Here is a 56,749-nt window from a genome sequence, read left to right on the forward strand (position 1 = left end):
CGACTCAAGGACCGCGACCTCGGCCGCGTCCCCGCAGCCAGCAAGACCAACGACTAAAGATCAACCAAACCAAGGTGGTCCAGTTTCAGCCGGACCACGGTGGTCACGATTGAGGCGGCGTTGACAGCCATCGGGCTGCACGTCGAGCACGTTGGTGAAGATCGCGAAAACAACCACTGACCTCTTCGTCCCGAACTGCCGGCAAGGCGGTTGGACCTGGTGTCGTCCGAGGTCATCGGGCCTGTTGAGGGTCGTCTGGGTCAGGTGTGGTCGGTTCGGTTGCTGTACCTCGCAGCTGTACTCCTTCGGCGGTGCGGAGGACGTTGCGGGCGGCGGTCGCCACTCGGCAGCCTGCGGTTCGGCAGATCGGGCAGCGTCCGTCGGGTCCGGGTCGGTGGTCGCGGAGGATCGCGCGGGCGGTGAGGATCAGCCGGTTGCGGATCTGGGCCAGGGACAGGAACGGCGCGGTCACCGCTCAGCCCACCCCGAGGGTGGCGGCGAGGTGGGTGAGCGTTGTCGGGGCGTCGGGGTCGTGGGCGACCTGGGCGAGCACATCCCGGCCGGCTGGCCGGTGGCGGATCTCGGCCGGTGCGATCCGGTCGGCCTCCATCAGGACCCGGCCGGCGTTGACCGGGTCGTCGGCTTGGAGGTAGGCGCGGGCGGCGTCGATCAGGTGGGCGGCCCGGTGTTCGGCGGGTAGCCACCGCCAGCCGTCCCGTGTGGTCGCCTTCTCGTGCCGTGCCGTGCCGTGCCGCAGCCTCGCGGACTTCGCCCAACTCCACCGCTGTGGCGACCCGAGCCAGTTCCACGGCCGTCGGCCCGAACGCGGTGCGGTGGTGGTCGTGCCCGTCACCTACCCGGGCGGCCATGTCGGCGGCCTCGTCGATCAGGTCGGTAGCGGTGCGGTCGTCACCGGTGCGGGCAGCGGCCAGGGCGGCTTGAATCAGTAGGGTTCCGCAGAGGGACAGCTCGGGTGGGATGCCGTGCTCGATCACGGGCGGCGCGATGCGGTACGCGGCGGCCAGCATCAGCGACTTCGCCATCCTGGTTCGCCCTGACTCGCGCAGCACCTGGCCGAGCTGCACGGCAGCGGCAGCCACCAGCACCCGGTCACCGGTGGCGGCGATCATGGCCCGGTCGACCGCCAACCACGCCACATCGGGGCACCGAGCTTCACCAGCAGCGACGCGGTCACCCGGTACGCCTCCACCAGCGGCCCCCGACCCGCTCCGGGATCCTGGGCGTGGGTGCGCTGCGCGTCGGCCACCAACTCCGGCACCAGGTCGACGACCTGCGGGTAGCGGGCATGCTGGAAGGTCGTCCACACATGCGCGACATCCCGCGCCAACTCGTCGGCCGGCAAGACGGGATGGCGGGCCGCTGGGCGTGCCAAGGCGATCTCGTACGTCGACAGAGACGCCCGGATCCGCTCCACACCCTCGGCACGGTCGGCCACACCGGCCGGCTGGGCGTCCCGACCGAGCAACACCGCCGTGTCGATCCGCAACACGGCGGCGATGTCCTGAAGCGTCGACACCTTGTCCAGCGACCGGACACCCCGCTCAACCTTGTCCACCCAACTCTTCGACTTGCCGAGCCGATCGGCCAACACCTGCTGAGAGAGCTTCCGCCGCCCCCGCCAGTACGCCACCCGTCGCCCGACCGGCAACAGCTCACTGCTGTCCACGACGCCACCGCCGATCCGGAACGGCCCGAGGAGCCTCCTCGGCCGGTATCCGATCCGCTTCCGCCTGCGCGAGGAGCCGCTGCCGGGCGGCTTCCCTTTCTGACGCTTGAATCTGCTCGCCTCGGCTCTGCGTCGACTCGTGCTGCACATCGCCCACCTGCGCCTCCTTCGAGGAGGGCACGGCGGTGGTGCTCGTGGAAGGACCGATCACCGCCGCGCCGAACGAAGGGCGTAGCTCGCGGCCGTACCGGTGCTTCTCCTACGAGCCAGACCCGAGATCAACGTTCGGTGATCAGGCAGTGACGGTCGAGATTCAGCGCGTCCGCTCTCTACGTGCGGACAGAGCGCAGACAGCAGCCTCCGCCTGGTCGACGAGGCCGACCGTACGGGTGGCGCGTCCAAGTGTTCCGATGCGCTCGTAGACATCGAACGCTTCGCCGACCTCGCCGGTGTCCGCAAGCGCCGCCGCGAGACGCAGCAGGTAGGGCCCGGTCCATGCAGCACCGGCCGACTCCTCCGGCAGACCGGTCAGCCCGAGTCGCAGGTATTCGATCGCCTCCGCGTTCCGGCCGAGGAGCCGGTAGGCGAGTCCACGCTGCATCGCCAGGTAGGCCGCCGAGTGGAAGTAGATCCACGCCGGTTCCCGGTCGGGTGCCAGGCTGGCCGCCTCGGACAGGTCGACGGCGCGGTCGAGCAGATCGATGACGGGGCCCACTTCGCCGACCAGGGCATGGCCCCGAGCCTGCTGCTGGGTTGCGATGGCCCGCACTCCTGGACTCGCCGGCTGTCGAACCGCCGCTGCGGAAAGGGCGATGAGCGGACCTGCGCGCCGCTCCGACCAGGCCAAATGCCCCCGCATACTGAGGACCGTGGCGATCATGTCGGCGTTACCGGCCTCCGCGCCCCACTCCAGCGCAGTGCCGTACCAACGACCAGCGAGGCGGCGTCGATCGCTGGCCGCATACAGCCAGCCGCCGAACTGAGCCCACTGCGCGGCGAGGTCGACCACCTGTGACCGCAGCGCGCTCCCCGCCTCGGCAACGAGCGTAGTGACCAGGTCCAACTGGGTACGGATCGTCGGCAGCAGCGACGTGGCACCGAGTGTGTCTTCGAGCCGCCGGTGTGCAGCGAGCAACTGGCCCAGTGTGCGCAGGGTTGCAAGATCCACCCGGCGGGTAGCTGAGGCCGCACTGATTCCGTCGCGCGTCATCATGCAGGTGCTTCGGCACGCCGAGGTCTCGGTGACGATGAAGATCTACTCGCAGGCGTCCTCGGACGCCACCCGGGACGCGCTCAAGCGCCTCAGTGAGAGTCTGCGCTGACGCACTGCTACACAAAGCACTAGAGGGCACATCCGTCGATAGGATGTGCCCTCTTACCTCTGTCGGGGTGGCCGGGTTCGAACCGACGACCTCTTCGTCCCGACCGAAGCGGTCACCCCTTGACGCAGACCACCTGCTTCAGGTGGGCGACCACGTCGACCAGGTCCTCCTGCGCGCCATCACCTCGACGATGTCCTTGTAGGCACCGGGGATCTCGTCGACCACCCCGGGGTCCTTGCGGCACTCCACCCCGGCGGTCTGGGCGGCCAGATCCTCGGTGGTGAAGGTCCGCTTGGCCTGGCCGCGCGACATCCGCCGGCCCGCCCCGTGCGAGGCGGAGCAGTACGCGTCCGGGTTCCCCCGTCCCCGCACGATGTACGAGCCGGTGCCCATCGAACCGGGGATGATGCCGAGGTCCCCGGCACCGGCCCGGATCGCGCCCTTCCGGGTCACCAGCACCTCCACACCGTCGTAGGTCTCCTCGGCCACGTAGTTGTGGTGGCAGGAGATCGGCTCGTCGTAGCGCACCTGCGGCAGGTGCGCCCGCACCACGTCGCAGAGCAGCGCGAGCATGACGGCCCGGTTGCGCCGCGCGTACTCCTGGGCCCACCACAGGTCCCGCCGGTAGGCGTCCATCTCCGGGGTGCCGGCGAGGAAGACCGCGAGGTCGCGGTCGGCCAGGTCGGTGTTGTGCGGCAGACCCCGGGCCACCGCCATGTGCCGCTCGGCCAGTTCCTTGCCGATGTTGCGGGAGCCGGAGTGCAGCATCAGCCAGACCCGGCCCTCGTCGTCGCCGCCCTGCTCCAGGCAGACCTCGATGAAGTGGTTGCCGCCGCCGAGGGTGCCCATCTGGTACTGGGCCCGGTCCTTGAGCTGCCGGACCCGCCGGTCGAGGTCGTCGAAACGGCCCCAGAAGTCGTCCCAGCCGCGCTGCTCCAGGCCGCGTACCCGACGCGGGTCGACCATCCGGTCGTGCTTGGCGAAGCCGACCGGGATGGCCGCCTCGATCGCGCTGCGCAGCGGGGCGAGGTCGTCCGGCAGGTCCGACGCGGTCAGCGAGGTCCGTACCGCGGACATGCCGCAGCCGATGTCCACGCCGACGGCCGCCGGGGAGACCGCCTGCCGCATCGCGATCACCGAACCGACCGTCGCGCCCTTGCCGAAGTGGACGTCGGGCATCACCGCGACGCCCTCCACCCAGGGCAGCGCGCCGATGTTGCGCAGCTGCCGCAGGGCCTGTGCCTCGATGGCGTACGGGTCGGTCCAGACCCGGACCGGGGCCCGGGTGCCGGGCAGCGGGGTGAAGCTCATGGTCGTCTCCTGGAGGTCGGCTGGCAGGGCAAGGGTCGCCGGCCGGGCACGAAAAAGCCGCCCGACCCGGCTGGGGTGGGCGGCGGGAACGCCGTCACACGGGCGCTGTCACGCGCCGCCACCCCGGGAACGTTGCGGATAGCCCACGGCGCGGGCACGACGCGTCCGCGCGGGCACCGCGACCGGTCCACGCCGGCAGGGGCGTGGGTTTCCGGTACGGGGCAGGCGGGTCACGGTGACTCCTGAAGATCGTCGGTGGACGTGTGGTTCACGGTAGGGGCGCGCCCGGCGGCCCGCAACACATATCGCCGGGGCGGGACCGGTCCGGTCCCGCCCCGGGTGGACTCAGTGCCGGCGGACCGCCCGGTCGATGTCGACCGGCGCGGCGGGCGCGCCGTCGACGGGGGCGGGATCCTCGTCGGTCGGCGCGATGCCGGCGGCGGCGATCCGGTCCAGGGTGGCCAGTCCGGCCGGTTCGATCGAGCCGAAGACGGTGTAGTTCGGCCGCAGCGTCGAGTCGGACTGGACCAGGAAGAACTGGCTGCCGTTGGTGTCTGGGCCGGCGTTGGCCATGGCCAGGGTGCCCCGGGCGTAGAGGCGGCGCTCACCGGTCGGATCGGTCGGGACGGTCGGCAGGTCGGTGGGGAGTTCGTCGGCGTACCGGTAGCCGGGGCCGCCCGCGCCGGTGCCGGACGGGTCGCCGCACTGCAACACCTTCAGCGTCGGGTACGCGGTGAGCCGGTGGCAGGAGGTGTCGTCGTAGAAGCGGTGCCGGACGAGGTGCAGGAAGCTCTGCACGGTGCAGGGGGCCTGCTCACGGTCGAGGACCAGTGGGATCGGGCCCTGGTTGGTGCGCAGCGTGACGCGGACGGTCCCGTGGTCGGGGGTGCGGCGCGGGTCCGGGGGCAGCGGGACCTTCCGCGCGGGCGGGTCGTCCGGGGTGGCGGTGTAGCCGCACGGGCCCGGCGTGGTCCGGGCGGGTTCGGCCGCGCCGGCCGGCACGGCGACGCCGACGGTGCCGAGCAGCGCCCCGGCGACCAGGACGCCGCCGAGGAGTCGGGTCCGGGCGGGGGCGGCGGATGGTGGTCGGGGTGTGCGCGACACGGGTCCTCCTGCACGACGGTGAGCGGAAAGACCGCAGTCTATGGACTCGGTACCGGCTTGTCGACGCGACCTCCCACCGGAGACGGTGCCGGCGCCGGCACGTTCGATGACGGATACCCGACAGCCGGCGGGCGTGGTGGGCGGTGCGCCGGACGACGCAGAATCAGCCCGCCGGACCGGGGACGGACGGGAGCGACCAGAGGATGCCGACACCGAGCCAGCACATGATCGAGTTGGGCATCGTCCAGGAGGGAGCGGCGGTCCTGGCCCGCCCGGCGGCGCACTTCGCGCTGCCCGCCGAGACGCCGGACGCGCTGCGGGTGGTGGAGCGCCTGCGCGCCACGATGTCCCGGGTCGCCTCCGTGCACCTGTTCGCCAAGGGGATGGGGATGGCCGCGCCGCAGATCGGCGTCGGTCGCGCCGCCGCGGTCGTCCGGGCGCCGGACGGCGCGGAGCTGGTCCTGCTCAATCCCCGGGTGGTCGACGAGTCCCCGGAGGTCGACGAGCAGTTCGAGGGATGCCTGAGTTTCTTCGACGTCCGGGGGCTGGTGCGGCGGCCGTCCCGGATCGAGGTGGCCCACCAGGAGGTGGACGGGCGGACGACGGTCACCGGGTTCCGCGACGGGCTGGCCCGGCTGGTGGCGCACGAGGTCGACCACCTGGAGGGGCGTCTGTACCGGGAGCGGATGCCGCCGGGGGTCGAGGTGGTTCCGGTGTCCCGGTACCGGGGCACCGGGACCGGCTGGTCGTACGGCACCGCCGTACGACCAGCCGACCGGCGGGCTGCCGGGGGCCGGTGAATCGTCACGCGGCCCTCTCCGGAGTGATCGCCGGCGAGCGGCGGCTCAGGCGGCGTGGCGGTTCGCGAGCGTCACGCCGGCCCCGGCCGCCGCCTCCTCGGCGTTCTTGCGCATCATCGCAGCGATCTCGGAGAACTCGTCGAGGGCCGGGTTCACGCCGACGAGGGTGAACTCGCGCTCGACGACGGTGAGGTCGGCGCCCCAGACGTCGACGAGGATCCGGCGGAGGTAGTCGCTGTTGTGGTCCCAGCCCTCGCGCGGGGTGCCCGGGCCGTAGGCGCCGCCGCGGGTGGTGACCAGGACGGTCGGCGTCCCGTCGAGCAGACGGGTGCCCTGGGGTGCGCCGACGCAGGCGAGGTCGATCCAGCTCTTCGCGTGCTGCGAGATGCCGTAGTTGTAGAGCGGCAGGGCGAGCACGGCGCTCGTGGCCTGCTGCAACTCGGTGGCGATCCGCTCGGCGGTGGCGAGCGCCTCGCGCTGGGCGGGGGTGCGGTCCCCTTCGGGGGTGTAGCTGCCGGAGATCGCGGCGGCCCAGGCGTCTGCGGGCAGGGGGTCCTGACCGAGGTGCCGGCGCACGACGGGCACCTCGGGGCGGGCGGCGGTGAACGTGTCGAGGACGAGGTCGGCAAGTGCGCCGCTGGCGGAGCGGTCGCCCTGGATGCTGGCGTCGACGCGGAGCAAGGACATGCGGATCTCCCGGTGCTAGCTTGAATGTTCAAGTGGAGGCTACCACGCTCACTTGAACATTCAAGCGGCCGTAGGATTGCTTCTGTGACCACCGACAGCACCAGCGAGACCGTTACCTCGGACGACGTGCCGTGGCTGTCGCCCGACCAGCAGCACCACTGGCGCGCCCTGATCGAACTGCTGGCGACCCTGCCGTCGGCGCTCGACGCGCAGCTCAAGCGGGACGCGGGCGTGAACGGCTTCGAGTACCAGATCCTCGCCGCCCTGTCCGAAGCGCCCGACCGCACGCTCGGGCTCACCGAGCTGGCCATCTCGGCCCAGGGATCACTCTCCCGGCTCTCCCACGCGCTCACCCGGCTGGAGCGGTCGGGATGGGTGGAGCGGCGCCACCTCTCCGACGGTTGCCGGCGCGCGAAGGCCCTGCTCACCGACACCGGCTGGGCGAAGGTCCAGGAGATCGCCCCGGGTCACGTCCGTGAGGCGCGTCGTCTCGTCGTCGACGTGCTCACCCCGGAGCAACTCTCCGCGCTCGGCGACGCCGCCAGAGCCATCACCGCCGCCACGGCGCACGGGGCGAAGGCGTGCGGAGAGGTCGGCGACTGCTGACCGGCACCCCGACGGCTGTCCGGTCGCCGCCACTCTCGCCGAGACTGCGGCACGTCAGCGCTGGAAGTCGACGAAGCGGGTGAGCCCGACCTCGGGGATGCGTCCCAGTGCGCGGTAGGTCTGCACGGCCTCGTCGAGGGTGGTCGTGGGCACCAGGTGCTTGGCATGTTCGGCGACGCTGTCGGCCACCAGGTGCGGATCGAAGACCCAGACCGGGAGGCTGGCCGGCCCGACCCGGGCGACCTCGCCGAACGGGTTGCTCTTGAGGGTGCGGTGCAGCCCGAACTCGCCCCGGCCGGCCTTGAGCACCAGGCTGCCGACCGGGTCGTCGGCCTCGCCGTGCAGCGCGCCCACGCGCTCGATGGCCGGGTAGCTGGGGGCGATGACGCCGCGCAGCGCGCCGGCTCTGACCGCGGTGCTCAGGTTGCGGTCCAGCTCCTCGATCTCCATCTCGGCGTCGACGCCGTATCCGGCCAGACCGAAGTAGGCGCGGCGTTGCTGCTGGAGCAGGCCGGCGAGGGTGAGATGGTCGGCCAGCGAGGTCTGGGTCGGTCGGATCTCGTTGCCGGTGGACAGCGTGTCGGAGCCGACGTCGACGCTGACCAGCAGGTCGGCACCGTAGTGTGCGACGACCCGCCGCATCCCGTCGGCGACGCCCTGACCGCCGCCACGCAGCGAGATGAGGAACGCCTCTCCGCCGAAGTGGCGGGCGGCGGTCGCCTCGTGCGGCTGACGGCCGTCGATCTGCGAGTCCGCAGTGACGATGACCGCGTGCCCGCCGAGCGGCCTGGCGGGGCTGAGGTCGAGGGGCTGGTAGAAGTCCGGGCCGACGGTCATCCGCAGGGCGGTCTTCTGTTCACCGGCCGGCGGCCACCACTGGCAGGCGACGCCGCCGAGGATGACGCGCTGCACGCCGAGCCGGCCGAGCCAGTCGGCGACGAGGGAGGCGACCAGGCAGTCACTGCCTCCTCCGTGGCCCATGACCAGGGCGGTCCTGGACTCCAGAGCGGCTTCTTCGATCGTCGGTGTGGTCATTGGCCAGGTCCCTTCTCGGCAGCACGGCTGACCCGAAGTCAGGATCACGGACACGCAACGACATTAATTCGTACCTTTACTATCCTGCAAGGGGACGGGGTGACTAGACTTGCGCCGTGAGATCGTCCGCAGGGGTTGGGCACCGGGATGCCGCGAGCTGACGCGCCGCATGTCGGCCCCGTCGACCCGGCCGAGGTGGATGCGATCCCGTTGGAGGATCTGGAAGAGGCTCTGCGACACCACTCGGCCGGCAATACGCCTGGGTTTCTGTTGCGGCATGCCACGTTGCGTTGGCAGCGCCACGTGGCGGCCGCGCTGGCCGGGATGTCCATGACGCACGTGCAGTTCCTCGTGTTGGGCAGCACATGGTGGTTGGGGCGTCACGGGGAGGCGCCCCGGCAGCGCGACGTGGCCGACCATGCCGGCCTGGAGCCGGTGATGACCTCCCAGGTCCTCAAGGTCCTGCAACGGGACGGGCACGTGAATCGGATCCGGGATACCGCCGACGCCCGCGCCGTCCGAGTGATGGTGACGCCGCAGGGTCGTGACCTCGCCCGCCGCAGCGTCGTGATCATGGACCGGATCGACGCCGTGTACTTCGCCGAGGCGCGCGCCACGCCCGGTTTCATGGAGCAGTTGCGGGCGCTGGCCGGGCGCGACGTTGCCGGCAACCCGACCCAGCCCGCGTAGCGCCCGGTGCGGCAGCCAAGCAGCAGAGCCCTGCTCACCGCACCGTACGACAGATCCGGGTCGCGGAGAACGCCGGTCCGGATGGTGCTTTGGAGCGCCACACCGGATTCACGTTGACCGTCAGAAGGGGTGCCTGCCAGGCTGCCCCGAGCCGCTGTACCAGGCCGTACTCGCTCCTGACGTACTGGAGATTCGCTCCGGCAAGAAAGTCGATCACCTGGTCGTGGACCATCCGCTGGCCAAGTAACCCGACGTGGAGGGACGGCACCTCGACCACGGGGATCTGGGTGAACGGACCCGGTGTGGACTCCGCCGCGGTGACGGTCGGCAGGAAAGCGACCACTCGCACGCCTGGAATCGAACACATGGTCTGGAAGCGGTAGAACGGCGCGTCTTCTAACAGTGAACGGACGAATGGCTCATCCGGGTGGTCGCCGGTAGCGGAGACCAGGTTCGGGAGTGTGTACATGGCGCGTAGCAGCCAGCCGGTGGCTACTCCATAACCGGAGTCGGCGGTCGGTGGCGGGTAGTACGCCCGGCCGGTGCGGACCAGCGGGCTGAGCATCAGCAGCGCTGTCACCGGTGGCTTCGGGCTTCGTAGGTAGGTGCGGACCACCATCGCCCCCTCGCTCTCCCCGATCAGGGCGATCGGCCGGCCGGTCCGCCGGTGCACGGCCTCGACCTGCGCGGCGAGCAGCCGCGCGCTGGACTCCAGGGACTGGTGGGTGGCGTCCGCCCGGTACGGCAGCGGACGGCCACCCGGGTCCAGGCCGTGGTACGAGAATCGCTCGACGTTCGGATCCGCCGAGGGTCGGCCATCGTACGCGGAGTTGTGTCCGGCCAGCAGGATCACCGCATAGGGCACCCGCTGGGGTAACGGCTGGGTGAAGATCGGTGGCGAGAAGGTGTTCGCCGCACCGTCGCGCTGGGTGATTGCCTGCGCCACCAGGGGTATGGCCAGGACCAGCACCACGACGATCGGTACCACCGGCACCCGCCGCAACCGCACGTGGGAGGGGAGCACGGCCGCCCGCACGGTCCGGTTCCACATCAGGCCGTTGATCATCCCGACGGCCACGGCGACGGCCGGCGTCCACGCCTCGTCCGCGCTCCACACCAGGCCCCCGACGACGGTGATGGCCACGAAGTTGAGCAACGACCAGCCGGCCAGCTCCGCCGTCGGCAGGCCACGCCACCCGCCCGCACACACCGCCATCCGTTGCAGGAACGGGGCCAGTATCACCATGGGGATCAGCGAGGCGAACAGAACCCAGGACAGCGACACCACCGACGCGGCCACCGCGAGCGCAGCGAACGGCGCGACGATGGCAGCCGTCAGCGCCGCCACGCCGAGATTGCGCAGCAGCAGGACCCGCCGTGACGGCCGGGGCCTCCCGCCCGGCCAGGCCAGGCCGACCAACGCTGCGGACAGCGCCCCACGTACCACGATCGCCACCACCAAGCCGAGCCCGAAAGTCCACCAGGAATCGTGGTAGACCAACAGCCAACGCATGTCGTGGTAGGAGTCGTACGGCCAGACCGCCGAACTCTGCCCGATCAATCCCTCCGCCTGCCGGAACCCGATCGACACCAGCACGAGGGACTCGGCCAGCGGGACGACGGCGGCGACCCCGAGCAGTGCAAGCAGGCGCCGACGGCTCAGCACCCCTCCTCCTTCACTCAGGCGAGGCTCCGCACCAGATCCTTCCGCGTTCCCGATCTCGATGAGGACGCTTCGGCCAGACCCGTCCGACAGGCTGCACCAGAAAAGCGGAGCGACGTCGAACGTCGGGAGGAGCGCGGCGAGCCGGTGCGGGAGTGCGGCGTCGACGGCTCCGCGCCCGTCACGGGGATCGGGGCGCCGGGGCGGCCGCCCCGACCACACCCCGGCGCCGGAGGTAGTCGTACAGGGCCGCCGAGGCGGCCAGTCGGGTCAGGCTGCGCTGGTGCAGCTCCTGCTCCCGGCGGGCCAGCTCGGCCCGCACCCGCTGCGGGCTGCCGGTCGTGCGCAGTTCACCGAGCACCGACGCGACGATGTCGAACGGGTAGCCGCCCCGGCGCAGCAGCGCCACGACCTGGGCGGCACGCAGCTCGGTGGCGTCGTAGAGCCGGTAGGACGTACCCCGTTCCCGGACGGGTCGCAGCAGCCCGCGCCGTTCCCAGAGCCGCAGCAGAGAGGTCCGGACCCCGACCAGGTCGGCGACCTCGCCGATGCGTACGCCCCGGCGGCGGGCCGGCACGGTGACCGCCGGGCCGGCCACCACGGTGTCGAACGCGCCGAGCACCCGCCGGATCTCGGCGCGTTCCCGGTCCAGCTCGGCGTGGCCCCGGTCGATCGACGCCAGCGCGGTGGCCAGGTCTCCCGCGTGCGCCGCGGCCATGACCTCCCGGGTCCGGGCCCACCCGTGCCCCTCGGCCATCCGCCGGACGACCACCAGCGCCTCGGCGTGCGCAGCGGTGAAGATCCGGTAACCGGCGGGGGTGCGGGTCACCGGTGGGAGCACCCCGAGGTCGACGTAGTTACGGACCTGCTGCACCGAGATCCCGACGCTCGCCGCGAGGTCCACGGCGCGCAGCCGGTGCGGTTCCACCACCGGCCCACCCTAGCGCCTCTCCCCCGGTTGAGACTTTTCCGCCCATTCTTTCAGCGATCACCGGGGATCGTCCGCGAAACCCTCAACATGCTAATCAATGGGAGAATGTAATCCCGCCAGCTCATCGCGTAGCTCGGGCGGGACGCACCCTGCCCGGAAAGGGTGACCATGCAGCAGCCGACACGCGCCGCCGACAGCCACGACATGATCGAGGTACGCGGCGCCCGGGAGAACAACCTCGCCTCGGTCTCGGTCGACATCCCCAAACGCCGGCTCACCGTCTTCACCGGGGTCTCCGGATCCGGCAAGAGCTCACTGGTCTTCGGGACCATCGCCGCCGAGTCGCAGCGGCTGATCAACGAGACGTACACCGCCTTCCTCCAGTCCTTCATGCCGAGCATCGGCCGACCCGACGTGGACGCGCTGCGCAACCTCAGCGCCGCGATCGTCATCGACCAGGAACGCATGGGCGCCAACTCCCGCTCCACCGTGGGCACCGCCACCGACGCGTACGCAATGCTGCGGATCCTGTTCAGTCGGCTGAGCACCCCGTACGTCGGCACGTCGAGCGCGTTCAGCTTCAACACCCCGGACGGGATGTGCCCGACCTGCGAGGGGCTCGGCCGGATCTCCGACGTGGACGTGCACCAGCTCGTCGACGTGGAACGCTCCCTCAACGACGGCGCGATCACGGTGCCGAACTTCGGCGTCGACTCGTGGTACTGGCGGGTCTTCGTGCAGTCCGGACTGGTCGACCCGGATCTGAAGGTGCAGGACTTCCCGCCGCAGATGTGGCAGGACTTCCTCTACAAGGAGCCCACCAAGCTCAAGATCGATGGCAGCACCCTCAGCTACGAGGGGCTCGTGGTCAAGGTACGCCGGCTCTACCTGACCAAGGACCGGGAGTCGATGCAGCCGCACATCCGGGCGTTCGTGGACCGGGCGGTCGCGTTCACGACCTGCCCGGACTGCGGGGGCAGCCGGCTCAACGCCGCCGCCCGGTCGGCGCGGGTCGCCGGACGCACCATCGCGGAGTGCTCGTCGATGCAGATCGACGAGCTGGCCACGGTCGTCCGGGAGCTGACCGAGCCGTCCGTGGCGCCGCTGGTCGCGAGCCTCCAGGAGACCCTCGACTCGCTGGTGGAGATCGGGCTCGGCTACCTCAGCCTCGACCGGGAGTCGGGCACCCTCTCCGGCGGCGAGGCGCAGCGGGTCAAGATGGTGCGCCACCTCGGTTCCAGCCTCAGCGACGTCACGTACGTCTTCGACGAGCCGACCGTCGGGCTGCACCCGCACGACATCGACCGGATGAACGACCTGCTGCTGCGCCTACGGGACAAGGGCAACACCGTGCTGGTGGTCGAGCACAAGCCGGAGACCATCGCCGTCGCCGACCACGTGGTCGACCTCGGCCCCGGGGCGGGGCCGGCCGGTGGACGGATCTGCTACACCGGCGACGTCGCCGGGCTGCGCCGCGCGGACACGCTCACCGGGCGGCACCTCGACCACCGGGTCACCCTGCGCGAGCGGGTCCGTCCGCACCGGGGCCGGCTGGAGATCCGGGGCGCGGACCTGCACAACCTGCGGGACGTCGACGTCGACATCCCGCTCGGCGTGCTGACCGTGGTCACCGGCGTCGCCGGGTCGGGCAAGAGTTCCCTGATCCACGGCTCGCTGTCCGGTCGGGACGGGGTGGTGGTGGTCGACCAGTCCCCGATCCGGGGCTCCCGGCGCAGCAACCCGGCGACGTACACCGGTCTGCTCGACCCGGTCCGGGCCGCGTTCGCGCGGGCCAACGGGGTTCGCGCCGCGCTGTTCAGCGCCAACTCCGAGGGGGCCTGCCCGGCCTGCCGGGGCATCGGCCTGATCTGGACGGACCTGGCGATGATGGCCGGGGTGGCGTCGGTCTGCGAGCAGTGCGAGGGCCGGCGGTTCACCCGGGAGGTGCTGACCTACCGCTTGCGTGGGAAGAACATCAGCGAGGTCCTCGCGATGTCGGTCAGCGAGGCCCGGGACTTCTTCCCCTCCGGGCCGGCCCGGGTCGTCCTCGACCGCCTCGCCGACGTCGGCCTCGGCTACCTCGGCCTCGGCCAGCCACTCACCACCCTCTCCGGAGGCGAGCGGCAACGGCTCAAACTGGCCATCCACATGGCCGAGCGGTCCCGCGTATACGTGCTCGACGAGCCCACCACCGGCCTGCACCTGGCCGACGTCGACCAGTTGCTGGCCCTGCTGGACCGGCTGGTCGACGGCGGCGCCACGGTGATCGTCATCGAGCACCACCAGGCGGTGATGGCGCACGCCGACTGGTTGGTCGACGTCGGGCCGGGCGCCGGTCACGACGGCGGGCGGGTGGTGTTCACCGGCACCCCCGCCGACCTGGTCACGCGGGCCGAGACGGTGACCGCCCGGCACCTGCGGCGCTACCTCGACCGCTGAGTCGCGCCGGTCACGACGGCCCCGGCCGCGTCCCGTACCGGGGCCGCTGCGAAGGCGTCGCCCCGCCGGACCCGTCGGTCCGGCGGGGCGCCCTGCCGCGCGTCGGGTGCGCCTCAGCTCACCGTGTCCGTGCCGAACCGGTTGCGCCGCCGTAGGGCGAACGTCGTCAGCAGCAGCACCGCGCCGACGCCGACCAGACCGCCGCCGACCTTGAGCGGGGTCTCCAGGCTGCTGCCGGTCACCGGCAACGGGTCGTCCTTGCCACCCTGGTTGGGGCGCAGGACGGTCAGCGTGGCGGTCCCGACGTAACCGCCGGTGAGGCCGCGCGCGGTGATGGTGATCGTCCCGGGGTGACGCGGCCGGAAGGCGAACTGGAACTCGCCGTCGTCGTCGGCGCGGAGCCAGAAGACCTGCCGCGCACCGTCGGGGTGACCGTTCCACGGGCCCTTGCTCGGCACGTGCTCGGGGCCCTTCGGCCCGCCGGGCTGCGGGTCGGCGCGGTGGTACGACACCGGGGCGAACGCCACCGTGCTGCCGTCGCCGCGCCGGGCGGTCTCCTGTCCCGGCAGGCCGGCGGCGAGCGGACCGGTGGTGATCGTGATCTCCACCTGCTCCTCGTAGTAGTAGCCCCGGCCGGTCACCGTCGCGATCTCGCCGACCTCCACGGTGCTCGGCGAGACGGTCAGGCCCTGCTGCGGCGGCTGGTACGGCGGCGGTTGCGCGGACTGGGACGGTTGCGGCGGCGGTTGCGGCTGGGACAGGGTCGCCCCCGCAGCGCCCGGCATGGCCGCCGCGGCCATGCCGACCGCGATGGTCGTGATGATGCGGGATAGCCGCATGATGGATCCTTCCTACTGGTTACAGGGTGACGCGGTTTGGATGTGGGTGGTCCACGGAGTGGCGGTGGGGGTGAGCCGCAGCCCGGCCCCACCGGTGCCGCTCCGGTCGGTCAGCAGGTCGACCTCGAGGTTCCGGGTCTGACCGGGTCCGGTGTCGACGGTCGCGACGGCGACGTGACGGCGACGCTCGGTTCCGCTGCCCAGCGTGGTGTCGACGCCGTCCAGCCGGGCCCGCACGACCGCGCCGCCCGCCGGGCTGAACACGTGGACCAGGGTTCGGACGACGTACGGGTCGCCCGTCCGGCCGACGCCGAGCACGGAGGGCGTGAGCCCCGACCTCGGCGCCGAGGAGCGCAGCGACATCCTGAGCCGTAGTTCGCGTCGACCGTCCGGTCGGCAGGCGCCGACCGTCAACTCCGCGCCCGGTTCCAGGTAGTAGCCGAGCTTCGCGCCGCTGCCGTCGTTGAGGAACACGCCGACGGTCGGCTCGGCCTCCCGCTCCGGAAGCACGCCGGTCAACCGACTCTCGCCGAGCATCCGTTGCTCCTCCGGGTGGGCACTCCAGAACAATATCCGGCTTTCAGCCACAGATCGGTCGAAAGCCGACAAAAGTGGTTTAGGCGGCACGGATCTGGCGAGGAGGGTCTCGAACACCGCCGCCGCCGACCGGGCGAAGAACTCGTCCTGGCGCCGCAGGTCGAGCCTGAGGTAACTCTCCGACAGCAGCGACCGGACCACGTTCTCGCCGGTCAGGCGACCGAACCCGGGCACCTCGACCGGGCCGGTGACCGCCAGCAGGTACGACAGGGCGACCGGGTCGGTGGCCAGGACGCCGTCGACCGTCTCGCCGGTACGACGGCGGTACATCTCGTGGTAGAGCGCGGCGGCGGTCGGGAAGTGCGGAGTGAGGTTCACGTCCGCCGGCCAGATGCCCGGCAGGTCGGTGTAGAGGGCACGCATCTCGGGGCCGACTCCCGGCAGCGGCGGCAGGAAGTGACCGAGCTGGCCCGCCGTGCCCTGCCGGACGAGCCGGATCCGCCCCCGCTCGGCCCGGACGACCGCGTACGCGCCGAACATGCCCCCGGTGGCCCGCAACTCGGCGAGGTTCTGGGAGACCAGCAGGTAGTCCCGCCCCTCGGTGACGCCCAGCAACGGGGGCAGCAGCGTGGCCCCCCGACTCACCGCGCCGGTGAGTCCGGCCAGCCGGTCGACCTCGCCGCGCAGCTCGGTGACGGCCGCGTCGACCTGCCCGGTGAGGCCGCCGGTGGACAGCCCGCCCAGCCGGGTCCGGGCCGCCCGGACGACCTCGTCGGCCGCCGACAGCTCCTGTTCCGCCGCGCGCAGGCCGGTCAGGTCGAGTCGACCCTCCCGGGGCAGGAGGACGTCGAGGTCGACGTCGAGCAGCCGGGGGAACGCGTGCTGGGCCAGGTCGTCCACGGTGACCGCCACCTGACGGACGGCGGTCAGGTCGTCGCCCGCGAGCGGCGCCCGCCGGCCGAGCGCCCAGCCGGGATCGGCGGTCGCCCGCCGGGCGGCGGCGGCCCGTTCCTGGAGTTCCGCCAGGGTGCCCCGGCCGCCGTCGACGTCCCCGCCGGCCACCTGGACACTCAGCTCGCGCGCCAGCCCGGCGGCGCCGAGCAGGTGGTCCCGCGCCTGCCAGGCCCGGAACCCGACCCAGCCGACGGCGGCCAGCGCCAGCGAGAGCACCAGCAACCCGGCGAGCGCTGCTCGGCGCAACCGCGACCGGGACCGGCCGCGTGGCCACCACGGCGCTGCGCGTGTGGTCACCCCACCTCCAGGCAAAGGGACGAAAAGCGCTTTCTCCCCTGTTTTCTACCTGGCCCGTCGGATATTCGTGGCGTTTTGCGGAAGATTGAGCGATATGGGCGTTTCGTGATATCAATTCGGGTTCGACGCCGCCGCGCGCCCGGCGGCGACGTCGTAGAGCATCCGTTCGATCCGGTCCACACCGGCCCGCAGGGACATGTCCCGCTGGTACGCCTCCCGGCCCCGCTGGCCCATCCCGGTGCGCGCCTCGGCACCGATGGTCGCGGCGAGCCAGAACCGGTCCGCCAGCGCCGCCCAGTCCTCCGGCGGGCAGGACAGTCCTGCCCGGGCCCGCTCCACCATGGTCGCCGGGTCACCGGCGGCGGCGGCGATCACCGGCGTGGCGCAGGAGAAGGCGGCGGGCAGCTCCGCGGGCACCACGCCGCGCAGTTCGGGCAGGTCCCGCAGCGCCACCAACTGGTAGTCGGCGGCCGCGTACAGGTCGGCCGACTCCGCCGGCGACCGCCGCTCGACGAAGCGGACGTTGCGGACCCCCCAGTCGGCCACCAACTCCCGCAGGCGGGGCTCGTCCGCACCGGAGCCGGCGAGGACCAGGTCCATCCGGTCCGGCACCGCGGCGGCCGCCCGGACGGCGGTCTCCAGCCGCTGCCGTTCGCCGATCGCGCCCGCGTGCATCACCACGCAGCGCCCGGCGCCGCCGATCAGACGGCGGACGGCGGGACTCGGCCGGGCGGGCCGGAAGACCCGCTCGTCGGTCCAGGGCAGCACCAGCCGCACCCGGGAGGGATCGGTGCCGGCGGTGGTCGCCATGTCCCGCATGGACGGGGCGGTCACCGCGACCGCGTCGGCGTCGCGCAGCAGCCGGCGCAGGACCGCGGCGGTCCTCTCCCCGCCCGGTTCCCCGGTCAGCTCCGCACGCGGCCGGACGTCCTGGACGTGCAGCACGACCGGCACCCCGGGCAGCGCCCGCCGCAGGGCAGCGGCGGCGAGGGTCACCGCCGGCGTCTGGCAGACGTGCACCGCGTCGACGCCGGCAAGGAACCGGCGTCCGGCCAGCGCGGCGGCGGTGGCGAAGGTGAGCTGACCGGCCAGCCGCGCCCGGGGCGAGGTGTCGGCGGCGTACCGGGGCACCCGTCGCACGGTCAGTCGCTCGCTGCGGGTCTCGTACCGCCAGCGTTGCCGCCACCCCGGGTGGATCCGGCCGCCCGGGTGGTGCGGGAACCCGGTCAGCACCCGCACCTCGTGGCCCCGGGCGACCAGTTCCTCGGCCAGGCTGCCGGGCAGGAACGCCGGCTCGGGCGGGAAGTGGTAGGTCAGGACGCCGATGCGCACCGGAGCACCCCCGTCCCGCCCGTCGGCGCGGCACCCGGGCACACCGGGCGGCCCAGCGCATACGATGCCGGCATCCCCTCACCCGATCGCCGGCCGCCACCTGGCGCCGCCGGCTCCAGGACGTGCCGTGACCGAGGGGCCCCCATGACCGAGCAGGTGCTGTTCGTCTGCCACGCCAACCTGTGCCGTTCACCGATGGCCGAGTACCTCGCCCGGCGGGCGCTGGACCGGTGGCCGGTGTCGGTGGCGAGCACCGGTACGGACGCCGTCCCGGGCCGGCCGATCCACCCGTACGCGGCGGTGATCACCGCCGCCCGGGGCATCGACGCGAGCGGGTTCCGTAGCCGACGGTTGCAGGTCGACCAGCTCACCGACGCCACGCTGGTACTGACCGCGACCCGGCGGCAGCGCACGGTCTGTGTCGGGTTGGCCCCGGCGACGCTGCACCGGACATTCACGCTGCGCCAGTTCGCCCGCCTCGCCGCGGTGGCCGACCCGCCGCCGAGGACAGCGGACCGGCCGGTGCGGGCGGCGGTGGAGGCCGCCGCCCGCGCCCGGAGCCGGCTGCAACCGATGCCGGACGCGGACGACCTGGTGGACCCGATCGGCGGTACCGCAGCCGACTTCCAGCGGTGTGCCGAGGAGATCGAACGATCGATGGCGCCGATCGGGGCACTCATCGCGGCAACCGGGTGAGTTCCTGCGCGGCCTGACCCGCGCCGGACCGGTGACCCGCGCCGTGCCGGGCAGCGGCCCGGTCGGCCGGCACGTTCCGACGGGCCGCGGCCACCCGGTACGCCTCGTACTGGTAGGCGTCGGCCTTCGCCACCCGGGCCATGTTGAGCACGCAGCCGAGCGTGCGCACCGAGACCGAGTGCAGCGCCTTCGCCGCCCGGGCCACCTGGTTGCGGGACGTACGGCCCTGCTGGCTGACCATCAGCGCCCCGTCGGCCTGGACCGCCACCACCACCCCGTCGGTGACCGCCAGGATCGGCGCGGTGTCGATGATGACGATGTCCGCCGACTCGCGCAGCGTCAGCAGCAGGTCCGCCATCGCCTTGGAGCCGAGCAGCTCGCTGGGGTTGGGCGGGTTCGAGCCGCTGGGCAGCACCAGCATCGACCGGTCCCCCCACCGCTGCACCACGTCACCGACCTCCACGTCGCCGAGCAGCACGTCGGTCAGGCCGACGCCGCGCTCCAGACCGAGGTACTCCGCCACCCGGGGGCGGCGCAGGTCCGCGTCCACCAGCAGCACCCGCCACCCGGCCTCGGCGAGCGTGATGGCCAGGTTGCAGGAGAGCGTGGTCTTCCCCTCCCCCTGGAGGGCACTGGTGACGGCGATGATCCGGGCCGGTTCGTGCACGTCGACGAAGCGCAGGTTGGTGCGCAGCTTGCGGACGGCCTCGGCGCGGGCCGAGGTCGCCGCGTCGCCGACGACCAGCGGCGCGGTCCGTGCGACCGCGTCGAAGGGGATCTCGCCGAGCAGCGGGCTGCCGGTGGCGCGCTGGAGTGTGTCCCCGTCGCGTAGGCGCGTGTCGACCAGGCCCCGCAGCACGGCCAGCCCGATCCCGGCGAGCAGCCCGAGCAGTCCGCCGAGCAGCAGGTTGCGGTCCATGCGCGGCGAGACCGGGTTGACGCCGACACCGGGCCCGCTGACCACCTCCATCTTGACCGAGGAGCGCCCCTCCGGCGGGGTCTCGACCGTCTTCACCAGATCGGCGAACTTCACCGACACCGCCTCGGCGACGCGCAACGCCCGGTTCCGGTCGGTGTCGGTGATCGTCGCCTCGATCAGCACCGTGCCGTTCTGGAGGTTGGCGTCCAGCCGGTCCTGCACCTGCTGGGGGGTCAGCCGCAGCAGGGGGTCGGCGGCGACGGTGCGCGCGAGCCGGTCGCTGCGCAGCAGGTCGGCGTAGGACTTCACCCGCTGCTGGAGCCAGAGGTTGCCCTGGTAGGCGTCGGTGACGCCCTGGGACGGCGTGGTGACGAAGAAGGTCACCGACGCCACGTAGCGGGGCTCGGCCCGGACGGTGAGCCAGCCGGCCGCCCCGAGCGCGAGCAGGACCGTGACCAGCACGATCCACCACTGGCGGCGGACGAACTGGAGGTAGGTACGGAGATCCATCAGGCGCGCCCCCGCATCCCGACCAGCACGTGGATGAACTGCACGAAAATCCCCCAAACTGGATATAAGCCGTGACAGGATGAAGACCGCTCACCGGCCGTAGGAACCATCTCGCCGAATGTAGTCGATGAATCGCCGCAATAGGTCCCATTCCCCTCAATGGGACACCGACCATTACTCACCTATCGTTGAGGGCACAAGATGGACCAGGCTTCTCCTGCCGAACCGGAGCATCCGGCGCCGCACCGGGACTGGGTGACCCGGCGCACCGCGACCCTCTCCCTGATCACGTTCGACGTCCTGGCCTGGGTCGCCGGCTTCATGGCCGCCGCCTGGACCCGGTTCGAGTTCGACCTCACCGCCGGACACGCGGCGCTGGTGCTGGCCAGCGCACTGGTCTGCGCCGTCGTCCACACCGGCATCAACCAACTCTGGCTCACCGTCGGCGGCCGGCACCCGGTCGGCAGCGCCGACGAGGCACGCTGCCTCGCGGCGACCGTCACGCTGGCCACCGCCGCCATGCTCGCCTCGCTGCTGCCCATGGCCGCGCGTCCCGTACCGGCGACCACGCCGCTGCTCGGCGGCGCGGTCGCGCTGCTGCTCATGGTCGGAGCCCGCACCGGCTACCGGCACCACCGCGACCGCCGGGACCGGCCCGTGCCCTCGGCCAGCCGGACCCTCGTCTACGGCGTCGACGCGGCCAGCGAACGACTGATCCGCGCCCTGCTCAGCGACCCGCGCAGCCGGTACCTGCCGGTCGGCCTGCTGGAGGACGACCCCGACCGGTGGCCACTGCGCCTGCACGGTCTGCGGGTGCTCGGCGGCCGGGCCGACATCCAACAGGTCATCCGCCGCACCCGCGCCACCACCGTCATCTTCTCCATGGCCGGCACCGACGCCGACCTGCTGCGCGACGTCCGCAGCCGGACCCTGGAGACCGGGGCCGCGTTCAAGGTGCTGCCCCCGGTACGCGAACTGCTGGAACGACCGGTGGCGGTCACCGACGTGCGGGACCTGCAACTGACCGACCTGCTCGGCCGGGCACACCGGGCCGCCGACCTGACCGTCGGCGGCAGCGGGCTCGCCGGGCGGCGGGTGCTGGTCACCGGAGCCGGCGGTTCCATCGGCTCCGAACTCTGCCGGCAGATCGCCCGGTACGAGCCCGGTGAGCTGATGATGCTCGACCGGGACGAGTCCGCGCTGCACGCGCTCCAGATGTCCCTGTACGGGCGGGCCCTGCTCGACGGGCCGGAGCTGATCCTGGCCGACATCCGCGACGCCGAGGGCATCGCCCGGATCGTGGCCGACCGCCGGCCGGACGTGGTGTTCCACGCCGCCGCCCTGAAACACCTGACCCTGCTGCAACGGCACCCCGGCGAGGCGGTCAAGACCAACGTCCTGGGCACCCTGAACGTGCTGGAGGCGTGCCGGGACGTGGCCCGGTTCGTCAACATCTCCACCGACAAGGCGGCCCGCCCGGTCAGCGTGCTCGGCTACTCCAAGCGGGTGACGGAGCGCCTCACCGCGCACCACGCCCGGCACCTGGGCGCGGCCTTCCTGAGCGTCCGGTTCGGCAACGTGCTCAGCAGCCGGGGCTCCGTGCTCAACGCGTTCCGCGCCCAGATCGAAGCCGGCCAGCCGATCACGGTGACCCACCCGGACGTGACCCGGTACTTCATGACCGTGCAGGAGGCGGTGCACCTGGTCCTCCAGGCCGCCAGCATCGGCCGGGGCGGCGAGGCGCTCGTGCTGGACATGGGGGCGCCGGTCCGGATCACCGACGTGGCCCGCCGGCTCGCCGCCGAGGCCCCGCACCCCACCGAGATCGTCTTCACCGGGTTGCGGCCCGGCGAGAAGCTGCACGAGGACCTCTTCGGCCCCGGAGAGGCCGACAGCCGCCCGCTGCACCCGCTGGTCTCGCACGTACCGGTGCCGCCGCTGGCACCGGAGGAGTTGCACGCCCTCGACCCGTACGCGGACCCGGAGGAACTGGTGAAGCGGCTCGACGCCCTCTGCGCCCCGGACCGCCTCGGACGTGCCGCTCCCGCCCCACGGGTGGGTCCGCGCCCCCGCGCGTTGCCCGGCTGATCCGCCCACCGGCTCCGGCCGACTGATCTGCCCACCGGCCCCGGCCGGCTGATCCACCGACCGGCGTCGGCCGGAGCCGAGTGAGCTGCGTCCCAGCACCACCGCTCGCCGGTTCCGGCCCTGGTCGGTAAGGTCGGAGCCGGTGTGCCGGGAAGTCTGGTCGGCGATGTGCCCTGCCGACCCCAGACGCCGAGACGAGTCACGCCGATGAGCCATCCCACTCCCCCGCGCCCGGACGACAAGCGCCGCCTCTTCACCCGTAGCTCCTCCTGGCCGGAGGCCCGTTTTCTCGGCAACATCCTGCGGACCGAGACGGTGGGCGGCGGTCTGCTGCTGTTCGGCGCGGTACTCGCCCTCGTCTGGGCGAACTCCCCCTGGTCGGACACCTACACCGCGCTCGGCGCGTGGGTGCCCTGGTCCGGCGGTGAGCGGCTGCACCTCGACCTGGACCTGGCCACCTGGGCCGCGGACGGCCTGCTGGCCATCTTCTTCTTCGTGGTCGGGCTGGAACTCAAACGCGAGTTCGTCGCCGGGGAACTCCGTGACCCCCGGCGCGCCGCCCTGCCGGTGGTGGCCGCCGTCGGCGGCATGCTGGTACCGGCGCTGTTCTACGTCGGGGTCATGCTGGTCAGCGGCACCGACGCGCTCCAGGGCTGGGCCATCCCGGTGGCCACCGACATCGCGTTCGCCCTGGCCGTGCTGGCGGTCATCGGCTCCCACCTGCCCCAGGGGCTCCGGGCCTTCCTGCTCACCCTGGCCGTGGTCGACGACCTGCTCGCGATCGTCATCATCGCGATCTTCTACACCTCCGGGTTCAGCCCGCTGCCGCTGGTCGCGGCACTGCTGCCGATCGCCGCCTTCGCGCTGCTGGTCCAGCGGCGCAGGACCTGGTGGTGGGCGCTCCTCCCGCTCGCGGTGGCCAGCTGGACGCTGGTGCACGCCTCCGGCGTGCACGCCACGATCGCCGGGGTGCTGCTCGGCTTCACCGTCCCGGTCCTCGGCGGAGGCACGGGTCCCGGCCTGGCCGAGCACCTGGAACACCGCTGGCGGCCGGTCTCGGCAGGCTTCGCGGTGCCGGTGTTCGCGTTCTTCGCCGCCGGGGTCTCGCTGCGCGGCACCGACGTGGGCGGCCTGCTCACCGACCCGATCGTGCTCGGCATCGCGGTCGGACTGGTGTTCGGCAAGGCGATCGGGGTGTTCGGCTCGACCTGGCTGATGGCCCGTTTCACCCGCGCCGAGCTCGACCGCGAGCTGAGCTGGTCCGACCTGCTCGGCGTCGCGTGCCTGGCCGGCATCGGCTTCACCGTGTCGCTGCTCATCGGCGAGCTGGCCTTCGGCGCGGGCACCGCCGCCGAGGACAAGGTGAAGACCGGCGTGCTGGCCGGCTCGCTGATCGCGGCCGTGGTGGCGTCGGTGCTGCTGGTCCGGCGCAACAAGGTCTACCGGCGCCTCGACGAACAGGACCGGCGCGACGACGACCGCGACGGTGTCCCGGACGTCTACCAGCAGCGCCCAGCCTCGTCGGGCTGACCGGACCGTCGTCAGCCCTCGGTCGTCGGCACCCGGCCGTCGTCGGCAGCGTCCGCGCCGGGGTGCCGGGGTGCCGGGGTGCCGGGGTGGGTGGCAGAGGTGGTAGCAGGGGACCCTTGTTACCGCTTTCTGCCGTGCAGGGGACCCCTGCTACCACCCGGGACCGGCGAGGAGCCCGGCCCTGTCAGCACCGGTGGGCCGGCGTCGGGGCACGCCGGTCCTCCGGTGCCCCGTCGGCGGTCGGCTCGGCGGCGGCCAGGGCGGCCCAGAGCAGGCGGCGCAACGCCACGATCGCCGCCGCCGCGGCGAGAGCGCCCCACCCGGGTGCCCCGCTCAGACGCAGCAGCCCGGCAGCGGTCAGCAGATCCAGCAGGATCCGCAGGGCGGCACGCCACGAGCCGGACGTCAGCAACACCACCACGGCACAGACCGAGGCGGCCGCGCCGAGCACGGTGACCCCGACGCGGATCACCGGTCGGTCCGGCCGGCGGTGCCGACCTGCTGCTGTTCCTGGGCGATCTCCCGACGCAGGAAGTAGTTCAGCGCGGTCCGGATGGCGGCGATCGCGGCGAGCTGACCGATCTGGGGGAACGTCGGGGAGACCGCCGTCCGCAGGATGTCGGCCGCGAGCTGGAACTCCAGTCCCAGGGTGAGGAATCGCCCCAGGGAGAGCCGGATCGGCGTGAACACGGCGGCGCTGCGGTGCCGCAGCCCCTCCACCACGAACCGCGCCGCCGCCCAACACGCGCCGACGAAGATCACCACCGCTCCGGCGACCTCCACCAGGGCGACCAGGACCTGGTCACCCAGGCGCAGGATCTCCTCCGGGCTCACCGGCCACCGTTACCCGCCACCGCCCCCGGTAGTCGCCGCCCGGGTTTCGGGCGGGACACCGACGCCGTCGCGGTGGTATCAAGAACCGACGCCAGCGGAGGAGGGGCAGTGCAGAGCTTCGCCGGTACGCTCGCCCGCAACCTCGTCGTCGCCGCGGTCTGCGCCGTGGCCGGACCGGTCCTGCTCGTCTTCGGCGCGCTCGGTGTCGCCGATCCCGGGGAGGCCGACCGCCGGATCCCCCTGGTCTTCCTCCTCGTCGGGCTGGCCGGCACGCTGGCGATACCCGTTCGCGCATTCTCCGGCACACGGGCCGACTACCGGGTCGTCACCCGCCGCGACCGGCTGGACGACGGCACCGGCCGGCCGGACGACAGCTTCGCCCTGTGGGCGCCGCGCGCCGACGTCACCCCGCAGGGCCGGTTCGCCGCGGCCGACGTCCTGGAGGCGACGTTCGTCCGGTACGGCGGCGACTGGGAGGGGACGTACCAGAGCTACGGCGGTGACCTGGACCCCGACGAGGTCAAGCCGCTCATCCGGTTACGGCTGCGGATCCACCCCGACGGCAGCGCGCCGTTCGGGTGGACCGACGAGCGGCGCGTGCCGTCGCTGTGTCTCTCCGCCGTAACCGCCGGACGTCTCGTCGCGGTCGTCGGGTCGACCCGTCCCGCCGAGGTCCGCATCGACTGGCCGCGCAGCGCCCTGCTGGCCGGCACCCGGCCCTGCCGGCTGGTCGGTCTCGACGGCCGACGCGTCGACCTGACCGGACGCCCCGACCTCCTGCTGGAGCAGATGCGGATCGCCGGCACGGTCGGTGGAATCCGGATGGACGTCGACACGATCGACCTCCGCCGCCTTGCTCCCCCGGTGGCGACACGACTCCAGGGCCTCATCGAGCGGGTCGGCGAACCCGCCGAGCGGCCTGCGCTTGAACCGACGCCGGACGGGCGGTCCCGGTGGGTGGTCGACGACCTCCCCGGCGGGGCGGGCACGTTCGGCGACCTCGACCGCCGATGGGCGCGCCACGGCGGCCAGCTCACCCGCGCCCGATTCCTGGAGCTGCGGGGCACGACGACCTACCAGCACCACGGCCCGGTGCTGGAGACCGTCCTGCGGATCTGGCCCGTCGAGGGCGGCGAGCCGTTCGACGCGCGGAAGAAGCTGACGGTGCCGATGAACTACCTCGCGCTCCTGCACCGCACGAAGGACCTCGTCGCACTGGTGAGCCCCGACCGCCGGGGTTACGAGATCGACTGGAACCGCAGCAACCTCGCCGCCGGGGTCACCCCGGCTTCCGTGATCGCTCCGGACGGCCGGGAGTTCGACCTGACCGGCCGGTTCGACCCGCTGTTGGCGATCATGCGGCTGCTCGTGGCGCACCAGGTCAGCGTCCCGGGCAACGTCCTGGACCTCCTCGCCCGCCGTACCTCCGCCATGGTGGCGCAGGTCATGGAAGCGCTCCGGACGAGCCTCGACCGGGATGCGACCGGGCCGGCCCCTCGATGAGCCGTGCCTCGGCCACCGCGCGACCGGGGAGCGTTATCGTCGCCGCATGCCCGAACTGGTCGCACCCACCGTCCGGCTGCACGCCGCCTGGCTCGACGCGCACCGCGAGTGGGGTCCCGGCCTCCACGAGGACGGATTCGGGCTGCGACCTTCCGACGAGGTCGATTCCCCGGCCGGATTCGCGGCCTGGGTGGCCCGGCTGCTCGACCAGTCGGATCCGACCGGGCAGCCGGACGCCGGCCGGGTGCGCTGCACGCACCGGTGGATCGTCGAGGACGGCCGGGTTCTCGGTGGGATCGCGCTGCGGCACGCACACGACGACTCCCTGCTCCGGGTCGCCGGTCACGTCGGGTACGGCATCCGGCCGTCCGCACGTCGGCGGGGTCTGGCCAGCTGGGCGCTGGACCGGATGCTCGACGAGGCACGGGGGCTCGGACTGGACCGGGTGCTGATCATCTGCGAGGTGGACAACATCGCCTCGGCGAAGACGATCGAACGCTGCGGTGGCGTCCTCGAGGACGTCCGGGACACCGAACTCGGCGCCACCCGCCGGTACTGGATCAGCACCTGACCCGCCAGTCCGGTTCCACGCCGGCGAGCGGCTCGCTGATCGGAGGTGGCCCTCAGGCCGCCTCCAGCTGCGCCGGTCGGGCGCCGGCCCCGTCCACGCCGGACCGGCGGTGGCTACGCGAGCGCGCGCCGAACAGAAGCAGCCATCCCATGAGGACGACCTCACCAGCGAACGTGACGGCGGCGACCTCGATCGGGTACGCGGCCGAGACCAGTGCTCCGATCGAGTCGGCGAGGTAGCCGGCGCCGGCGATCGCCACGAGCACCGCCACCCAGGTCGGCGCGGACGGAGACCGCCATGCCAGCCACCCGACCAGGAGCAGGTGGACGCCGAACAGGACCAGACCCAGGCTCCAGACCTCCTGGAAGTCGCTGATCTGCGCGTACACGCTGGGGCTGATCCGGTCGGTCGCCGGAGCGTCACGCCGGAGACCAGCGGCGGCGATCAGGTGTGTGATCGCGACAGCGAAAACAACCGCGTACCCGGTGCGACACCATGCCGAGAGCAGCGCGACGGTGCGGTGCGTGTCGGCGAAGAACGCCCGCAGCGCCCAGGCGACCAGCACGTCGAGGCAGACCACCGCGCACAGGGCGACGACGGCCAGGACAAGCGCCTGCCCGTGCGACAGCGCAAGGGTGGTGGTCCCGGCGGCATCGGTGGAGACCATCCGCTCTACGACGCCGAAGTTGGCCAGCCCGGCGAGAGCCGACATCAACAGCAGGCCGAGCCCGGCGGCCAATGCCGCCCGACTCGCCCGGGAGTCGCGGTCCGCGTCCGTCTCCGCGCTCGCCGCCCCGCCGAGCGGTGCGCCCGGATGCGCCACGGTGGCCGGCGCGAAGCCGCGAACGAGCAGCAGCAGGCCGAAGACGATCTCGAAGAGGCCTCCCGGGATCGCCAGCACGAGCCCGACCTCGGCCCCCATCAGCTCTGCGGCCGCGCCCGTCGCCAGCAGCGCGTATCCGCCGAATCCCCAGATCGCCAGCCAACCCGGCACCCAGCGCCGCCGACGCAGCGCCAGACAGAACGGCAGGCTGCCCAGCGCCAACGACAACATGGCCACCTGGTAGGCGACGTCGGCCGCGCCGGCCCCGAACCGGTCCAGCAGGACGATCCCGGCGGTGAGCAGGAACGCCTCCGCGCCACGCGCAACGAGGTATGTCCAGGCGCTTGCTGGATGCGGTCGGCGCAGCGCCCGGAAGACCAGCACGCCGATGGCCGCCACCATGACGGAGTTGAGCACCACGAGCGTCGTCCCGGCGAACTGCCCGGCGAGAGCGCTGCCGATGCCGTAGCAGACGAACGCCAACAGGACGAACGTGCCGACGAGTCTGCCGGTAACGCGGAGGGACATCTTCGCCTCCAAGGCTTCGTACTAAGTAAGGGGTACTAAGTACGATAGGCTCTGGCGGCAACACCGGTCAACGGCATGTCAGGGGACGGGACACACACGGTGAGCGAACCGGCACGGCAACTCAGTCGGGAGCGGGTGCTGCGGGCTGCGGTCGGCATCGCCGACGCGCGCGGCCTGAGCGGGTTGACCATGCGGTCGCTGGCCGCAGAGCTGGACGCCAAGCCGATGTCGCTGTACCACTACATCCGGAACAAGGACGAACTCCTCGACGCCCTCGTCGACGGGGTCTTCGCGGAGATCGAACTACCGGAGGTCGGCGGCGACTGGCGTGCCGAGGTGCGTCGGCGCTCGCTCTCCGCCCGCACGGTTCTCGCCCGGCACCCCTGGGCACTGACTCTGGTCGAAAGCCGGACCAGTCCCGGGCCGGCCACCCTGCGCCATCACGACGCCATGCTGGGCACGCTGCGGGCCGGGGGCTTCTCGTTGCGGATGACGGCCCACGCGTACGCGATCGTCGACGCGTACGTCTACGGCTTCGTGCTCCAGGAGGCGTCACTGCCGTTCGACAACGCGGACTCCGCCGACGCGGTCGCGGGAACGATCATGGAGGGTTTCGCGGCCGGCGAGTACCCGCATCTGATCGAGCTGGCCACGCAGCACGTCCAGCAGCCCGGCTACCACTTCGGCGGACAGTTCGAGTTCGGTCTCGATCTGATCCTCGACGCGCTGGCGGCGCAGGGCAAGGCCACGCGTCCGTCGTGAGCCGTCCGGCCCGGCGGTGACGTACCCGTCAAACGCTGCGCCGGAGCTGCGCCATCTCGTTCCGGCCGCCTACACCGCCGAGGGCCGGGCGCTGCGCGCGGTGATCAGCGCCTTGATCGCCACCGCGCCGGACATGTCCCGGCAGTTGGCCGAACGGCTCTCCGGCCTGGACGTCACCTACGCCACCGGCCGCCGCGTCGCCGACCAGCAGCTGCCCGGCGGTCGCCTCTTCGAGCTGCTGCGCACCGGCGCGACCGTCGACATCGGGGCCGGAACGGTGCGGGCGGACGATCACCTCGCCGCCTGAGAGCCAGGGCCGGTCGCGAAACTGGAGTTGCCGCCCGAAGAGCGTGCCGTGCGCGGGCGCCGTTTCGCGTCAGGCTCTGGAGGGCCGCCGTCTCGGGGAGCTGTCGGCCGCGAGCGGAAGACTGCGCAGCGACAGAGCGCTCGGCGGCGGTAGGGCCCGGTGAGCCGCCTCAGCGCGGAACGACTGGAGCAGGTACGCCACCAGGCGCCGGGACGCAGCACTGTCACGCGGCAGCGCGGTGACCAGACCGCAGTGGGACAACAGGGCCACGGCGAGGTCAGACGGGTGGAAGTCGGGCCGCAACGCGCCCGCTGCCTGGGCTCTGCGGACCAGGGTCAGGAGGTCGCGCTCGGCCCGTTCCCGGGCCTGCGCGTGTTCCGCCGTGCTGTCCGGGAAGGTCGCGACGAACGCGGCCGAAAACCCCTGTTCCTCCCGCTGAAGCTCGCAGGCCGTCTCGACCAGGCGCTGGAAGCCCCGCCAGGGGTCGGGGTCGGCCAGCGCCTCCGTGAGCGCCCGGGCGCAGGTCTCCATCTGCTGTGCGAACGCGGCCCGCACCAGGGCATCCCGGGTCGGAAAACGCCGGTACAGCGTCGCTACGCCGACCCCGGCCCGTCGGGCCACGGTCGCCATGGGCGCGTCGATTCCGTGCTCGGCGAAGACCGCGCGGGCGGAGACGAGGATGCGCTCCTGGTTGCGTCGGGCGTCGGCCCGCAGCCTGGCCGGGCCCGCAATCCGAGAGGATTCCTCCACCACTGTTTCTCACCTCCGCCTTAACCGGACGATGCCGTCCACTTAACAGCCTACGCTCGGGGCCTGATCCCCCGCACGGCCGCTGGTGGCGAAGGTGAGAACGATGGACGACAGCATGATGAGAGCAGTACTTTTCGACCGCTTCGGCGGCCCCGAGGTGCTGTACGTGGGCCGGGTACCACGCCCCGAACCGGGGCCTGGCGAGGTGCTGGTGCGGGTGCGCGCGTTCAGCATCAACGGTGGCGAACTGGCGGCCCGTTCCGGCAGCCTCCGTCTCTTCACCGGACGGAAGTTCCCGCAGCGCGTCGGGTTGGACCTCACCGGCGAGGTCGCCGCACTCGGCGCCGGCGTGACGGACTTCGCGGTCGGCGACCGTGTGTGGGGCATCGTGGGCCGTACCGGATTCGGCAGCGCCGCCGAGTACGTGACAGTCCGTGCCGAGCGGCTCGGTCGGGTCCCGGACGGACTGGATCTGGCGGCAGCCGCCGCACTGCCGGTGGCAACCACGGCCATCACGGCACTGCGCGACAAGGCCAGGCTTCGCCCCGGCGAACGACTGCTCGTACGCGGCGCTGCGGGCGGTGTCGGCAACGCCGCCGTCCAGCTCGGACGGGCATACGGTGCCCAGGTGACGGCCCTGGCCCGCGCCGCCAACCTTGACTTCGTCCGCACGCTCGGCGCCCGTCACGCCATCGACCACCGGACCGTCCCACCGAGGGAACTGGGCCTGTTCGACGTGGTCCTCGACACCGCGGGCACCGACCTGCGGGCCTTCCGGCGCCTGCTGACACCCGGCGGACGCATGGTCACCATCACCTTCGACCCGGCGCGGCCCGCCGCCTCACTGGGCTACATCGCCGCCAGCGCCGTACACGGAGGCAGCCGGGTACGCTTCTTCAGCGGCAACCCCACGCGGGCACTCTTCGACGACCTCGCCCGTCAGGTGGCGGAGGGTGGACTGCGCCCGGTGGTGGACCGGTACTTCTCGTTGGAGGAGACAGCGGCGGCACACCGGGCGCTGGAGGCGGGCGGGGTGCGGGGCAAGTACGTGGTCAGGGTCGACTGAGAGGTCCCTGAACGACCCGGGCGGCGAGCGTCGCCCCGCCTGAACCACGCCGTCGGCGGGAAGACAACCGCGTCCCGACGCGGCGGTTGACGCCTGCGCATACGGCGATTTGACGCAACCCGAGTTCGTGATGGGCGACCCCATCCGGCCGGACCAGCCGTCAGCGCTCCGCCTGTTATGCACGCGCCGCCGACGAACGGACAGGGCTGTCGTCCACTGCCCGAGGGCGGTAGCGGAGGTGTACGACGCCGTTTCGGAACCGGCGCTCATCGAGAAGCTCGAACTCTGCGCGCATGCCGGTCGGCAGCCCTGGCTTACCCCCGCCGACGACAACGGGCAGGACGAATAACTGACACTCGTCGACCAGCCCGGCCCTGAAAGCCTGCGCCGCGAGGTTGGCGCCTCCTACGGTGAGATCGCTGCCGGCCGTGGCCTTCCGCTCGTGTACCGCGGCGGGGTCGAAACGGCGTTCGAGTCGGGTGTCGGCAGTTGACACCGCGGCGAGCGTCGTGGAGTACACGACTTTGCTCGCCGCCCGCCAGGCGCTCGCGAAGTCGGCCATGAGGTCGGACTGCGCAGCCAGAGCGGCGTCGGTCTCCCAGACGGCCATCGCCTCGTACAGGCGCCGCCCGTAGAGAAACGTGCCCACAGACCGCAGGAGGTCGGTGGTGAACGCGAACACCTCGTCGTCGACGGGGAACCAGTCGAACGCGCCGCGTTCGTCCTCGATGTAGCCGTCAAGCGACACGTTCGTCACGTAGATGAGCTTGCCCATGCCGTCACCCCTCGATGGTCGATCGAACTAGATCAACAAAGTCGGGCCGTCTCACGACTCCCCTGGCCCGGGAGGCCACAACCGACTGCCCTCACCTGGTCTACGAACGACCCACGGCAGATCCGACACCGCGCCGGAAACGTCCTCAGAACTTCCGCCGCTCGACGCCCACGATCCTGAAACGCCCTCGCTCGTCGAGACCCTTGACTCCGAACCGGCCGCGCCTTCATCTGCCACACAGGCCGCAGCGCCGGATGACCGTGCCGAACGGGGCTGTCGGCAGGTGAGATCGCAGTTCGGTCCCGGCGCAACCGGGGATGGCGCTCTGCGCCTCAGGTCGACGACATCGCGGTGGCGCGGCTGCTCCGCGGTGGATCACCGGTGGCGTCGTGGGCGGCCATGATCTCCTGTCGGTGGGGTTCCTCGCGGAGGATGGCGCAGTGCAGCCACGTCTCCGGGATGGCGAAACCGTCCACGAGCGTCCGCATCTGCGGGCGCAGTTCCTTGAGCAGACCGTTCACCACGCCGGTGATCGCCTTGGAGCGGGCCGGCGTGAGCCGTCCGTGCTCCAGGAACCATCCCTTGTGGGCCTCGATGACGCTGAGCGCGTACAGGTCGCAGACCCGGGCCAGCAGCGCCTGGACCGCCGGGTCCGCCGTGTCTTCGATGCCCGCGACGAACGCCTCCAGGGTGACCCGGTCGACGTGCGCGGCGGCGACGGCGAGGACGTGGTCCTGGACGTCGTTGAAGATGTCGAACGGACGGTCCTTCTTCGTGGCCGCGCCGTTGCGGAGGCGGCGGACCGCGCCGTCGAGGAGGTGCCGCTCGCGGTCCTCGAAGAGCCTGAGCTGCCAACCCCGGTCGGTGACCGCGACCTCCTCGTCACGGCCGGGAACGGCACTGGTCAGCCGCTCGATGAGCGACCGCGCGGCGGTGCGTTCGAGCACCATCTCACGGACCTGTTCGGCGACGAAGGAGGCGCGTCCCCAGCCGTCCAGCGAGCCGAACGCGTCCCGGTAGCCGGTGAGCAGTCCCTTGGCGACCAGTTGGAACAGCACCGTGTTGTCGCCCTCGAACGTGGTGAAGACGTCGGTGTCGGCCTTCAGGCTGGGCAGCCGGTTCTCGGCGAGGTAGCCGGCCCCGCCGCACGCCTCGCGGCACATCTGGATGGTGCGGGTCGCGTGCCAGGTCTGGGCGGCCTTGAGGCCGGCTGCCCGGGACTCCAACTCCCGTTGCCGGTGCTCGTCGACCGGCCCGTCACCGCCCTGCGCCGTACTGAGCGCGGCGACCAGCTCGGTCTGGGCGAAGTGCAGCGCGTACGTGGTTGCCAGGGCGGGCAGCAGCTTGCGCTGGTGGGCCAGGTAGTCGTTGAGCAGCACCTCCCGGTCGGCGTCGGGGGCACCGAACTGGCGACGGAGGTCGCCGTAGCGCACCGCGATGGTCAGCGCCGACTTGGTGGCCGCCGACGCCGCGCCGCCCACGCTCACCCGGCCCCGGACCAGGGTGCCGAGCATGGTGAAGAAGCGCCGGGAATCGTTCTCGATCGGGCTGGAGTACGTCCCGTCCTCCGCGACCTGGCCGTACTGGTCCAGCAGCATGTCGCGCGGCACTTGTACGTGCGTGAAGCTCAGCCGCCCGTTGTCGACGCCGAGCAGGCCGGCCTTGGGTCCGGCGTCACCGATCGTCACGCCGGGCAGCGGGTTGCCGTCCGCGTCGCGGATCGGGACGAGCCAGGCGTGCACCCCGTGCCGCCTCCCGCCGGTAATAAGCTGCGCGAAGACCACCGCCATCCGGCCGTCCCGGGCCGCGTTGCCGATGTAGTCCTTCCGGGCCGCCTCGTGCGGGGTGTGCAGGTCGAAGGTCTGCGTCTGCGGATCGTAGACGCAGGTGGTGCGGAGCGCCTGGACGTCGGAGCCGTGGCCGGTCTCGGTCATCGCGAAGCAGCCGAAGATCTCGCCCGAGACGATGTCCCGCAGGTAGGCGTCGTGGTGCCGCCGGGTGCCGAGGGCCGCGACCGCGCCGCCGAACAGGCCCCACTGCACGCCCGCCTTGACCATCAGCGACAGGTCGACCTGGGCCAGCATCTCGGTGGCGACGATCGAGCCGCCGACGTCGGACCTGCCGCCGTACTCCGTGGGGAAGGCAGCAGCGATACCCAGCTCGACGGGGAGTTCGGCGAGCAGCCGGGTGATCCGCTCACGTGCCTGGTCACCGGTCTCGCCGTACACCGGGAGGAAGCGCTCGTCGAGGCGTTCCCGGTGCGCGTCGCGGACCTCGGCCCACGGTCCGTCGAGTACCTCCCGGAGGCGGGCGGGGTCGATGCGGTCGCACGCGTGATCGGGCATGGTCACCCCTCGTATAGCGGACAAATACCCACAAGTCTGTCTGCGATCAAGAGTACCGGCCCGCTGCGGTCGTGCCGTGGGGGAAGTCCGCCGGAGGGCGGGCGGGGCGAAGTGCCCGCCCGCGACACGGAGAGCCCCCCTTGCCGAGATCCATCGACGGGCGTAGGAAGAACACCACGCTCTCACCGCCAACGCCATGCCGGCGGCGCGCCACCACCCAGCGTCGAAGGAGATGCATGTGACCACACCCGGACGGCTCCGTCTCACCGTGTCCGTGCTGGTGACCGCAGGTGCCGTCCTGCTCGGCGCGACCGCCGCCGCCGCGCCGGCGCCCCCCGCGCCCGCCGGAAACCGGGCGGCCTGCGATCCGATCGACCCGACGGCCTGCCTGCTGCCGTTCCCGAACGACTACTACACCGTCCCGGACCGGACCAGCCCCACCGGCAAACGGGTGCGGTTCGCCGCCGCCGCGATGCCCGCCAACGCGCAGGGGACCCCGATCGACGCGACGGAGTGGAACCGGCAGGACGGGTTCAGTCCCGGCTCGCCGATCCTGGTGCGCGTGCCCGGCCTCGACGTCGCGACGACCGGGATCGCGCCGGTCACCGACATCGGCCGTTCGTTGGCGCCGGACGCGCCGATCGTGCTGCTCAACACCCGGACCGGCGAACGCACGCCGTACTGGGCCGAACTGGACGCGCACGCGGTCGGCCAGCCCGACCGGCAGCTGCTGATCATCCGGCCGGCGGTGGCGCTGGCCGAGGGCACCCGGTACGTCGTCGGCCTGCGCGGTATGCGCGACGGCGGGGGCACGCTGATCCCGGCCCCGAGGGCGTTCACGGCATACGTGTCCGGCGCCGGCCTCGGCCACCGGGACCGTCGTGTCCCGCAGATGAAGCGGATCCTCACCGACCTGGGCCGGGGCGGCATCAAGCGGCACAGCCTCTACCTGGCCTGGGACTTCACCGTAGCCAGCCGGCACGGTCTGACCGGCCGGATGCTGGCAATCCGGGACGGCGCGTTCGCCGCCCTCGGCCGGGCCGCACCGTCGTTCACCGTCACCCGGGTGACCGACTACCAGCCGGAGCAGGAGCCGCTGATCGCCCGGCAGGTGATCGGCACCGTCGGCGTACCGTCCTACCTGACCGGCGACGGCGGGCCCGGCTCCCGGCTGCACTACGGGCCGGCCGGCGGCGCCGGGACGCCACCGACGCCGAACGCCCTGCCCACGCCGTCCGGCACTACCGTGGCGGCGGACTTCGTCTGCAACATCCCACGCAGTGCCTCCGCCGCGCAGCCGGCGCACCTCTCGCTCTACGGCCACGGCCTGCTCGGCAGACCAACCGAGATCAACGCCAGCAACGTCAGGACGATGTCGCACACGTACGACTTCACCTTCTGCGCGACCAGCTGGATCGGCATGGCCGCCGCCGACGTCCCCTACGTGGCCGGCGCCTTCACCGACCTCAGCGCCTTCCCCGCGGTGGCGGACCGGTTGCAGCAGAGCTTCCTGAACTTCCTCTTCCTCGGCCGGACGATGATCCACCGGGACGGGTTCGCCGCCCACCCGGCGTTCCAGGACGCCAGCGCCCGCCCGCTGATCGACGTGGCGGGTGGGTTGCACTACGACGGCAACAGCCAGGGCGGCATCAACGGCGGCGCGTTGACCGCCATCGCCCAGGACTGGACCCGCTCGGTGCTCGGCGTGCCGGCGATGAACTACTCCACCCTGCTGCAACGCAGCACGGCCTTCGCCCCGTTCCAGGCCGTCCTGGACGGCTCCTACCCGGACAAGGCCGACCAGCAGGTGATTCTCGCGCTGCTGCAGATGCTGTGGGACCGGTCCGAGGCCAACGGGTACGCCCAGCACATGACGGACCGGCCGCTGCCGGGCACCCCGGCACACCGGGTGCTGATGCACGTGGCCTTCGGCGACCAGCAGGTCTCCCCCGCCGCGGCGGAGGTCCAGGCGCGGACCGTGGGCGCCCGCCTGCACACCCCGGCGCTCGCCGACGGCTGGTCACCGGACGTGCGGCCGTACTGGGGCATCTCGCCGATCCGCCGGTACCCGTACGCCGGTTCGGCGATGGTGGTCTGGAACAGCGGCCGGGCGTACGCGCCACCGCCGACCAACCTCGCCCCGGCCGGCCCCGAGTACGGCGACGACTCGCACGAGTTTCCGCGCGCCCAGGCCGGGGCCCAGCGACAGAAGGCGGTGTTCCTGCTCACCGGCAAGGTCATCGACGTCTGCGCGCAGGGTCCCTGCCCGTGACTCCGGTGATTCCGCAAGCGGGCCGGCCTGCACCTGGCCGGCCCCGGGCCGGATGTCGTAACCCGCCGGCCGACGGCCGGGCCGGACTGGACGTGGTTGGAAGGCCACACCAGCAGCACCGGCGCCACGGCGATGGTGAGGCCGGCGAAGAGCTGACCGGGTCGGTCAGGGCCGGATCGCTCCCGGAGCTGCCCGAGTCACCCAACCGAGGGCTCGCCAGCGACGGCAGGACGGACCGGCCGTCTCACGACTCCCTTGTCCCGGAAGACCAAAACCGACTGCCCTCGCCTGTTCTACGAACGACCTGTGGCAGATGCGACACCGTGCCGGAAGCGTCCTTCTTCCGGACCGCGTCCCACGCGGCGCCGAGCAGCTCGAGCATCCGGTACAGCGCGTACAGCGCCCACAGGGGAACCAGAGGCGCACAGATCAGGAGGACCGCGTCGCCCAGGTAGTGGGTGCTCTCCAACAGCCAGCCGCCGGTCAGCAGGACGGAGCCCAGGACGACGGCCCAGGCCAGGACGCGGCCGGCTTTGGTCAGCGACATCCACAGGCGGGCGTTGTCGGCGCCGTCTGGTGCCGTCTGGTCGCCGACCTGGGACTGCAGGGCGAGGCTGTCGATGTCCCGGGCAGCGGCCCGATCGGTCTCATGTGGCGACTCGCGCAGCACTGCCGACAGGGCGCGCAGGTCGTCGTGGTGGCGAAGCCGTCCCGTCCGCGGATCGCCGAGTAGCGCCACGGCGTACGGGAACCCGAGCAGCCACGCCCGGCCGTAGCCGCGTTCCGCCCCCGGTGGCAGCACCACGATTGTGCCGCCGTGCATGTCGTAGCGGTCGGTCCGGTCGCCGACCACCCGAACGAGTTCCGTGCCGGCGACCGCCACCTCGACGTCGACGAGGCCGGTGGCATGGCTGAACCGCGTGACGAACTGGGCGTACGCGGCGGCGACCGCGAGCAGGCCCAGTACCGCGACCGCGGCGCCGAGCAGCTCGTGCAGCCGGGCCGTGAAGCCGGTGAGCAGCAGCGCGGGAACGACGGCGAACAGGTACCAGCCGACGAAGAGCAGGAAACGCCGCCGGTTCAGCCAGCGCTGCGTCCGCACGCCCTCCGCGCCAGATGGAAAGGCGGGAAGAACTTTCCCGCCGTTGCGTCGTTGCCGGGCGTCCTCGCCCGGCAACATCGCGTTGAGGCGGTGGACCCGAACCTCGAGGCGGTCGCCGGCCAGACCCGCCAGGTCGCGGACGAACTGCTCTTCCTCGATCTTCAGGTCGTCCAGGTCGAACAGCCGCACGGCCGGTCGCCCGTCCACGGTGGCCCGCAGGTCACTCGGAACGCCCAGGCTGACGCCCGGGTCCGGTACCAGGTAGAGCGCGGGAACCATCCGGCGGCGACCCCGCCCCTCGATCCTCCGGTTCTCGATCACCACCGCTGAGATTTCGGCCCATCGCAGGTCACCTCGGTACCGGCCGATCCGCACCCTCCAGCCGTCCCGGTCGACATCAACCTGAAACCGCTGCAACGCGTACCAGAGAAAGTTGGCCGCCATGAACAGGGCGAGCAGCGAGATCAAGCCGGTGCAGAGCCGCCCGGACACCGAGGCGCGGACAGTGAACTGCAGGCTCACCAGATGACCGGAAAATCCCGCCAGCGGCGCGCCGAAAACCACCGCGATCACGCGGGAGCTGACTGGACGGCGCAGATTCACCCCTTCATCATCAACGAACCGGGCAACTTGACCCCGGCCTCGTCACCGTCGAACCGCACAACAGTTTCAAGCCCCAGTTCAGAGCCCTATTGCTGGTACGCCACCAGGGACTCGGACCCCGCAGTTCACCCGTCCACGAACCCGTCCGGCCTCCGGCCGCCCGAATTGCCGGCAGGCGAACAATCCGGTGGCCGCTTTCGCGGTTTGCCCCCGACAGGGCGCTGCGCTCGCCGAGTCACGTTGACAGCCACCGAGTCGAGCCCAATTATCGGCATTCATGAATACAAATGGAGTGCGCTGGCGGCGACTGGCCGCCCTCGGCGTAGCGGCGACCGCAGCGACGATCGTGGCCGCAGCGGCCCCGGCGCCGGCGGTCGCCACCGGACCGGTGCGGGGCGCCGGCAACCCGGACGCCGTCGCCGGCAGTTACCTCGTGGTGTTCGACGAGCACGGCACCGGCCAGGACCGGGCGGGGGTGCGTACCCTGACTGACCGACTGGCATCGCAGTACCGCATGCGGGTGGAACACGTCTACGAACACGCCCTGCACGGCTTCGCCGGGACGATGAGCCCGGCCGCAGCCCGCCGGCTGGCCGCCGACCCCGACGTGTCGTACGTCGAGCAGAACCTCGTCGTACGGGCACTGGGCACCCAACCCGCTCCGCCGTCCTGGGGCCTGGACCGGATCGACCAGAGGAATCTTCCGCTCAACCGCAGCTACTCGTACCCGACGACGGCGGCCGGCGTGCAGGTGTACGTCATCGACAGCGGGATCCGCACTACGCACGCCACCTTCGGCGGACGGGCCACCTGGGGCACCAACACCACTGGCGACGGCGCCAACACGGACTGCACCAGCAGCGGCCACGGCACGCATGTCGCGGGCACCATCGGGGGCGCCGAGTACGGCGTCGCCAAGGGCGTCTCCCTGGTCGCGGTCAAGGTGCTGGGGTGCGGTAACAGCGGCACCCTGGCCGGCGTCGCCGCCGGGGTCGACTGGGTCACCGGACACCACGCCACCGGCGCGCCGGCCGTGGCCAACATGAGCCTGGGTGTCGCGACCAGCAGCAGCACCCTGGAGAACGCGGTCCGCGCCTCCATCTCCGACGGTGTCGTCTACACGATCTCGTCCGGCAACAGCGACAGCGACGCGTGCGGCTTCACTCCGGCGCGGATCCCCGAGGCGATCACCGTGAATGCCAGCACCAGCGCGGACGCCCGGGACTCGTCCTCGAACTGGGGCACCTGCACGGACATCTTCGCGCCAGGTGAGGACATCGTGTCGGCTTCCAACGCCTCCGACACCGCCGCCGCCACCCTCAGCGGCACGTCGATGGCCGCCCCGCACGTCGCCGGCGCCGCCGCCCTGGTGCTCGCCGGGAACACCGGACTCACCCCGGCCCAGGTGGCCGCTGCCCTCTTCAATGCCGCGACCATGAACAAGGTCACCAACCCGGGCACCGGATCGCCCAACCGTCTGCTCTTCACCGGCCCGCCGGCCCAGCCCGGCACCGCCGCACTCATCCGGTACTGGTGGTCGGGGCGCGATCACGTCAGCTCCACCACCCATCCCGGCAGCGGCTACCAGCCGGAAGGCGTCCTCGGAATGGTCCACACCGGCCAGGTGGCCGGCACCTACCCCCTCTACCAGTGCGTGGCCGGCTCCGACAGGTTCACCTCCCGCCAGGCCGCCTGTGAGGGACAAACCGTCCTCGGGGTGATCGGCTACGCCTACGACGCACCGCCGGCCGTCCCCCACCAGGCCGTCTACCGCTGCCTCGTGCTCAGCAACGGTGACCATTTCGACTCGAACAACCCGAACTGCGAGGGCCACCGGACCGACGGGCTCAACGGCTACCTGCTCCGGTAGTCGGCGGCGGGCGCGGCCAGGGCTGTCCCGCCGCGCCCGCACCGCCGTTCGCGCCGGGGCGGTACCCGGCCGGCAGCCCGTCCACCGGACACCGGCCCTCGCCCGTGGTCCGCTGCCATCGCGCGATCGGCCGCGGCGAACAGGGGACGGTGCGGTCAGGGCGGTCACTGTCGATGGGCCGCTACGCAGAAACAGCAGACGTCGCCGACCGCCCGTCGGTCGCGGACGGTAGGGGCGCCGCCGCCCGGTGACGGCGGCGCCTGGCCGTACCGGGTTCAGCAGGGGCCGAGGTCGCGCCACTGTGCGGTGAGCCCCGGCTCGGAGCCGAGTGTCCACCAGTTCGCCTCCCAGAGCCGGCCGTTGTGCCGCACCCGCTGCCCGCCGAGGTACACCGTGTTGCGGTCCCAGGCCGGTACGCCGGCACAGTTCGCCGGCGGAGTCGTCGGGGGCGGCGTGGTCGGGGGCGGGGTTGTCGGGGGCGGGGTCGTCGGCGGAGTGGTCGGCGGCGGGGTCGGGCAGGTGCCGCCGGTGCCGACCGTGTCGGTGTGCGTCCTGCCGGCGGATCGCTGCCCGGCCACCCGCGTCGCCACCTCGACCGGCGTCAGCACCTGCCGGTCGGCGTAGTACAGCCAGTCGACCTGCTGGTGGTAGGTGCTCAGCCCGCCGGTGTGGGCGACCAGGTCGATGAACCAGAGGTTGAAGTTGATCGACATCGGCGTTTCCGGGTAGTACCTGTCGCCGTGGTCGGCCACCAGCTGACCGTCCACGTAGTACTTGACCCGGCCCGCCGAGACGGTGAAGACCAGGTCGTGCCAGCCGTTGAAGCTGGTGCGCTGGGCGGTGTGGACGTTGTCGGCCACCCAGGGCTCGTTCTGGTACGTCTCCCAGGTGGTCTGGTAGAAGATCGGGCCCTGTTCGCCCCATCCCCCGTTGGGCAGGTACTCGAAGTCGATCTCGCCGTAGTTCGGGTCCATCGGACGGTCGAGTGGGGTGATCGTGAAGAACGTCTCGACGAGACGGTCGCCGTCGTTGCCGGAGACCGGAGCGTCGGTGAAGCGCACCCGGGCGGCGTAGGTGCCCTCGAAGAAGGCCCGGCGCTGGAACAGCTCGGCGTGGCTGGTGCCGGCGGCGGTTCCGTTGGTGGCGGCGGCGAGCTGGAGCACCTTCTGTCCGCCGGAGGTCGGGAACGAGATGTTGGACGCCGGCCACGAGGCGCCCGGCACGCCGGGGCCACCGGCGTTGGTGCGGACCGTCCAGCTCCGGGCCGGCAGCGCGGGATCGGCCGACGACGTGTACGCGAAGTCGTCGAAGAGCACACCGCAGCTCTCGGCCGCGGCGGTGGCGCTGCCACCCGGGCCGACTGCGGCGAACGCGGCGACGGCGGTGAGCGCCGCCGCCGAGACGGCGGCGAGGCCCGCGCGGGGTCTCCGTGACATGGGGGTCTCCTCACGGTGGGAGGGAAAGGGACACGCGCGGCCGGGCGACGACGACCGCCCGCGCGGTGGAACCCGACGGGAGGGCCTACCTGATCGCCCCCGCGGTGAGGCCCGTGCGGATCTGCCGTTGGAAGAGCACGTACGCGGCGAGCACCGGCAGCATCGCGATGGTGAGGCCGGCGAACAGGCCGCTCCAGTCGCTGCGGTAGCCCTGGCTGACCGACAGCGCGGCCAGCCCCTGGGCGAGCACGTACCGGTCGGGGTCGGGATTGAGCACCAGCGGGAGCAGGTACTGGTTCCACAGCCCCAGGAAGTTGAAGATGGCGATGCTGATCAGACCGGGTCGGGCCAGCGGCAGCATCACCCGGACGAGGACGCCCCAGTGCGAGCAGCCGTCGAGGAACGCCGCCTCGGCGAGCGCGGTCGGCAGCGACCGGAAGAACGCGTGCAGGAAGAAGACGGTGAACGGCAGTGCGTACGCGGTGTAGACCAGGATCAGACCGGGGTACGTGCCGAGCAGGCCGAGCTGCTCGACCACGAAGAAGAGCGGCACCAGGGCCAGGAACACCGGGAAGAGCAGCCCGGAGACCAAGGTGTAGTAGACGATCCGGTTGCCCCGGAACGGGTAACGGGCCAGGGCGTACGCGACTGTCGAGCCCAGCACCATGGTCAGCAGGAGCGCCGCGCCGACGACGATCGCGCTGTTGCCGACGTACCGGCCGATGGATGCCTGCTCCCAGGCACGTGACCAGTTGTCGAAGCGCGGCTGACCGGGCAGCGTCCACGGGCTGGTGAGGATCTCCCGGTCTGTCTTGAGCGAGCTGACCACCGCCCAGAGCAGGGGCACCGTGACGATCGCCGCCCAGGCCACCAGGAAAACGTGCGGACCCCAGGTGCCGCTGCGACGGCGACGTCGGACGGGCGGCGCGGGTCGCGCCCCGACGGGTCGTTCGACGACTGTCGTCATGTGTGCTCCACCCGCTCCCGGCGTCCGGCCCGCAGCGCCAGCACGGCGACGGCGAGCGTGAGGAAGAACAGCGCGACGCCCATGGCGGCGGCGTAGCCGAACCGCCCGTACGTGAAGGCGTTGCGGTACAGCCCGAGGCCCATCACCTCGGTCGCCCCGTCCGGCCCGCCCGGGCCGACGGTCATGATCTGCACCACCGCGAAGCCGTCCAGCGCGAGCACGCCGAGGTAGACGAACGCGACCTGGACGTTGTCCCACAGCAGCGGCACGACGACCCGCCAGAGGACGGCGAGACGCCCGGCGCCGTCCAGGACCGCCGCCTCCAGGACCTCGCGCGGGATCGACTCCATCGCGGCGCCGAAGAGGACCATGTAGAAGCCGACCGACGACCAGACCAGCACCGCCATCACCGCCCACAGCGCGACGGCCGGGTCGCCGAGCCAGCTCCGGGCCAGCCCGTCGAGCCCGACGCCGCGCAGGAAGCCGTTGAGCAGCCCGTCGGTGGGGTTGTAGACGAACTGCCAGAGCACGGCGACGATCGGCAGCGCGAGCACCTGGGGCAGGAAGTACGCCACCCGGTACAGCTCGCCGCCTCGGACGGCGGACGGTCCGGCGGTCCCGCCGCGCCCGCCGAACGAGACCAGCGCGGCCAGCAGCAGCCCGAGTCCGATGGTGACCGCCGGCACGACGAGGAGCATCAGCGCGTTGTTGCGCAGCGCCGCCCGGAACAGCGGGTCGTCGACCAGCCGGCGGAAGTTGTCCAGCCCGACGAAGTCCACCTCGCCGGACACCCCGGTCCAGTCGGTGAGGGCCAGGTAGAAGGCCTGCGCGTACGGCGAGAGCACGAAGACCGCGTACAGGGCGAGGGCGGGCAGGATCGCGGCGGCGAGGAACCGGTTCCGGCCGGACCGGACGGTGGTCATCGCTACCGCTCGTATCTGGTGACGGCGCTGTCGGCCGCGACGCGGTCCGCCGCCTTCTGGATCCGGTCGGCCCACTGGGCCGGCGTGACGCGCCGGGTGGCCAGTTCGCCGGTGGCGTCGTCGACCGCCTTGGCCAGGGGCGCGTACCAGGTGCGGAAGCGGTAGGCGACGGTGTTCGCGGCGGCGGCGTCGACGGCGCTCTTCACCGAGCCGAGCCCGCTGGAGAGGGTCAGGCCGTCGGTCGCGCCGGCCACCGTGGGCAGGGTGGAGTTCAGCTCGGCGAACCGCCGGGCGGCCGGCTTCGAGAACAGGATGCGGAGGAAGTCCAGGCCGCCGCGTGGGTTCTTCGCCCTGGCCGGCACGATGAACGACTCGCTGCTGGCCGCCTGCAGGCTGTTCGCCGGCATCCGGTCGCCGCTGTCGAGGGCCGGCACCGGGGCCATCACCATGTCGAATCCGTCCGGAGTCACGCCCTTCTGCTCGGCCTCCAGCCACGATCCGCAGGGGATGATCGCGGCGCGTCCCTGGCACCAGGCCGCCTGCGACTCGGTGTGCGACAGTGCCTCCGAGCCGGGCAGGAGGTGGCCGCGCCCGGCCAGCTCGGCGATCGCGGTGGCCGCGTCGAGCAGCGCCGGCTGCTTCCACGCCCGGGGTTCGAGGTTGTCGACCGCTTTGACCAGGTCCATGCCGCCGGCCTTGGCCGCCATGGTCAACAGCGGGTCGGCCAGGTACTCCGGGTACTTGCCCTGGTACGTCCACGGCGCCGCGCCGGTCTTCCTGATCTCGGCGCAGAGCGTCAGCATGGCGTCCCAGGTCGTCGGGAACGTCCAGCCGTTGCGGGCGAACAGCGACCGGGAGTACCACAGCCCCCAGGCGGTGTAGGTGAAGTTCAGGGCGCGCGGCACACCGTCGAAGGTGCCGTCGTCGACCACCCCCGGCAGCAGGGTGTCGCGTACCGTCGCGCCGCCGCCGTCGAGCGCCGGGGCGTCGAGCAGCTCGTTCAGGTCGGTGAGCTTCCGGGCGGCGACGAGGGTGGCCAGGTCGAGCCGTCCGGCGCCGGTGTTGTCGACGACGTCCGGCGGGGTGTCGGCGACGAAACGGGGTTGGAGCGCCTCGCCCACCTTCTGGATGCCCTTGTGGTCGACCGTCGCGCCCGGGTGCCGCTCCTGGTAGAGCTTCTCGGCGTGCCGGGCGTACTCGTCGCCGTAGCCGCCCTTGAAGATGACGACCTCGAGCGGTGTCGCGTCGGGTACCCCGAGCGGGTTCTCGGCGCTCCGCGCGCCCTCGGCGGCCGGGGCGTCGTCGTCATCCCCGCCGGCGGTCACACAGCCGGCCAGGGGTACGGCTGCGGCGACGGCCGCGGTCGCCCGCAGGACGGTGCGGCGGGTGGTCGGGTGTCGGCGGGGGAAGGAAGAGGGGTTCATGACCAAGCTCGCCTTCTCTCGGCGGTACGTCCTCTAGGCGGTACGTCGGATGCGCCCCGCGTACCGGGCCTCCAGCTCCTGGTTGTGGCGGTCGCCGCCGGGGATGTTCGCCGACAGGTAGACCGGGGGCGTCTCGCCGGCGGCGACCAGCCGGGCCACCACCTCGCACACGACCTGCTGGGCCAGCAGGGCGCCGGTGATGGAGGAGATCGCGCCGACCGCTCCCCCGCCCTCGATCGGCAGGGCGGCGTCCCCGAACGGGGCGCCGTTGTCGAGCACCACGTCGGCGAGGTCGCCCAGTCGCCGGCCGCTCGGGTGACGTGACGGGACGGCGTTCGTGTGGGCGAGGGACGTGATCGCGACCAGCCGGTGGCCGTGTTCCCGGACGACGCTCGCCAGCTCCACCACGACGCCGTTGACGCCCGAGCTCGACGCGATCACGAACACGTCGTCCGGCTTGACCGGGGCCAGCTCGTAGAGGCGGTGGGCGACGGCCGGGTCGCGCTCGAGGAACGGGTCGTCGAGGGCGGCCCGCTCGGCCCCGCCGTAGAGGACGATGTCGCGTAGCGCGATCCTGTTGGTGGGCACCAGGCCGCCGGCCCGGCCGGCGATCTCCATGGCCAGCGCCTCGGAGTGGCCGCTGCCGAACGCCTGCACCACCCCGCCGGCCCGCAGCGCGGCGGTGATCAGGTCGGCGGCACGCCGTACGGCGTCGGACTGGGTGGTGGCCACCTGCGCGATCGCGGCGTTGACCGCGGTGAGGTACTCCTGGGCGCCGATCATCGTTCCTCCGGTCGGTGACGCCGCCGGGGCCGGCGGCTCTCGTCGGGCAGGCGGTGGGCGGCGACCGCACGGGCGGTCACCTCGAAGGCCTCGGTGGTACGGCGGTACGTGCGCTGCGCGACCGCGACGTAGATCAGGTCGAGCACGAGCAGTTGGGAGTGCAGCGCCGACAGCGCGGCGAGGCGGAACGTCGTCTCCTGCACCGCGGTCGTCAGCACGACGTCGGCCATCTCGGCCAGCGGCGAGCGTGGGAAGGAGGTGACCGCGACGGTCAGCGCGCCGTGGTCGGCCGCCTCGGCGAGCACCTCGATGACCTCGCGGGTACGGCCGCTGTGCGACAGCCCGATCGCCACGTCGCCCGCCTCGAGCAGCGCGGCGTTGGTGAGCGCGGTGTGCGGGTCGGGGCGGTGCCAGCACGGCACCCGGATCCGTTCGAGGCGGAACGCCATCTCCCGGGCCGCGTTGCCCGAGCTGCCCAGCCCGAACAGCTCCACCCGGCGCGCCTCGGCCACGGCGGCCGCCACCCGGTCGACGGCGGCGAGGTCGACCTGGCCGGCGGTGTCCTGGATCGCCCGCCCGTCGGCCGACGCGACGACGTCCAGCAGGTGGCTGAGCGGATCGTCGGGTCCGATCTCGCGGTCGATGTCGGTGTCCCAGCGGGCCTGCGCCGCCCGGCCGGTCTCGGTGGCGACGGCGACCCGCAGCTCGGCGTAGCCGCGGTAGCCGAAGGTGCGGCAGAAGCGGGTGACCGTGGCGGTCGAGGTGCCCGCCCGTTCGGCGAGGTCGACGATCGTGGACCGGGCGGTCTCCTCGGGGTCGCCGAGGAGCCGCTCGCCGACCCGCTGGAGAGCTTCGGGCAGGGTCGGCAGCTCCGTACGGACCCGACCCAGCAACCCGGTCCCGACCATCAGCATTCCTTTCGATCCACCCTTGTGATGAGCAAAATTATGATTGAACATCTCCATGTGTCAATACTTTGCACATCGACATCCCTCGTTGTCGGTGCCGACTGCGGCGGCACGGCGACCCGGGTGGTCGTCGCGACACCGGACGGGCGGATCATCGGACGCGGACGGGCCGGCGCCGGCAACCCGGTCGCCCGACCACCCGCCGACGCCGCAGCCGCCCTGGTCGCGGCGGTGCGGGAGGCCCTCGCCGGACGCGATCCCGCACGGGTGGCGGGGGCCGTGGTGGCGCTGGCCGGACGGTCCGCCCTGGACCAGCCGGCAGTGGCGGCCTGCTACACCGACGCCTGGCGGGCGACCGGACTGCACTGCCCGCTGCGCACGGCGGGCGACGCGGTGGCGGCGTTCGCCGCCGGCACACCGGCGCCGTCGGGCACGGTGCTGATCGCCGGGACCGGAGCAGTCGCGGCACGGATCGTCGCGCACTCGGTGGCCCACACCGCCGACGGACTGGGCTGGCTGCTCGGCGACGAGGGCAGCGGCTTCTGGCTCGGCCTCGAAGCGGCCCGGTTGGCCGCCCGGGCGCTGACCACCGGCCGAGACAGGACCGGGCCGCTGGTCGACGCCGTGTCCACCGCCGTACGCGCCGCCGCCCCGGCGGGCGACCCGACGGGCGACGGGTTCGTCACCGCGTTCTACACGTTGCCCCGGCACCGGGTGGCGGGACTGGCCCCGCTCGTGCTCGACGCGGTCCGGGCCGGCGACCCCGACGCCCACCGGCTGGTCGAGACCGCCGCCGACCGGCTCGCCGCCACCGTGCACGCCGTCGCGCCCGGGACCGAACCGCTCGTCCTGGCCGGCGGCCTGCTCACCGGCCCGCCGGAGATCCGCGCCGCCCTGCTGGCCCGGCTGGAACGCCCGGCGACCATCGCCGGCGACCCCGCCGAGGCGGCGGCCTGGCTCGCCGCCCGCGACCTCACACCCACGGCCGCCGAGCACCGCGCGTTCGTCACGCCACACCGCCGGTGTGGGCCCGGATCCGGAGTTGCCGAACTACCGGTGTCCAGAGCAGATGCGCCGTGGTGACTGGCGGTGCTGTGTGTGGTGAGCTTTGAACCGACCGCGACTGCCCGATGCCCCCCAGGTGTGAGTCCGTGAGGGGACACGGTGGCAGGCCCCAGGGAAAGGCACCGCCTGAGAGCGGACGCGGGAACCCTCGCAGCTGATGACGAACCACCCGATTTCCCGCCGACCCGGGGGCGGGAATACCGGGCACAGACGACACCAGCATCCCATCAGATTTATTCACGAGCAACGATATGATCTCACCCAATGGAGGCCGTTGCTTTTTCGCCGTTCACCCGGCGCGAAAGATGGTTCTTGTGATCTAAAGAAAGCGACCGATAGAGTCCAGCCAGATCCGCGCATCCATGCATGGAAATTTATCGCGCGCGGAATGCACCTTTCGGTGCCCGGACCTCTCGGAGGGTCGAATGACGGAAAAACGGTTGGCGAGTCGACGCCGCGGGCTCGTGGCCCTGGGCCTGACCCTGAGCGTGACTTTAATGGGCACGGCGGTGACACATGCAGCGGCGAGCCCGGCGGCCGGGGCGCAGGATGCCCTCGTAGCAGAGGGCACGCCTTACCGAATCGTGATCAACAACAATTCTGAACTCGACAACATGAACGCAATCGTATTCCAGGCAGCGCCGAAAACGCCGACGGAGGGCTACCAGCTGGCCTGGCTCGTGAAAAAGTGCCACAAGCACACCCAGGTCATCTTCAACTGGGAGGTTGAATACTCCTTCGTCTGGGGTGCGCAGGGAGACCTGGGGCCCGGTGTGAATTACCAGGCAGGCGCGGTCCTACCGGCCGACCTGGATGGCAACAACGCCGTACCGCTGAGCTACGACGGCGCCTACTACTTCGGCGACACCGGCCCGGGTGACAAACCAGGAACGATGACTGTCCACCAGGACGATTCTGTCCCCGGCTCCGGGCAGCTCGGCCAGGGGAGCGTCGGCATCGGAATGTCGGGGGCAGGAACGTTCGTGGTCCCGACAGAGCCCAAGACGGGCGCCTCCTTCACGGTCACGCCCACCTACTGGATCGCGTTCGGCAGCCACCAGCCCGGCGAGGTTGTCACCACGGACGTCCTGACCGAGCCGTACAAACTGCAGTTCCCGAACGGCGACAACTACGCCGAGGCCACCTTCGACGGCAGGGACTGGAAGGTCCAGTACGGCAAGCTGCCCCCGGTCAGTGACCCATCACCGTCGCCGTCCTGGAACCCGTCGCCATCGCCGTCCTGGAACCCGTCGCCGCCCCCTTCCTGGAGCCCGTCACCGTCCTACTCCTGACCGAAACCCTGGTGGTGTGAGAATCGACGCTTCCCGCACCACCAGGGATTTCGCCTTCCGGCACGCAGCGAGGAGCCCGCTGCGTGCGGAGCAAAATGGAGACAAAGGCAGCTTTCGGCCCGCCTACATAGCTGAAACGGCCTGCTCAAGGACTCCTTGAGCAGGCCGGTCACGGTTCGATCGGGTCAGCGGAATCGTGGGTCGTTCCCGGCCCGGGTGTCCACGGCCAGGGACATCGCCCGGGCGACGTCATCCCAGGAGACGTAGGAGAAGTTCGTGGCGTCCCGCTCGTCGTCCACGTCGGCCCCGGTTTCGGGCTCGTCGTGCGTGACGAGCAGACCCTGCCGGTAGCCGCCGACGGGTCGGTTCGTCACGGCGAGACCATCGGATCCGTTGATGTCGTCGACACCGTCGACGCCCGTGACCCGGAAGCTTCCCACCGCCTTGTTCGCGCCCTGGCGCCGGTAGATCGCGAACGTGTCGTCGCCCTGGCTCGACACGAGCACGTACCCGGTCGCGCCAGGGCCGTAGTAGATGTCGACGCCTTCGGCGTCGGCCGTGAGCAGGTTCCCGCCATAGCCCCTGGAGTTCGGGTCGACCGGCTCGCATTCCTCGGTTTCGCTGTCGTAGACGTCGTGGATCCCGAAGTCCCGCACCCGGTCGAGGAGCTTCGGCTGGCTGCCCGATCCGAGCGGCAGTTGCAGCCGCCACAGGCCGACGTCCTCCTGCGCGGCGTAGAGCACGCCCGACGACTGGTCCACCGCGACACCCTCGAGTTGCGGCAGCACGCCCGGCTCCGCACAGGGCACCCAGGTCGTCCCGTCCGGCAGCCGGAAGCTGCTCGGCATGCTGAGCTTCCGGACGTCGGTGTAGCCGAGCTTGCCGCCGATCTCCACGATCCGGGCGGTAGCGATTGTCGTCGTTCCCTCCTGGGTGACGACGGCGTACGTCTCACCGGGCCGCGGCTGCCAGACGGCGAGGCCGTACGCGGTGCGCTCCTCGTCCACGGTTTGACGGTCCGGGTTGAAGAGGAAGCTCTGGTCGGCGGCGGTGACCTCGGTGAGCGGGGTGTGCGCCGTCGCGCCAGCCGGGTCGATGGCGAAGAACCGAATCTGGTCGTTGTAGCGGTCCGAGACGACGGCGACGTCGACCGGGCGACCGGCCAGGCGGACCCCATAGGAGATGTCGACGTTGTTGTAGCGGCCCACGGCGCCGTCGACCCGGGGCGCCTCGGTGGCGGGCAGCGACTGGAGCTCACGGGAGCCCATGTCGTAGACGCGGAGGCCGCCCTCCTTGGCCGTCACGATCACCATCGACTTCCGGGAGTCCGCCGGGTGGACCCAGATCGCCGGGTCGTCACCGGAGGCGTTCCCGCCGGCCTCGTCGTCGTACAGGACCGGGGTTTCGTTGTCGGTGGTCACGACCGCGGGTCGGGTGGTGGCGGCACCGGCGTGGGGTGAGGCGAGCAGCGCGGCGACGACGGCACCCAGCGTCACCAGGGCGTTCAAGGTATGCGTCACGGCAAGCAGGTTCCGCGACGGACGTTGCCGCAGACCTGACCGGCGGTTGCCGCAGGTAGAACTCTCCGGTTACCGCGCCAGCAACAACCGCGCGGCCTCCAGCTCCGCTCGCCCCGCCGGGGCAAGCCGGCAGCTCAAGCCCGGCACCGACGCCGACACAGCCCCTGGACTAGAAGCGATCGAGGCGGCAACCGGACAACGCCGGCTCGACGACGCCGTCCACCAACTCCCGCGCGACAAGGCGGCCCACGGCCGGGGCGAGGGTGACCGCCGAGTGCATCACCGCCAGGTAGAGACCGGGCACGTCGGCGACCGGACCGACGATCGGCTCACCGTCGACCGGCATCGGACGAGCTCCGAGCCGGGTGCCGAGCAACTCGACGCCTCCGGCACCACGGAACGTGGACCTGAGGGCGGCAAGAGCCTGTTCGGGCGAGTCCGCGGCGGCGATCAGCCGGTCCGCGGCGACCTGCCGGAGATCGAAATCCTCAGTGTTGACCACGGTGCGGACCAGACCGGCCGGCGCGCGGAACCGGAGGAGTGGGCACGGCGACGGCTCGACCGGCACACGCACGCCGAGCGACGCGCCCAGCGCGGCCGTGGCGACACCGGCCGCCAACACCACAGCCGTACCGGCGAGGGGCCCCACCGCCGTCTCGACCCCGGCGACCCGGCCCGCCGCATCCCGCCGGACCGCCGTGACCGCAGCGTCCAGATGTACCCGGGCGCCATGGTCGCGGGCGGCCGCGACCAACCGTCCGGTCACACCGACCGCGTCGACGGCGCCGTCACCGGGTGCCCACACGGCCCACTCCGGTGGTCGGCGAAGGTTCGGTTCGAGCGTCCCCACGGTGGCCGCGTCCACGATCTTCTGCCCGGGCCCGACCTCCGGCGCCCCGCCCTCCGCACGCCAACTCAGCGAGCCGGACCAGGTCACCGGAAGTCCCGGCAACTCGGCCTCCACCCGGCGGTACTCCTCCGTCGCGGTGGCCCGGATCCCGGCCGCCGGGCCGGTACACACACCGGAGGCTCCGATCCAGGCGAACGAGTCCGCCGTCACGCCGGCACCTGGCCGCCCGGCGTCGACCAACGTCACGGCAGCACCCGCCCGTGCGATGTGATACGCCACCGACGCGCCGACGATTCCCGCTCCGACGACGACCACGTGTCTACCCATGGGTGTGCTCCACACGTCGACGACCTTACTGTCCGCAGCGACGGGCATCCGTTACCGCACACAGTCATGGCAGCTCAGGTGCACGACGCGCCGAGCGGATCGCCTCTCAGGCAGCCGCGAAGCCTCGGACACCGGGCGGAGCCGGACACTCGATGACTGCGATCGAGTTTCCGGCGAACAGCCCCAGGTGCGGATGTCCGGAGAAGATTCGGACCGCCTCGTCGTGCGAGTCCGCCTCCACGATGGTGTAACCGGTCATGGCGTCGGTGAAGTCCTCGGCCCCCTGCGCCGTGACCAGTTTCTTCGCGTTCAACGGAGCGCCGGGATCGATGAGAGCCTTCTCGTTGGCCTGCGCCCACGACGCCCAGGCCTGGATGAACTCAGTCTGCTGCTGTTCGGTGAGCTCGGCCTTGCCGACCTCATCAGCCGCGCCGTTGAAGAGCGCAAGGAACCTACCCATCCCCGCATGGTACTGGCGGCCCACTCGTACGCCGCGCCTTGATCACGACCCGGCCGTCCACGGTCTGGGCAGCGATCTGCCAGCTGCGGCAGGATCACGACTCGGCCCACGACGCCTGCGCCGGGTTCCTCCGCCGCGCCGCCACCCATCCGGCCACCCACCTACCACTACCATCGCAGCCACACCCTCACCCGGCGGCAAACCACCCGTCAACCGCGTCGAGAAGCCTGCGGGGCAGCACACCTAGAGGGTCGCCAGGATCATCGCCAGCTCCGCCGGGCGCGTGATCATCGGCCAGTGGCCGGAGTCGATGTCGACCAGGTCGACGTGCTTCGCCCGAGCCAGTTCGGGCACATCCCCTGCGGCGATCCACTCGCGTGCCTGGGCCGGCGTGAACTCGGGGCACACCATGACGACGGGTACGTCGAACCGCCGCTCGTCCGTCAGCTGCACGACGCCCTTGGCCACGCCCTCGGGGACGGGGACCGCCGCCGCCGCGAACGCCTGCCGCGCCGGCTCGTCCAGGTCCGCCGCGTCCGCTCCGTCGAACGGCTCCCAGCCGGGGAACGGCATGACGCCGTCGACGATCGGGAAGAAGTCCGCGTACGGCTGCCCGTTGCCCGACGGGAACCCGCCGATCAGCACCACCTTGGCCACCCGTCCGGGCCGCGCGTCGGCGGCCAGCCAGGCCAGGGTGCAGGCGGCGGAGTGCCCTACCACCACCGACCCGCCGGGCCCCGCGTCCACGGCGGCGAGCACGGCGGCCAACTGGTCGGCGAGGGTCGCCGAGGTGTTGCCGTCGCCCTGCCCCGGCAAGGTCACCGGTACCGCGTGACGGCCTCGTTTCGTCAGCTCGGACGCGACGCCGGTCCACGCCGACGCGTCCAGCCACAGGCCACCTACGAGCACGATCTGTTCTTCGGTCATGCGATCAACCTAGAACCAGTTCCGGACGATCGGCTTCCGGTACCGTTCTCCCTGTGTCGACTGGTTCGAGCCCGACGGCCCGGGCCCTGCGCGCGCTCGAGATCCTGCAGGCCCGTCCCGGCACGACCGCCGACCAACTCGCCTCGTCCCTGGGCGTGACGGAGCGGGCCGCACGGCGTTACGTCGGCATCCTCCGCGAGGCCGGCATCCCGGTCGAGTCGGCTCGCGGCCCGTACGGGGGCTACCGGCTGGGCCGTGGCACCCGGCTACCGCCGGTGGTCTTCACCGAGGAGCAGGCCCTCGCCCTGGTCATGGCCGTGCTCGACGGGCAACCGGCCGCGATCGACGCCGACGACCTGGTCGGCTCGGCGCTCAGCAAGGTCATCCGGGCCCTTCCCGAGAGCATCGGACGGCAGGCGGCGGCGCTGCGGGCCCACGCCTCGGCCGCCCCGGACCGGCAGTCGGCCCGCCCCGCCCCCGCCATCATGAGCGCGCTGGTCGCCGCCGTCGCCGACCGGCGCCGCGTGGTGGTCACCTATCGGAGCGGCAGCGGCGAGGAGTGGGACGCCGAGGTCGACCCGTGGGCGGTCGTGGTGAGGTACGGGCGCTGGTACCTGCTGTGCCATTCGCACCGCGCGGAAGCGATCCGCACCTACCGGGTCGACCGGATCCGCGCCGCACGGCACACCCCGCACCGCTTCACACCGCCCGGCGATCTGGATCCGGTCGCCGTGCTCGAGGAGAACCTGGGCGCCGGCTGGAAGTACCCCACCCGCGTGGTGTTCGACGCCCCGCAGGAGAAGGTGGCGCCGTGGATCCGCCCGACGATGGGCCGCCTCGAACCGGACGGCGACCGGTGCGTCCTGGTCGGCAGCACCCGGAATCCCGCGATGTACGCGCAGGAGTGGCTCGCCACCGTCCCGTTCGATTTCGTCGTGGAAGAGGGCCCCGAACTACGCGCCGCCGTGGCCACGGTCGCGGCCCGCTTCGGTGCGGCAGGCGTCACGAAACCAGAGCGCGCACCTCGCGTGCGGTGAACCGCGCGAAGCCCTCGAGGTCGGGTTCGTCGGCGGTGGGTTGCAGGATCACGGCATCGGCGCCGGCGTCCCTGTAGCGGTTCACCACGGCAGCGATGTCGGCGGCACCACCGACTGCCGCTATGCCGGACTTGTTCGACTCGCCCCAGAATTCCAGTTCGCGGGTCATGCGTGCCTCGCCGTCGGGGCCGGTCGCCGCGTGCACGTAGACCGTCACGGCCTTGGCCATCGGCCGGACGGCGGCCACCTCCTCCGGTGGCGTGCCGGCCGTCAGCAGGATGCCGTCGGCGACCTCGCAGGCGAGTGCGCGCGTCTTGGGCCCGGTCGCACCGGCGTAGATGCGGGTCGCGCCCGCCGGCGGGTAGTCCAACTTGACCTCGTCGAGGCTGACGTAACGACCCGAGGCCGTGACCGTCTCGCCGGCCAGCAGCGCCCGCAACGCCTCGACGTGCTCGCGCAGCAGGGTCAGCGGCGAGTCGACCCGCGCGCCGACCTGGCCCATCCAGTCCTGGACGCCGTGGCCGAGGGTGAGGCGCAGGCGGTCGGGAAAGAGCCGGTGCAGCGTGGCGGCCTCCATGCCGAGCACCGCGACGTTACGCAACGGCACCGGCAGCAGACCGATCCCCACCGCCAGGCGGTCGGTCCAGGCCAGAGCGGCGGCTGCGGTGGCGATGCCACTCTCCAGGAAGCAGTCCTCCCAGAGCCACAACTCCTCGAGACCGGCCTCGTCGGCGGCGCGCGCGACGGACCGGAGGCGTTCGGGCGGGTTCTGCGGGCGGAAGACCACACCGAGAGTCGTCATGATGGCCGAGCCTAGCCCGCGCGGAGCCGCCGCAGTACCGGTGCCCGACGGTGCTGCTGAACACCCCGCCCCGGCCGGTGGGGCACCGACGTGATGTTTCCGCGAGCCGGCGGTGAGATCCTGGGCGGCATGGCAGAACCCGACGCCAAGGCGAATCTCCACCGGTACCTGCGGGAAGCGCGCGAGGCGCTGCTCGGAAAGCTCGACGGAGCGTCGGAGTACGACGTACGGCGCCCGCTCGTGCCGACCGGGACGAACCTGCTCGGGCTGGTCAAGCACGTGGCATCGATGGCCGCCGGGTATCTCGGCGAGGTGTTCGACCGCCCCTTCCCCGAACCCCTCGCGGGTCTGGACGAAGACGCCGAGCCGAACACGGACATGTGGGCCACAGCCGACGAGTCCCGCGACGACGTCATCGGCCTGTGGCACCGGGTCTGGGCACACGCGGACGCCACGATCGAGGCGCTCCCGGTCGACGCGCCCGGCACGGTGCGGTGGTGGCAACACACGCCGGTGACGCTGCATCTCATCCTCGTGCACATGCTCGCCGAGCTGAACCGGCACGCCGGGCACGCCGACGTCGTGCGCGAACTGGTCGACGGCCAGGTCGGCTGGCGGCGGCCCGGCGACAACATGGCCGAGGGAGACGAGGCGTGGTGGGCGTCCTACCGCGAGAGGCTGGAATCCACGGCGCGCGAGTTCGCCTGAGGACGTGGTCATTGAGCGCGCGACCCATGCCGGCTAGAGATGGTCGCAGTACGGAGAGCACCGACGGCCAAGGGCGTGGCCCAGGTCCCGCAGGAGAATACCCAGCCGCTCGGCCTCCTCGGCGGTGGGCGGAGTGATGGCCGCGCCAGCCGCGATGTGCTCTCCGGCCTCGTACAACGTGGCGTACAGATCTTCGGCGGTTGCACGGTCGAGCCGCAGAACGATGTCATCCCGCATGCGCGGACTCTAACCGCACGTCGTGCGGCGCTGGTCGGTCACGGTCAGATGCGCCGATCTGCCGCCGACAGTGCGTACGTGCAGCCGTCCACCCAGCCCCGCACGGCGTGCCAGGAATCGCCGACGCCGTGCTGCTCACGACGCATGCCGACCTTTTCGAGGAGCCGCACCGAGGGGAGGTTGTCCGCGAAGCATCCAGCGGTGATCCTTCGAACGCCCAGCCGTTCGAAGGCGTGGGCCACCATCGCGGCGACCGCCTCGGTCGCGTATCCGTGACCGTGGTAGGCCGGGTCGAAGATGTAGCCGAGCTGGGCCTCCGTCTGCCGTGGCATGCCCGGCTGCCCCATTCCGTCGACCACGTCGAGCGAGACCGTTCCGATCACCAGACCGTCGAGGGTCACCGCCACGCTGTGGTCGTCGGGGTTTCCCGCCGCGCGCCGCCACGCCGCGCGGAAGGACGCAGGTTCCACCTCGGTACGCAGGAGCCAGTAGGTGACCTCCGGAAGGTTGCGGTATTCGAGGATCCGGTCGATGTCGTCGTCACGGACCGGGCGAAGTTCCAGGCGTTCGGTGCGTAGTGTCGTGCTCTCCATACGGCGCGACGTTAATGGACGCTCAATCGCGACACTTCGCATTATTCCTGGTGTCCGGTCGGAGCCGGCTCATCCGTCAGGCGCCTACGCCGGCTCGTGCAGCCGATCCAGGCGCGCGCGTTGGACTGGGGTCAGGTCGACGCCTTCGGCAGCGAGATTCTCCTCCAGGTGGTCTACCCGGGCGGTGCCGGGAATCGGAAGCATGACCGGCGAGCGGTTGAGGAGCCAGGCGAGCGCGACCTGAGTGGGAGTGGCACCGACCTCGGACGCCACGGCGGCGATCTCCGCCTTCGTTCCCGAGGTGCCTGCCGCGACCGGTCGCCACGGCAGAAACGCGATCCCTGCCCGTTCGCACGCCGTGAGGACGGGTTCATGCTCGCGGTCAAGCAGGTTGTACCGGTT

At 71.8% G+C, this 56,749-nt stretch carries 52 protein-coding genes and 1 pseudogene (1 of these 53 cut by a window edge); 18 read left to right on the top strand and 35 right to left on the bottom strand.

Translation table 11 applies throughout. The features are described from left to right. Nucleotides 1-232 precede the first annotated feature (232 nt). The 6 genes and pseudogenes from QSK20_RS08770 to QSK20_RS08795 all read right to left on the bottom strand — a co-directional run bounded on the left by QSK20_RS08770 (nt 233) and on the right by QSK20_RS08795 (nt 5,424). The gene (locus QSK20_RS08770) at nt 233-472 is read right to left on the bottom strand and encodes a hypothetical protein (protein WP_285788076.1); all 240 of its coding nucleotides are present in this window, start codon (nt 470-472) and stop codon (nt 233-235) included. A gap of 3 nt (nt 473-475) precedes the next feature. Continuing rightward, a complete protein-coding gene (locus tag QSK20_RS08775; RefSeq protein WP_285788077.1) occupies nt 476-853 on the bottom strand; it encodes a hypothetical protein in 378 nt (125 codons plus the stop codon). A 273-nt stretch (nt 854-1,126) separates the two neighbouring features. Then, the gene (locus tag QSK20_RS08780; RefSeq protein WP_285788078.1) at nt 1,127-1,687 is read right to left on the bottom strand and encodes a helix-turn-helix domain-containing protein; all 561 of its coding nucleotides are present in this window, start codon (nt 1,685-1,687) and stop codon (nt 1,127-1,129) included. Nucleotides 1,688-2,000: 313 nt separating this feature from the next. Continuing rightward, entirely contained in the window at nt 2,001-2,900 is a 900-nt protein-coding gene (locus QSK20_RS08785; protein ID WP_285788079.1) for an NsdA family TPR-like regulatory protein, read from the bottom strand. A gap of 221 nt (nt 2,901-3,121) precedes the next feature. Then, nucleotides 3,122-4,320, bottom strand: a pseudogene (locus QSK20_RS08790) (RtcB family protein). 345 nt (nt 4,321-4,665) lie between these two features. Beyond that, complete coding sequence (locus QSK20_RS08795; RefSeq protein WP_502888875.1) at nt 4,666-5,424, bottom strand: peptidylprolyl isomerase; 759 nt, start codon at nt 5,422-5,424, stop codon at nt 4,666-4,668. 203 nt (nt 5,425-5,627) lie between these two features. Here QSK20_RS08795 and QSK20_RS08800 point away from each other — a divergent pair, with 203 nt between their 5' ends. Beyond that, on the top strand, nt 5,628-6,224 hold the full coding sequence (locus tag QSK20_RS08800) for a peptide deformylase (RefSeq protein WP_285788080.1): 597 nt from the start codon (nt 5,628-5,630) through the stop codon (nt 6,222-6,224). A 45-nt stretch (nt 6,225-6,269) separates the two neighbouring features. Here the strand turns inward: QSK20_RS08800 and QSK20_RS08805 are convergent, their stop codons facing one another. Further along, nucleotides 6,270-6,911: an FMN-dependent NADH-azoreductase gene (locus QSK20_RS08805; RefSeq protein WP_285788081.1), complete on the bottom strand. Its 642-nt coding sequence runs from the start codon at nt 6,909-6,911 to the stop codon at nt 6,270-6,272. A gap of 84 nt (nt 6,912-6,995) precedes the next feature. Here QSK20_RS08805 and QSK20_RS08810 point away from each other — a divergent pair, with 84 nt between their 5' ends. Beyond that, entirely contained in the window at nt 6,996-7,517 is a 522-nt protein-coding gene (locus tag QSK20_RS08810; protein WP_285788082.1) for a MarR family winged helix-turn-helix transcriptional regulator, read from the top strand. Nucleotides 7,518-7,571: 54 nt separating this feature from the next. On the opposite strand, the gene QSK20_RS08815 is transcribed toward QSK20_RS08810, so the two are convergent. Further along, nucleotides 7,572-8,552 carry a DUF1152 domain-containing protein gene (locus QSK20_RS08815; RefSeq protein ID WP_285788083.1) on the bottom strand — a complete coding sequence of 327 codons (981 nt, stop codon included), beginning with the start codon at nt 8,550-8,552 and terminating at the stop codon, nt 7,572-7,574. A gap of 147 nt (nt 8,553-8,699) precedes the next feature. On the opposite strand from QSK20_RS08815, the gene QSK20_RS08820 reads away from it, so the two are divergent. Beyond that, nucleotides 8,700-9,242, top strand: coding sequence for a MarR family winged helix-turn-helix transcriptional regulator (locus QSK20_RS08820; protein ID WP_285788084.1), 543 nt, complete (start codon nt 8,700-8,702; stop codon nt 9,240-9,242). Nucleotides 9,243-9,276: 34 nt separating this feature from the next. On the opposite strand, the gene QSK20_RS08825 is transcribed toward QSK20_RS08820, so the two are convergent. Together QSK20_RS08825 and QSK20_RS08830 are read right to left on the bottom strand one after the other, a co-directional pair. Next, nucleotides 9,277-10,905, bottom strand: coding sequence for an esterase/lipase family protein (locus tag QSK20_RS08825; protein WP_502888877.1), 1,629 nt, complete (start codon nt 10,903-10,905; stop codon nt 9,277-9,279). 181 nt (nt 10,906-11,086) lie between these two features. Then, nucleotides 11,087-11,836, bottom strand: a complete 750-nt coding sequence (locus QSK20_RS08830) for a MerR family transcriptional regulator (RefSeq protein ID WP_285788086.1) — start codon at nt 11,834-11,836, stop codon at nt 11,087-11,089. 168 nt (nt 11,837-12,004) lie between these two features. Here QSK20_RS08830 and QSK20_RS08835 point away from each other — a divergent pair, with 168 nt between their 5' ends. After that, nucleotides 12,005-14,275: an ATP-binding cassette domain-containing protein gene (locus QSK20_RS08835; RefSeq protein WP_285788087.1), complete on the top strand. Its 2,271-nt coding sequence runs from the start codon at nt 12,005-12,007 to the stop codon at nt 14,273-14,275. Between the two features lie 113 nt (nt 14,276-14,388). On the opposite strand, the gene QSK20_RS08840 is transcribed toward QSK20_RS08835, so the two are convergent. The 3 genes from QSK20_RS08840 to QSK20_RS08850 form a co-directional block, all read right to left on the bottom strand. Further along, on the bottom strand, nt 14,389-15,114 hold the full coding sequence (locus QSK20_RS08840; RefSeq protein ID WP_285788088.1) for a hypothetical protein: 726 nt from the start codon (nt 15,112-15,114) through the stop codon (nt 14,389-14,391). Between the two features lie 12 nt (nt 15,115-15,126). Continuing rightward, the gene (locus QSK20_RS08845; RefSeq protein WP_285788089.1) at nt 15,127-16,902 is read right to left on the bottom strand and encodes a DUF4012 domain-containing protein; all 1,776 of its coding nucleotides are present in this window, start codon (nt 16,900-16,902) and stop codon (nt 15,127-15,129) included. Between the two features lie 111 nt (nt 16,903-17,013). Continuing rightward, nucleotides 17,014-18,234: a glycosyltransferase family 4 protein gene (locus QSK20_RS08850; protein WP_285788090.1), complete on the bottom strand. Its 1,221-nt coding sequence runs from the start codon at nt 18,232-18,234 to the stop codon at nt 17,014-17,016. Between the two features lie 144 nt (nt 18,235-18,378). On the opposite strand from QSK20_RS08850, the gene QSK20_RS08855 reads away from it, so the two are divergent. Beyond that, nucleotides 18,379-18,930, top strand: coding sequence for an arsenate reductase/protein-tyrosine-phosphatase family protein (locus tag QSK20_RS08855; protein WP_285788091.1), 552 nt, complete (start codon nt 18,379-18,381; stop codon nt 18,928-18,930). Here the strand turns inward: QSK20_RS08855 and QSK20_RS08860 are convergent. Then, nucleotides 18,911-20,359 carry a tyrosine-protein kinase domain-containing protein gene (locus QSK20_RS08860; RefSeq protein WP_285788092.1) on the bottom strand — a complete coding sequence of 483 codons (1,449 nt, stop codon included), beginning with the start codon at nt 20,357-20,359 and terminating at the stop codon, nt 18,911-18,913. The two genes, QSK20_RS08855 and QSK20_RS08860, sit on opposite strands and share 20 nt — an antisense overlap. A 201-nt stretch (nt 20,360-20,560) precedes the next feature. On the opposite strand from QSK20_RS08860, the gene QSK20_RS08865 reads away from it, so the two are divergent. Together QSK20_RS08865 and nhaA are read left to right on the top strand one after the other, a co-directional pair. Then, the gene (locus tag QSK20_RS08865; protein ID WP_285788093.1) at nt 20,561-22,447 is read left to right on the top strand and encodes a polysaccharide biosynthesis protein; all 1,887 of its coding nucleotides are present in this window, start codon (nt 20,561-20,563) and stop codon (nt 22,445-22,447) included. Nucleotides 22,448-22,654: 207 nt separating this feature from the next. Continuing rightward, nucleotides 22,655-23,977, top strand: a complete 1,323-nt coding sequence (gene nhaA / locus QSK20_RS08870; RefSeq protein ID WP_285788094.1) for a Na+/H+ antiporter NhaA — start codon at nt 22,655-22,657, stop codon at nt 23,975-23,977. A gap of 184 nt (nt 23,978-24,161) precedes the next feature. On the opposite strand, the gene QSK20_RS08875 is transcribed toward nhaA, so the two are convergent. Beyond that, nucleotides 24,162-24,449: a hypothetical protein gene (locus QSK20_RS08875; protein WP_285788095.1), complete on the bottom strand. Its 288-nt coding sequence runs from the start codon at nt 24,447-24,449 to the stop codon at nt 24,162-24,164. Next, nucleotides 24,446-24,811, bottom strand: a complete 366-nt coding sequence (locus QSK20_RS08880; protein ID WP_145832537.1) for a DUF1622 domain-containing protein — start codon at nt 24,809-24,811, stop codon at nt 24,446-24,448. Before QSK20_RS08880 ends, QSK20_RS08875 begins: the two co-directional genes overlap by 4 nt. A gap of 108 nt (nt 24,812-24,919) precedes the next feature. Between QSK20_RS08880 and QSK20_RS08885 the strand changes: the two genes are divergently transcribed. Continuing rightward, on the top strand, nt 24,920-26,314 hold the full coding sequence (locus tag QSK20_RS08885; RefSeq protein WP_285788096.1) for a hypothetical protein: 1,395 nt from the start codon (nt 24,920-24,922) through the stop codon (nt 26,312-26,314). Nucleotides 26,315-26,360: 46 nt separating this feature from the next. Further along, the gene (locus QSK20_RS08890; RefSeq protein ID WP_285788097.1) at nt 26,361-26,885 is read left to right on the top strand and encodes a GNAT family N-acetyltransferase; all 525 of its coding nucleotides are present in this window, start codon (nt 26,361-26,363) and stop codon (nt 26,883-26,885) included. 52 nt (nt 26,886-26,937) lie between these two features. Here the strand turns inward: QSK20_RS08890 and QSK20_RS08895 are convergent, their stop codons facing one another. Continuing rightward, entirely contained in the window at nt 26,938-28,236 is a 1,299-nt protein-coding gene (locus tag QSK20_RS08895; RefSeq protein WP_285788098.1) for a DUF4386 domain-containing protein, read from the bottom strand. 99 nt (nt 28,237-28,335) lie between these two features. On the opposite strand from QSK20_RS08895, the gene QSK20_RS08900 reads away from it, so the two are divergent. Both QSK20_RS08900 and QSK20_RS08905 read left to right on the top strand, forming a co-directional pair. Then, complete coding sequence (locus QSK20_RS08900) at nt 28,336-28,998, top strand: TetR/AcrR family transcriptional regulator (protein WP_285788099.1); 663 nt, start codon at nt 28,336-28,338, stop codon at nt 28,996-28,998. A 16-nt stretch (nt 28,999-29,014) separates the two neighbouring features. Further along, nucleotides 29,015-29,305, top strand: a complete 291-nt coding sequence (locus QSK20_RS08905; RefSeq protein WP_285788100.1) for a hypothetical protein — start codon at nt 29,015-29,017, stop codon at nt 29,303-29,305. A gap of 69 nt (nt 29,306-29,374) precedes the next feature. Here the strand turns inward: QSK20_RS08905 and QSK20_RS08910 are convergent, their stop codons facing one another. Continuing rightward, the gene (locus QSK20_RS08910) at nt 29,375-30,055 is read right to left on the bottom strand and encodes a TetR/AcrR family transcriptional regulator (RefSeq protein WP_285788101.1); all 681 of its coding nucleotides are present in this window, start codon (nt 30,053-30,055) and stop codon (nt 29,375-29,377) included. Between the two features lie 103 nt (nt 30,056-30,158). Here QSK20_RS08910 and QSK20_RS08915 point away from each other — a divergent pair, with 103 nt between their 5' ends. After that, the gene (locus QSK20_RS08915) at nt 30,159-31,121 is read left to right on the top strand and encodes an NAD(P)-dependent alcohol dehydrogenase (RefSeq protein ID WP_285788102.1); all 963 of its coding nucleotides are present in this window, start codon (nt 30,159-30,161) and stop codon (nt 31,119-31,121) included. 175 nt (nt 31,122-31,296) lie between these two features. Here the strand turns inward: QSK20_RS08915 and QSK20_RS08920 are convergent, their stop codons facing one another. Then, entirely contained in the window at nt 31,297-31,896 is a 600-nt protein-coding gene (locus QSK20_RS08920) for a dihydrofolate reductase family protein (protein ID WP_285788103.1), read from the bottom strand. Nucleotides 31,897-32,228: 332 nt separating this feature from the next. Continuing rightward, nucleotides 32,229-34,241 carry an acyl-CoA dehydrogenase family protein gene (locus QSK20_RS08925; protein WP_285788104.1) on the bottom strand — a complete coding sequence of 671 codons (2,013 nt, stop codon included), beginning with the start codon at nt 34,239-34,241 and terminating at the stop codon, nt 32,229-32,231. A gap of 232 nt (nt 34,242-34,473) precedes the next feature. On the opposite strand from QSK20_RS08925, the gene QSK20_RS08930 reads away from it, so the two are divergent. Then, a complete protein-coding gene (locus QSK20_RS08930; RefSeq protein ID WP_285788105.1) occupies nt 34,474-36,513 on the top strand; it encodes a hypothetical protein in 2,040 nt (679 codons plus the stop codon). A 244-nt stretch (nt 36,514-36,757) separates the two neighbouring features. Here QSK20_RS08930 and QSK20_RS08935 read toward each other — a convergent pair whose 3' ends face one another. Continuing rightward, nucleotides 36,758-38,137 (bottom strand): hypothetical protein, encoded by a 1,380-nt coding sequence (locus QSK20_RS08935; RefSeq protein ID WP_285788106.1) that lies wholly within the window; start codon nt 38,135-38,137, stop codon nt 36,758-36,760. A 358-nt stretch (nt 38,138-38,495) separates the two neighbouring features. Here QSK20_RS08935 and QSK20_RS08940 point away from each other — a divergent pair, with 358 nt between their 5' ends. Continuing rightward, a complete protein-coding gene (locus QSK20_RS08940; RefSeq protein ID WP_285788107.1) occupies nt 38,496-40,088 on the top strand; it encodes a S8 family peptidase in 1,593 nt (530 codons plus the stop codon). Between the two features lie 275 nt (nt 40,089-40,363). Here QSK20_RS08940 and QSK20_RS08945 read toward each other — a convergent pair whose 3' ends face one another. The 6 genes from QSK20_RS08945 to QSK20_RS08970 all read right to left on the bottom strand — a co-directional run bounded on the left by QSK20_RS08945 (nt 40,364) and on the right by QSK20_RS08970 (nt 46,529). After that, nucleotides 40,364-41,524 carry a carbohydrate-binding protein gene (locus tag QSK20_RS08945; RefSeq protein WP_285788108.1) on the bottom strand — a complete coding sequence of 387 codons (1,161 nt, stop codon included), beginning with the start codon at nt 41,522-41,524 and terminating at the stop codon, nt 40,364-40,366. 85 nt (nt 41,525-41,609) lie between these two features. Then, complete coding sequence (locus QSK20_RS08950) at nt 41,610-42,491, bottom strand: carbohydrate ABC transporter permease (RefSeq protein WP_285788109.1); 882 nt, start codon at nt 42,489-42,491, stop codon at nt 41,610-41,612. Beyond that, entirely contained in the window at nt 42,488-43,414 is a 927-nt protein-coding gene (locus QSK20_RS08955; protein WP_285788110.1) for a carbohydrate ABC transporter permease, read from the bottom strand. Before QSK20_RS08955 ends, QSK20_RS08950 begins: the two co-directional genes overlap by 4 nt. A 2-nt stretch (nt 43,415-43,416) precedes the next feature. Beyond that, nucleotides 43,417-44,838, bottom strand: a complete 1,422-nt coding sequence (ngcE, locus tag QSK20_RS08960) for an N-acetylglucosamine/diacetylchitobiose ABC transporter substrate-binding protein (RefSeq protein ID WP_285788111.1) — start codon at nt 44,836-44,838, stop codon at nt 43,417-43,419. 33 nt (nt 44,839-44,871) lie between these two features. Beyond that, complete coding sequence (locus QSK20_RS08965; protein ID WP_285788112.1) at nt 44,872-45,621, bottom strand: sugar isomerase domain-containing protein; 750 nt, start codon at nt 45,619-45,621, stop codon at nt 44,872-44,874. Further along, nucleotides 45,618-46,529 carry a MurR/RpiR family transcriptional regulator gene (locus QSK20_RS08970; RefSeq protein WP_285788113.1) on the bottom strand — a complete coding sequence of 304 codons (912 nt, stop codon included), beginning with the start codon at nt 46,527-46,529 and terminating at the stop codon, nt 45,618-45,620. Before QSK20_RS08970 ends, QSK20_RS08965 begins: the two co-directional genes overlap by 4 nt. Nucleotides 46,530-46,568: 39 nt before the next feature. Here QSK20_RS08970 and QSK20_RS08975 point away from each other — a divergent pair, with 39 nt between their 5' ends. After that, a complete protein-coding gene (locus QSK20_RS08975) occupies nt 46,569-47,612 on the top strand; it encodes an N-acetylglucosamine kinase (RefSeq protein ID WP_285788403.1) in 1,044 nt (347 codons plus the stop codon). A 407-nt stretch (nt 47,613-48,019) separates the two neighbouring features. Further along, the gene (locus tag QSK20_RS08980) at nt 48,020-48,886 is read left to right on the top strand and encodes a RhiA family protein (RefSeq protein WP_285788114.1); all 867 of its coding nucleotides are present in this window, start codon (nt 48,020-48,022) and stop codon (nt 48,884-48,886) included. A gap of 185 nt (nt 48,887-49,071) precedes the next feature. On the opposite strand, the gene QSK20_RS08985 is transcribed toward QSK20_RS08980, so the two are convergent. The 4 genes from QSK20_RS08985 to QSK20_RS09000 form a co-directional block, all read right to left on the bottom strand. Continuing rightward, complete coding sequence (locus tag QSK20_RS08985; protein ID WP_285788115.1) at nt 49,072-50,406, bottom strand: phytase; 1,335 nt, start codon at nt 50,404-50,406, stop codon at nt 49,072-49,074. 169 nt (nt 50,407-50,575) lie between these two features. After that, nucleotides 50,576-51,598, bottom strand: coding sequence for an NAD(P)/FAD-dependent oxidoreductase (locus QSK20_RS08990; protein ID WP_285788116.1), 1,023 nt, complete (start codon nt 51,596-51,598; stop codon nt 50,576-50,578). Between the two features lie 91 nt (nt 51,599-51,689). Then, the gene (locus tag QSK20_RS08995) at nt 51,690-52,043 is read right to left on the bottom strand and encodes a YciI family protein (protein ID WP_285788117.1); all 354 of its coding nucleotides are present in this window, start codon (nt 52,041-52,043) and stop codon (nt 51,690-51,692) included. Between the two features lie 243 nt (nt 52,044-52,286). Then, entirely contained in the window at nt 52,287-52,970 is a 684-nt protein-coding gene (locus QSK20_RS09000; protein WP_285788118.1) for an alpha/beta fold hydrolase, read from the bottom strand. A 53-nt stretch (nt 52,971-53,023) separates the two neighbouring features. On the opposite strand from QSK20_RS09000, the gene QSK20_RS09005 reads away from it, so the two are divergent. Continuing rightward, on the top strand, nt 53,024-54,007 hold the full coding sequence (locus tag QSK20_RS09005) for a helix-turn-helix transcriptional regulator (RefSeq protein WP_285788119.1): 984 nt from the start codon (nt 53,024-53,026) through the stop codon (nt 54,005-54,007). Here QSK20_RS09005 and QSK20_RS09010 read toward each other — a convergent pair. Next, the gene (locus tag QSK20_RS09010; RefSeq protein WP_285788120.1) at nt 53,973-54,809 is read right to left on the bottom strand and encodes an LLM class flavin-dependent oxidoreductase; all 837 of its coding nucleotides are present in this window, start codon (nt 54,807-54,809) and stop codon (nt 53,973-53,975) included. The two genes, QSK20_RS09005 and QSK20_RS09010, sit on opposite strands and share 35 nt — an antisense overlap. Before the next feature lie 129 nt (nt 54,810-54,938). Here QSK20_RS09010 and QSK20_RS09015 point away from each other — a divergent pair, with 129 nt between their 5' ends. Continuing rightward, nucleotides 54,939-55,517, top strand: coding sequence for a DinB family protein (locus QSK20_RS09015; RefSeq protein WP_285788121.1), 579 nt, complete (start codon nt 54,939-54,941; stop codon nt 55,515-55,517). A 33-nt stretch (nt 55,518-55,550) separates the two neighbouring features. Here the strand turns inward: QSK20_RS09015 and QSK20_RS09020 are convergent, their stop codons facing one another. From QSK20_RS09020 to QSK20_RS09030, 3 genes are all read right to left on the bottom strand, one after another. Then, nucleotides 55,551-55,754: a hypothetical protein gene (locus QSK20_RS09020; protein ID WP_285788122.1), complete on the bottom strand. Its 204-nt coding sequence runs from the start codon at nt 55,752-55,754 to the stop codon at nt 55,551-55,553. Between the two features lie 44 nt (nt 55,755-55,798). Further along, the gene (locus QSK20_RS09025; RefSeq protein ID WP_285788123.1) at nt 55,799-56,347 is read right to left on the bottom strand and encodes a GNAT family N-acetyltransferase; all 549 of its coding nucleotides are present in this window, start codon (nt 56,345-56,347) and stop codon (nt 55,799-55,801) included. A gap of 84 nt (nt 56,348-56,431) precedes the next feature. Next, nucleotides 56,432-56,749: the final stretch of an aldo/keto reductase gene (locus QSK20_RS09030; protein ID WP_285788124.1), read on the bottom strand. It continues 522 nt past the right edge of the window; the window shows 318 of its 840 coding nt (coding positions 523-840); its start codon lies off the right edge, out of view; it ends in the stop codon at nt 56,432-56,434.

It is taken from the genome of Micromonospora sp. NBRC 101691 (assembly GCF_030269285.1).
Taxonomy (GTDB): domain Bacteria; phylum Actinomycetota; class Actinomycetes; order Mycobacteriales; family Micromonosporaceae; genus Micromonospora; species Micromonospora echinospora.

Excerpts from the sequence above, each read along its gene's own strand:
- QSK20_RS08785 (WP_285788079.1), bottom strand. The coding sequence starts at position 2,900 with ATGATGACGCGCGACGGAATCAGTGCGGCCTCAGCTACCCGCCGGGTG.
- QSK20_RS08800 (WP_285788080.1), top strand. The coding sequence starts at position 5,628 with ATGCCGACACCGAGCCAGCACATGATCGAGTTGGGCATCGTCCAGGAG.
- QSK20_RS08805 (WP_285788081.1), bottom strand. The coding sequence starts at position 6,911 with ATGTCCTTGCTCCGCGTCGACGCCAGCATCCAGGGCGACCGCTCCGCC.
- QSK20_RS08815 (WP_285788083.1), bottom strand. The coding sequence starts at position 8,552 with ATGACCACACCGACGATCGAAGAAGCCGCTCTGGAGTCCAGGACCGCC.
- QSK20_RS08820 (WP_285788084.1), top strand. The coding sequence starts at position 8,700 with ATGCCGCGAGCTGACGCGCCGCATGTCGGCCCCGTCGACCCGGCCGAG.
- QSK20_RS08835 (WP_285788087.1), top strand. The coding sequence starts at position 12,005 with ATGCAGCAGCCGACACGCGCCGCCGACAGCCACGACATGATCGAGGTA.
- QSK20_RS08840 (WP_285788088.1), bottom strand. The coding sequence starts at position 15,114 with ATGCGGCTATCCCGCATCATCACGACCATCGCGGTCGGCATGGCCGCG.
- QSK20_RS08855 (WP_285788091.1), top strand. The coding sequence starts at position 18,379 with ATGACCGAGCAGGTGCTGTTCGTCTGCCACGCCAACCTGTGCCGTTCA.
- QSK20_RS08860 (WP_285788092.1), bottom strand. The coding sequence starts at position 20,359 with ATGGATCTCCGTACCTACCTCCAGTTCGTCCGCCGCCAGTGGTGGATC.
- QSK20_RS08865 (WP_285788093.1), top strand. The coding sequence starts at position 20,561 with ATGGACCAGGCTTCTCCTGCCGAACCGGAGCATCCGGCGCCGCACCGG.
- nhaA (WP_285788094.1), top strand. The coding sequence starts at position 22,655 with ATGAGCCATCCCACTCCCCCGCGCCCGGACGACAAGCGCCGCCTCTTC.
- QSK20_RS08890 (WP_285788097.1), top strand. The coding sequence starts at position 26,361 with ATGCCCGAACTGGTCGCACCCACCGTCCGGCTGCACGCCGCCTGGCTC.
- QSK20_RS08895 (WP_285788098.1), bottom strand. The coding sequence starts at position 28,236 with ATGTCCCTCCGCGTTACCGGCAGACTCGTCGGCACGTTCGTCCTGTTG.
- QSK20_RS08915 (WP_285788102.1), top strand. The coding sequence starts at position 30,159 with ATGGACGACAGCATGATGAGAGCAGTACTTTTCGACCGCTTCGGCGGC.
- QSK20_RS08920 (WP_285788103.1), bottom strand. The coding sequence starts at position 31,896 with ATGGGCAAGCTCATCTACGTGACGAACGTGTCGCTTGACGGCTACATC.
- QSK20_RS08925 (WP_285788104.1), bottom strand. The coding sequence starts at position 34,241 with ATGCCCGATCACGCGTGCGACCGCATCGACCCCGCCCGCCTCCGGGAG.
- QSK20_RS08930 (WP_285788105.1), top strand. The coding sequence starts at position 34,474 with ATGCATGTGACCACACCCGGACGGCTCCGTCTCACCGTGTCCGTGCTG.
- QSK20_RS08940 (WP_285788107.1), top strand. The coding sequence starts at position 38,496 with ATGAATACAAATGGAGTGCGCTGGCGGCGACTGGCCGCCCTCGGCGTA.
- QSK20_RS08945 (WP_285788108.1), bottom strand. The coding sequence starts at position 41,524 with ATGTCACGGAGACCCCGCGCGGGCCTCGCCGCCGTCTCGGCGGCGGCG.
- QSK20_RS08950 (WP_285788109.1), bottom strand. The coding sequence starts at position 42,491 with ATGACGACAGTCGTCGAACGACCCGTCGGGGCGCGACCCGCGCCGCCC.
- QSK20_RS08955 (WP_285788110.1), bottom strand. The coding sequence starts at position 43,414 with ATGACCACCGTCCGGTCCGGCCGGAACCGGTTCCTCGCCGCCGCGATC.
- ngcE (WP_285788111.1), bottom strand. The coding sequence starts at position 44,838 with ATGAACCCCTCTTCCTTCCCCCGCCGACACCCGACCACCCGCCGCACC.
- QSK20_RS08965 (WP_285788112.1), bottom strand. The coding sequence starts at position 45,621 with ATGATCGGCGCCCAGGAGTACCTCACCGCGGTCAACGCCGCGATCGCG.
- QSK20_RS08970 (WP_285788113.1), bottom strand. The coding sequence starts at position 46,529 with ATGGTCGGGACCGGGTTGCTGGGTCGGGTCCGTACGGAGCTGCCGACC.
- QSK20_RS08975 (WP_285788403.1), top strand. The coding sequence starts at position 46,569 with ATGATTGAACATCTCCATGTGTCAATACTTTGCACATCGACATCCCTC.
- QSK20_RS08980 (WP_285788114.1), top strand. The coding sequence starts at position 48,020 with ATGACGGAAAAACGGTTGGCGAGTCGACGCCGCGGGCTCGTGGCCCTG.
- QSK20_RS08995 (WP_285788117.1), bottom strand. The coding sequence starts at position 52,043 with ATGGGTAGGTTCCTTGCGCTCTTCAACGGCGCGGCTGATGAGGTCGGC.
- QSK20_RS09000 (WP_285788118.1), bottom strand. The coding sequence starts at position 52,970 with ATGACCGAAGAACAGATCGTGCTCGTAGGTGGCCTGTGGCTGGACGCG.
- QSK20_RS09010 (WP_285788120.1), bottom strand. The coding sequence starts at position 54,809 with ATGACGACTCTCGGTGTGGTCTTCCGCCCGCAGAACCCGCCCGAACGC.
- QSK20_RS09015 (WP_285788121.1), top strand. The coding sequence starts at position 54,939 with ATGGCAGAACCCGACGCCAAGGCGAATCTCCACCGGTACCTGCGGGAA.
- QSK20_RS09020 (WP_285788122.1), bottom strand. The coding sequence starts at position 55,754 with ATGCGGGATGACATCGTTCTGCGGCTCGACCGTGCAACCGCCGAAGAT.
- QSK20_RS09025 (WP_285788123.1), bottom strand. The coding sequence starts at position 56,347 with ATGGAGAGCACGACACTACGCACCGAACGCCTGGAACTTCGCCCGGTC.